This window comes from Streptomyces sp. PT12, assembly GCF_003311645.1.
In the GTDB taxonomy this organism is placed as follows: domain Bacteria; phylum Actinomycetota; class Actinomycetes; order Streptomycetales; family Streptomycetaceae; genus Streptomyces.
In genome coordinates this window covers 112435-166770 of sequence record NZ_QEST01000069.1, presented here as the reverse complement: position 1 = coordinate 166770, position 54336 = coordinate 112435, and the positions used below count along the sequence as shown (strand labels likewise).

Annotated in this window: 41 protein-coding genes, 1 rRNA gene, 1 other RNA gene and 1 pseudogene (1 of these 44 only partly in view); 27 read left to right on the top strand and 17 right to left on the bottom strand. The window is 73.2% G+C overall.

Annotated elements, in window-relative coordinates; genetic code table 11:
- Positions 1-83 precede the first annotated feature (83 nt).
- A 5S ribosomal RNA gene (gene rrf, locus DEH69_RS06280) occupies positions 84-200 on the top strand.
- Positions 201-284: 84 nt separating this feature from the next.
- Here the strand turns inward: rrf and DEH69_RS06275 are convergent.
- Genes DEH69_RS06275 through DEH69_RS06255 form a run of 5 tightly spaced genes read right to left on the bottom strand, consistent with a single transcriptional unit; the run spans position 285 to position 5736 of the window.
- Positions 285-1592 carry a DUF58 domain-containing protein gene (locus DEH69_RS06275; RefSeq protein WP_113685869.1) on the bottom strand — a complete coding sequence of 436 codons (1308 nt, stop codon included), beginning with the start codon at positions 1590-1592 and terminating at the stop codon, positions 285-287.
- A complete protein-coding gene (locus DEH69_RS06270) occupies positions 1592-2557 on the bottom strand; it encodes a MoxR family ATPase (RefSeq protein ID WP_113685868.1) in 966 nt (321 codons plus the stop codon). The genes DEH69_RS06275 and DEH69_RS06270 overlap by 1 nt, the downstream gene beginning before the upstream one ends.
- The gene (locus DEH69_RS06265; protein ID WP_113685867.1) at positions 2554-3822 is read right to left on the bottom strand and encodes a DUF4350 domain-containing protein; all 1269 of its coding nucleotides are present in this window, start codon (positions 3820-3822) and stop codon (positions 2554-2556) included. Before DEH69_RS06265 ends, DEH69_RS06270 begins: the two co-directional genes overlap by 4 nt.
- On the bottom strand, positions 3819-4487 hold the full coding sequence (locus DEH69_RS06260) for a DUF4129 domain-containing protein (protein ID WP_113685866.1): 669 nt from the start codon (positions 4485-4487) through the stop codon (positions 3819-3821). The genes DEH69_RS06265 and DEH69_RS06260 overlap by 4 nt, the downstream gene beginning before the upstream one ends.
- Positions 4488-4491: 4 nt before the next feature.
- Positions 4492-5736, bottom strand: a complete 1245-nt coding sequence (locus DEH69_RS06255; protein WP_113685865.1) for a hypothetical protein — start codon at positions 5734-5736, stop codon at positions 4492-4494.
- Positions 5737-5888: 152 nt separating this feature from the next.
- Between DEH69_RS06255 and mtnA the strand changes: the two genes are divergently transcribed.
- The 7 genes and pseudogenes from mtnA to DEH69_RS06220 form a co-directional block, all read left to right on the top strand.
- Positions 5889-6983, top strand: coding sequence for an S-methyl-5-thioribose-1-phosphate isomerase (mtnA, locus tag DEH69_RS06250; RefSeq protein ID WP_113685864.1), 1095 nt, complete (start codon positions 5889-5891; stop codon positions 6981-6983).
- Positions 6980-7657, top strand: a complete 678-nt coding sequence (mtrA, locus tag DEH69_RS06245; protein ID WP_086160249.1) for a two-component system response regulator MtrA — start codon at positions 6980-6982, stop codon at positions 7655-7657. The genes mtnA and mtrA overlap by 4 nt, the downstream gene beginning before the upstream one ends.
- A gap of 34 nt (positions 7658-7691) precedes the next feature.
- A complete protein-coding gene (gene mtrB / locus DEH69_RS06240; RefSeq protein WP_309302763.1) occupies positions 7692-9455 on the top strand; it encodes an MtrAB system histidine kinase MtrB in 1764 nt (587 codons plus the stop codon).
- A complete protein-coding gene (locus DEH69_RS06235) occupies positions 9445-11259 on the top strand; it encodes an LpqB family beta-propeller domain-containing protein (RefSeq protein ID WP_113685863.1) in 1815 nt (604 codons plus the stop codon). The genes mtrB and DEH69_RS06235 overlap by 11 nt, the downstream gene beginning before the upstream one ends.
- A 118-nt stretch (positions 11260-11377) precedes the next feature.
- Positions 11378-12109, top strand: coding sequence for a ComF family protein (locus DEH69_RS06230; protein WP_113685862.1), 732 nt, complete (start codon positions 11378-11380; stop codon positions 12107-12109).
- 235 nt (positions 12110-12344) lie between these two features.
- Positions 12345-13097, top strand: coding sequence for a ribosome-associated translation inhibitor RaiA (raiA, locus tag DEH69_RS06225; RefSeq protein ID WP_258534474.1), 753 nt, complete (start codon positions 12345-12347; stop codon positions 13095-13097).
- A 219-nt stretch (positions 13098-13316) separates the two neighbouring features.
- Positions 13317-13982, top strand: a pseudogene (locus DEH69_RS06220) (response regulator); the annotation flags it as partial.
- 68 nt (positions 13983-14050) lie between these two features.
- Here the strand turns inward: DEH69_RS06220 and DEH69_RS06215 are convergent.
- Positions 14051-15250 carry a winged helix-turn-helix domain-containing protein gene (locus tag DEH69_RS06215; RefSeq protein WP_113685859.1) on the bottom strand — a complete coding sequence of 400 codons (1200 nt, stop codon included), beginning with the start codon at positions 15248-15250 and terminating at the stop codon, positions 14051-14053.
- A 131-nt stretch (positions 15251-15381) separates the two neighbouring features.
- On the opposite strand from DEH69_RS06215, the gene secA reads away from it, so the two are divergent.
- The gene (secA, locus tag DEH69_RS06210) at positions 15382-18252 is read left to right on the top strand and encodes a preprotein translocase subunit SecA (RefSeq protein WP_113685858.1); all 2871 of its coding nucleotides are present in this window, start codon (positions 15382-15384) and stop codon (positions 18250-18252) included.
- Positions 18253-18296: 44 nt separating this feature from the next.
- Here secA and DEH69_RS06205 read toward each other — a convergent pair whose 3' ends face one another.
- Entirely contained in the window at positions 18297-18773 is a 477-nt protein-coding gene (locus DEH69_RS06205; protein ID WP_258534473.1) for an Rv3235 family protein, read from the bottom strand.
- Between the two features lie 210 nt (positions 18774-18983).
- Between DEH69_RS06205 and DEH69_RS06200 the strand changes: the two genes are divergently transcribed.
- From DEH69_RS06200 to DEH69_RS06190, 3 genes are all read left to right on the top strand, one after another.
- The gene (locus DEH69_RS06200; RefSeq protein WP_113685856.1) at positions 18984-19487 is read left to right on the top strand and encodes a hypothetical protein; all 504 of its coding nucleotides are present in this window, start codon (positions 18984-18986) and stop codon (positions 19485-19487) included.
- Positions 19488-19590: 103 nt separating this feature from the next.
- Positions 19591-20289, top strand: a complete 699-nt coding sequence (locus tag DEH69_RS06195) for an HAD family hydrolase (protein ID WP_113685855.1) — start codon at positions 19591-19593, stop codon at positions 20287-20289.
- Positions 20290-20575: 286 nt separating this feature from the next.
- Complete coding sequence (locus DEH69_RS06190; RefSeq protein ID WP_113685854.1) at positions 20576-25540, top strand: NAD-glutamate dehydrogenase; 4965 nt, start codon at positions 20576-20578, stop codon at positions 25538-25540.
- Positions 25541-25572: 32 nt separating this feature from the next.
- On the opposite strand, the gene DEH69_RS06185 is transcribed toward DEH69_RS06190, so the two are convergent.
- Entirely contained in the window at positions 25573-26172 is a 600-nt protein-coding gene (locus DEH69_RS06185) for a helix-turn-helix domain-containing protein (protein WP_220131198.1), read from the bottom strand.
- A gap of 113 nt (positions 26173-26285) precedes the next feature.
- Between DEH69_RS06185 and DEH69_RS06180 the strand changes: the two genes are divergently transcribed.
- Positions 26286-27227 carry a class I SAM-dependent methyltransferase gene (locus DEH69_RS06180; protein WP_258534472.1) on the top strand — a complete coding sequence of 314 codons (942 nt, stop codon included), beginning with the start codon at positions 26286-26288 and terminating at the stop codon, positions 27225-27227.
- Here the strand turns inward: DEH69_RS06180 and DEH69_RS06175 are convergent.
- The 5 genes from DEH69_RS06175 to DEH69_RS06155 all read right to left on the bottom strand — a co-directional run bounded on the left by DEH69_RS06175 (position 27208) and on the right by DEH69_RS06155 (position 35914).
- Positions 27208-29442, bottom strand: coding sequence for a CDP-glycerol glycerophosphotransferase family protein (locus DEH69_RS06175; RefSeq protein ID WP_113685884.1), 2235 nt, complete (start codon positions 29440-29442; stop codon positions 27208-27210). The two genes, DEH69_RS06180 and DEH69_RS06175, sit on opposite strands and share 20 nt — an antisense overlap.
- A gap of 208 nt (positions 29443-29650) precedes the next feature.
- Entirely contained in the window at positions 29651-30550 is a 900-nt protein-coding gene (locus DEH69_RS06170; protein WP_258534476.1) for a carbohydrate ABC transporter permease, read from the bottom strand.
- Positions 30551-30573: 23 nt separating this feature from the next.
- Entirely contained in the window at positions 30574-31875 is a 1302-nt protein-coding gene (locus DEH69_RS06165; RefSeq protein ID WP_113685851.1) for a carbohydrate ABC transporter permease, read from the bottom strand.
- 27 nt (positions 31876-31902) lie between these two features.
- Positions 31903-33273 (bottom strand): ABC transporter substrate-binding protein, encoded by a 1371-nt coding sequence (locus DEH69_RS06160; protein WP_113685850.1) that lies wholly within the window; start codon positions 33271-33273, stop codon positions 31903-31905.
- A gap of 184 nt (positions 33274-33457) precedes the next feature.
- Complete coding sequence (locus DEH69_RS06155) at positions 33458-35914, bottom strand: FHA domain-containing protein (RefSeq protein WP_113685849.1); 2457 nt, start codon at positions 35912-35914, stop codon at positions 33458-33460.
- A gap of 408 nt (positions 35915-36322) precedes the next feature.
- On the opposite strand from DEH69_RS06155, the gene DEH69_RS06150 reads away from it, so the two are divergent.
- From DEH69_RS06150 to DEH69_RS06135, 4 genes are all read left to right on the top strand, one after another.
- Positions 36323-38026, top strand: coding sequence for a serine/threonine-protein kinase (locus DEH69_RS06150; protein WP_113685848.1), 1704 nt, complete (start codon positions 36323-36325; stop codon positions 38024-38026).
- A gap of 178 nt (positions 38027-38204) precedes the next feature.
- Complete coding sequence (locus DEH69_RS06145; RefSeq protein ID WP_113685847.1) at positions 38205-39506, top strand: serine/threonine-protein kinase; 1302 nt, start codon at positions 38205-38207, stop codon at positions 39504-39506.
- A gap of 23 nt (positions 39507-39529) precedes the next feature.
- Complete coding sequence (gene prfB, locus DEH69_RS06140) at positions 39530-40636, top strand: peptide chain release factor 2 (RefSeq protein ID WP_113685846.1); 1107 nt, start codon at positions 39530-39532, stop codon at positions 40634-40636.
- Positions 40637-40866: 230 nt separating this feature from the next.
- Complete coding sequence (locus DEH69_RS06135; protein ID WP_147255452.1) at positions 40867-41736, top strand: LPXTG cell wall anchor domain-containing protein; 870 nt, start codon at positions 40867-40869, stop codon at positions 41734-41736.
- Positions 41737-41841: 105 nt separating this feature from the next.
- On the opposite strand, the gene DEH69_RS06130 is transcribed toward DEH69_RS06135, so the two are convergent.
- On the bottom strand, positions 41842-42036 hold the full coding sequence (locus DEH69_RS06130) for a hypothetical protein (RefSeq protein WP_113685844.1): 195 nt from the start codon (positions 42034-42036) through the stop codon (positions 41842-41844).
- 196 nt (positions 42037-42232) lie between these two features.
- Here DEH69_RS06130 and ftsE point away from each other — a divergent pair, with 196 nt between their 5' ends.
- From ftsE to DEH69_RS06100, 6 genes are all read left to right on the top strand, one after another.
- A complete protein-coding gene (gene ftsE, locus DEH69_RS06125; RefSeq protein WP_113685843.1) occupies positions 42233-42922 on the top strand; it encodes a cell division ATP-binding protein FtsE in 690 nt (229 codons plus the stop codon).
- A 13-nt stretch (positions 42923-42935) separates the two neighbouring features.
- The gene (gene ftsX, locus DEH69_RS06120) at positions 42936-43850 is read left to right on the top strand and encodes a permease-like cell division protein FtsX (protein ID WP_113685842.1); all 915 of its coding nucleotides are present in this window, start codon (positions 42936-42938) and stop codon (positions 43848-43850) included.
- Positions 43851-43928: 78 nt separating this feature from the next.
- On the top strand, positions 43929-45026 hold the full coding sequence (locus DEH69_RS06115; RefSeq protein ID WP_113685841.1) for a S41 family peptidase: 1098 nt from the start codon (positions 43929-43931) through the stop codon (positions 45024-45026).
- A 43-nt stretch (positions 45027-45069) separates the two neighbouring features.
- A complete protein-coding gene (gene smpB, locus DEH69_RS06110; RefSeq protein WP_113685840.1) occupies positions 45070-45555 on the top strand; it encodes an SsrA-binding protein SmpB in 486 nt (161 codons plus the stop codon).
- Positions 45556-45628: 73 nt separating this feature from the next.
- Positions 45629-45999: a transfer-messenger RNA gene (gene ssrA / locus DEH69_RS06105) on the top strand.
- Between the two features lie 267 nt (positions 46000-46266).
- Positions 46267-48147, top strand: a complete 1881-nt coding sequence (locus tag DEH69_RS06100; RefSeq protein ID WP_113685839.1) for a penicillin-binding transpeptidase domain-containing protein — start codon at positions 46267-46269, stop codon at positions 48145-48147.
- Here the strand turns inward: DEH69_RS06100 and DEH69_RS06095 are convergent.
- Entirely contained in the window at positions 48042-49376 is a 1335-nt protein-coding gene (locus tag DEH69_RS06095; RefSeq protein WP_258534471.1) for an MFS transporter, read from the bottom strand. The genes DEH69_RS06100 and DEH69_RS06095 overlap by 106 nt on opposite strands.
- A gap of 114 nt (positions 49377-49490) precedes the next feature.
- Here DEH69_RS06095 and DEH69_RS06090 point away from each other — a divergent pair, with 114 nt between their 5' ends.
- Genes DEH69_RS06090 through DEH69_RS06075 form a run of 4 tightly spaced genes read left to right on the top strand, consistent with a single transcriptional unit; the run spans position 49491 to position 52494 of the window.
- Positions 49491-50525: a LysR family transcriptional regulator gene (locus DEH69_RS06090; RefSeq protein WP_113685838.1), complete on the top strand. Its 1035-nt coding sequence runs from the start codon at positions 49491-49493 to the stop codon at positions 50523-50525.
- Between the two features lie 53 nt (positions 50526-50578).
- The gene (locus DEH69_RS06085; protein WP_181727288.1) at positions 50579-51106 is read left to right on the top strand and encodes a hemerythrin domain-containing protein; all 528 of its coding nucleotides are present in this window, start codon (positions 50579-50581) and stop codon (positions 51104-51106) included.
- Between the two features lie 12 nt (positions 51107-51118).
- The gene (locus DEH69_RS06080) at positions 51119-51559 is read left to right on the top strand and encodes a MarR family winged helix-turn-helix transcriptional regulator (protein WP_113685836.1); all 441 of its coding nucleotides are present in this window, start codon (positions 51119-51121) and stop codon (positions 51557-51559) included.
- Positions 51560-51603: 44 nt separating this feature from the next.
- Entirely contained in the window at positions 51604-52494 is an 891-nt protein-coding gene (locus DEH69_RS06075; protein ID WP_113685835.1) for an LLM class flavin-dependent oxidoreductase, read from the top strand.
- Between the two features lie 42 nt (positions 52495-52536).
- Here the strand turns inward: DEH69_RS06075 and DEH69_RS06070 are convergent, their stop codons facing one another.
- Entirely contained in the window at positions 52537-53544 is a 1008-nt protein-coding gene (locus DEH69_RS06070; protein ID WP_258534470.1) for a helix-turn-helix transcriptional regulator, read from the bottom strand.
- 51 nt (positions 53545-53595) lie between these two features.
- Positions 53596-54336, bottom strand: partial view of a helix-turn-helix transcriptional regulator gene (locus DEH69_RS06065; RefSeq protein WP_258534469.1) — the 3' portion only. 87 nt of this gene lie beyond the right edge of the window; only the last 741 of its 828 coding nucleotides appear in the window; its start codon lies off the right edge, out of view; the stop codon is at positions 53596-53598.

Genomic DNA, 54336 nt, shown 5'->3' with positions numbered 1-54336 from the left:
TACTAATAGGCCGAGGGCTTGTCCGCAGATGCTCGCGTCCACTGTGAATTCTTGACTGGCTGGAGACTGTGTTCTCGCAGTGTTCCGGTGGTCATGGCGAGAGGGAAACGCCCGGTTACATTCCGAACCCGGAAGCTAAGCCTCTCTGCGCCGATGGTACTGCATGGGGGACCGTGTGGGAGAGTAGGACACCGCCGGACAATTCTTTGATAAATGGCTGGGGCCCCACAGGAAATCCTGTGGGGCCCCAGCCATTTCTGCTTTCCTCCCGCCGCGCTTTTTCCTTACAGCTTTCCCGCCGCCTTCAGGGCGATATACGCGTCCGCCACCGCGGGGGGCAGCTCCTCGGGACCTGCCTCGACGACCGTCACGCCCAGGCGGCGGAGGCGGTCACCGATCCGTTCGCGTTCCGCCTGGTGCTGCGCGGCCGCCGCCGCCTCGTACACGCCGGGGACGGTGCCCCTGGCCGCCGCCATCTCCGCCACCCTCGGGTCGGCCACGGCGACCACCAGCACCGTGTGGCGATGGGTGAGTTGGGGCAGCACCGGCAGGAGGCCCGACTCGACCGGGGCCGTGTCGAGGCCGGTGAACAGGACGATCAGCGAGCGGCGAGGCGCGGTCGCCAGCGCCGCCGCGGCCATCGCGCGCGTGTCCGTCTCCACCAGCGCGGGCTCGAGACGGGCCATCGCCGCCACCGTCGCGGGCAGCACGTCGCCGCCCGTCCTGCCGCGCACCGATGTACGCGCCACCCGGTCGAAGGCCAGCAGATCCACCCGGTCCCCGGCCTGGGACGCCAGCGCCGTCAGCAGGAGCGCCGCGTCCATCGCCGCGTCGAGGCGCGGCACGTCGCCGACCCGGCCCGCCGACGTGCGGCCCGTGTCCAGGACGAGCAGCAGGTGCCGGTCCCGTTCGGGCCGCCAGGTGCGCACCGCGACCGTGGACTGCCTGGCCGTGGCGCGCCAGTCGATCGAGCGGACGTCGTCGCCCGGCACATAGTCCCGCAGGCTGTCGAACTCCGTGCCCTCGCCCCGCGTCAACAGCGTGGTGCGGCCGTCGAGTTCGCGGAGGCGGGCCAGCTTGCCGGGGAGGTGCTTCCTGCTGGTGAACGGCGGCAGCACCCGCAGCGTCCACGGCACCGCGTGGCTGCCCTGGCGCGCCGCCAGGCCGAGCGGGCCGTGCGAGCGGACCGTGACGCGCACCGGGCGGTGGTCGCCGCGGCGGGTCGGGGCCAGCGACGTGGTCAGCCTGCGGCGTTCCCCCGCCGGGACCGTCAGCCGGTGGCGGGAGGCCGCGAACGAGGTGCCGGGGCGCCAGCTGCTCGGTGGCCACGCGTCGCGCAGCTCCGCGCGCAGCGGTCGGCCCGACGGGTTGGTGACCGTGAGCGTGATCTCCGCGTCCTCGCCGAGGCGCACCGAGGTCGCCCCGGAGCGTTCGACGCGCAGCGAGCGGACCGGGGCCGCGCGGGCCAGGTCGAACAGGACGGCGGCGAGCAGCGGGACGGCGACCGTGAGGATGCCGCCCCACCCGGGCAGCAGGCCCACGACGAGGGCGCCCGCGGCGGCCAGCAGTGCCGTTCGGCCGGAGAGCGCCATCAGCGGGGCACCGGGACGCGGGCCAGCAGGCCGTTGATCACCGCGTCCGCGGTCACGCCCTCCATCTCCGCCTCGGGGCGCGGGCGCACGCGGTGGCGGAGCGTCGGCAGGGCCAGGGCCTTCACATCGTCGGGGATCACATATTCGCGGCCCGAGAGCCAGGCCCATGCGCGGGCCGTGCTCAGCAGGGCCTTCGCGCCGCGCGGCGACGCGCCGAGGGACAGCGAGGGCGACTCGCGGGTGGCGCGGCACAGGTCGACCACATAGCCGGTGACCTCGGGCGAGACGGCGACCTTCGCCACGGCCGCGCGGGCCGACGCCAGCTCGCCGGGGCCCGCGACCGCGCGCACGCCCGCTGTGGCCAGGTCACGCGGGTCGAACCCGGCGGCGTGCCTGGCCAGGACGTCGATCTCCTGGTCGCGGCTCGGCAGCGGCAGGATCAGCTTGACGAGGAAGCGGTCGAGCTGGGCCTCGGGCAGGGGGTAGGTGCCCTCGTACTCGAGGGGGTTCTGCGTGGCGGCGACCATGAACGGGTCGGGCAGCGGGCGCGGGGTGCCCTCGACCGAGACCTGCCGCTCCTCCATCGCCTCGAGGAGCGACGCCTGGGTCTTGGGCGGGGTGCGGTTGATCTCGTCGGCCAGCAGGAGGTTGGTGAAGACCGGGCCCGCCTGGAAGGAGAACTCGGCGGTGCGCGTGTCGTACACGAGCGAGCCCGTGACGTCGCTCGGCATGAGGTCGGGGGTGAACTGGACGCGTTTGGTGTCGAGTTCGAGTGCGGTCGCCAGGGTGCGGATCAGCAGCGTCTTTGCGACGCCCGGCACGCCTTCGAGGAGGACATGGCCCCGGCACAGCAGGGCGACGACCAGCCCTGTGACGGCGGCGTCCTGGCCGACGACGGCCTTGCCGATCTCGCCGCGCAGGGCCTCCAGGGCGGCGTGCGGGCTTTCAGCAGCGGGTGCGGTCACGGGCGGTGGTCCTTGCCTTCGCTCGGAGGGGCGGTGGTCGGGGCGACGCGCCGTTCGATGGCGTCGAGATCGTCGGCCAGCCGGACGAGCGACGGGTCGTCGGGCGGGGGCGGGCCGAACAGCAGGGCGTGCACGGCCTCGGGGCGCTCGCCCGTGTGCGCGGCCACGGCCCGCGGCAGCGTGTCGGGGGCGTGCGCGGCGGCGCTGGGAACGCCGGTGAGGCGTGCGAGGCGGGCGCGCGCGCCGGAGCGCAGGGCCTCGGCCGCGCGGTTCCTGGCACCGGCCTGGTGGTAGAGGCGGGCGCGGCCCTCGGTGGCCTCGGCGGCCCTGACGGTCACGGGCAGGGGCTCGGTGACGACCGGGCCGAGGCGTCGGCCTCGCCAGAGGGCGGCGAGGGCCGCGGCGATGGCGAGCTGGAGCGTGGCCCAGCGCCAGCTGGGATCGAGCAGGTCGAGCAGGCTCTCCTCGCCGCCGGTGCTCGGCGCGTCCTCGGGGGAGGGCAGGTACCACACGAGGTGGGGGCGTTCGCCGAGGAGCTGGAGGGCGAGGGAGGCGTTGCCGTGCTCGTCGAGGTGCTCGTTGAGCAGCGGCTCGTGGGTGCCGAGCAGCACGGTCTCGCCGTCGCCCCCGGCGGGGACGGCGAGGAGGGTCGGCAGCCCCGCGGCGGGGTAGCAGGCGGTGAGCGGGGGGGTGGCGGGGCCGGTGGCGTAGCGGAAGCCGCCGGTGAGGGCGCTGCCCGCGCGGCGGGCCGTGGCGTCGTCGCAGCGGGGGGCGCGCTCCTCGGCGGGAACGGGCTCGGCGGCGGTGACGCCCGGGGTGAACGCGTTGAGCGCGGCCTGGCCCGGGGCGAGCAGCACGGTGCGGGCGCCGGGGGCCGTGGCGGTGCGGGCGACGGTGGCGCGGGCGGCGTCGGTGAGGGCTTCGGGGCGGACGACGAGCAGCGTGGAGTCGGGTCCCGTGGCGGCGGCGGCCTCGCGTGCGGTGGTGACGAGAGTGGTGGTGACGCCGCGGTCGGCCAGCAGTTCGGCGATGGCGCGGGCGCCGTCGGGGGTGGCGGCACGGGGGTGGAGGGTGCCGTCCTCGCCCGAGTTGAGGAGGGCGAGGACCAGGCCCGCGGTGATCAGCACGGCGAGGGCGGCGACGAAGCCGCGGGCGCGGCGCCACAGCTGGCGGGCGTCGGGGGAGACGGCGGTGCCCCGGGGCGCGGTCCAGGTCCCTGTCTCGGGGAGGGGCGGGCGGGGCGGGGCGTCGGGGGCCGCGGTCATGGGGCGGTCCAGGTGGTGGTGGCGGCGAGGTCGGGCTTGGCGCGGGCGAGGCGTTCGTCAAGGCCGGCGAGCCTGGCGTAGTCGTCGGGGGCGGCGGGCAGTCCGCCGAAGGTGACGCCGTCGAACGTCGTGGCGGCGGCGCGCAGCTCCGTCGCGAGGCCCGGCAGGGGGCGGGCGGCCTCGGCGGCGGCTTCGTTCGCGGTGCGGCCGGGGCGGGGGTCGAGCAGGGCGCGTTCCTCGAGGGAGCGGACGATGGCGCGCAGCCGCTCCTGGACGGCGGGGGTCCAGTGGGCGGCGTGGGCGTGGCGTTCGGCGGCGGCGCGGTGCTCGTCCGCGGTGCGGGGGCGGTCGGTGAAGAGCGCGCCGGGGGCGGCGGGGCCCCTGGCGTTGCGCACGGTGCCGAGGCGGATGCGGAGGGCGATCAGCAGGGCGATCACCGCGACGGCGATGACCAGCAGGCCGAACCAGCCGCCCGGGGTGCGGAACGCCGCCTCGTCGAGGAAGCCGAAGATCCGGTCCCACACCCAGGACCAGATCCGGCGGACCAGCCCCGGCTCGTGCTCGGTGTAGATCTGGCGGGACAGCTCCCGTTCGGCGTCCTCCTGCGCGGGAACGCGGTCGACGGTGACGGGCGGGACCGGGGGGTCCGCCCATGGCGGCGCCACGGCGTCAGCTTTCCCTGTGGGGGGTGTCCACGCCCGCGGCGCGGGCCAGCTCGATGTCCAGGGCCTCGCGGCGGATGCGCTGGTCGATGTAGAGGAGTGCGGTGACGCCCGCGCTGATGGGCAGGGTGATCGTCGAGGCCAGGACGGCGCCGATGCCGGTGATCGTGAGGTAGGTCCAGGACATGTCGGAGAAGCCGCTGTCGAACATCCCCCCCGCGTCGCCGCCGTCGACGATGCTCGCGATCGCGGAGGCGGGGAACTCCAGGACGCCGCCGACCAGGGTCAGCAGGACGATGACGAGGAGCTGGACGCCGAAGACGCGCCACCAGGAGCCGCTGACCAGCTTGGCGGAGCGGCGCAGGGCCGCGAAGACGCCCTGGCGTTCGAGCATGAGGGCGGGGGCGGCGAGGGAGAGGCGGACCCAGAGCCAGACGGCGAGGACGATGCCGCCGATGACCCCGAGGACCACGAGCGCGGCGCTGCCCGTGACGGCCATGACCAGGGTGGGGACGGCGATGGCGAGGGTGCAGATGAGGGGCACGACCAGGACGACGCCGAGGAGGCGCAGCAGGCGGCTTCTCGAGTCCTGCCACGCCTCGCCGATCGTGACGTCGCGGCCGAGGACGGCGCGGCTGACGACGATGGTGAGCATGGCGGTGGCGAGGACGGAGCCGAGGAGGGTGATGATGCCGGTGACGGAGGCGAACGCGGTCAGCTCGCCGAGGGCGTCGCGCAGCTCCTCGTCGGTGGGGTTGGGGTTGTCCTCGAGGGCGGCGATCCCCGAGGAGTCGCTGAGCCACAGGCGCATGGCGACGGTGCCGACGAGCTGGGTGATGACGGCGATGGCCAGCGCGATGGCCAGCACGGTCCGCCAGTGGGCGCGGGCGGTGGAGACCGCGCCGTCGAGTATCTCGCCGATGCCGAGCGGGCGGAGCGGGATCACGCCGGGCTTGGCGGCGAAGGTGTGCGGGTGCCAGCCGCCCCAGCCCCCCGGCTGGTGCTGCTGGGGGTAGGAGGGGGGTGTCTGGTGCGGCGGCGCCGGCGGTGGGGGCGCGGCGCCCCAGCCCTGGGGGGCGTCCTGGGGCTGGGCTGGCGGGGCTGGCGGGGCTGGGTGGCCAGGCTGGCTCGGCTGCGTCGGCTGCTGACTCGGCTGTGACGAGGGGGAGGGCTGAGTCGGCTGGGAGGATTCAGGCCGGTCGTGCTCCGGGGACGGGGATCCCGGGGAGGTCCAGCCCGGCGTGTCACTCACGGTGTCTCCTTGTTCGCGTCTCGTACGCTTCGCGCCTTTGTCGCCTGTGCTTCCTGGCGCCCATCGTGCCATGGCGCCGGGGGCTGACGCGTCCGTGCGGCCGAAGCGGTCGCTGCCTTCTCTCACCCGCCGCGCCGGGGCAGACTGTGCCAATGGCTGATCACTCTCTCCCCGTCCTGCGCTGGGCGGACCCGCCCGACGGGCCCATGCTGGTCCTGCTCGACCAGCGGCGGCTGCCGACCGCCGAGGTCGAGGTCGTCTGCACCGATGTGCCGGGTCTTGTCGCGGCGATCCAGTCGCTCGCGGTCAGGGGCGCGCCGTTGCTCGGGATCGCGGGCGCGTACGGGATCGCGCTGGCCGCGGCGCGTGGCTATGACGTCGGGGAGGCGGCGCGTTCGTTGACCGCTGCCCGTCCGACCGCGGTGAACCTGGCGTACGGCGTGGAGCGCGCCGTCGCGGCGCACCGGGCGACGGGGGGTAACGGGCCCGCGGCGGCAGCGGCGGCGTTGGCGGAGGCCAGGGCGCTGCACCGGGAGGACGCGGTGGCGAGCGAGCGGATGGCGGAGCTCGGCCTGGCGCTGCTCGGGGAGCTGCTGCCGGGTGGCGGATACCGGCTGCTGACCCACTGCAACACCGGTGCGCTGGTGTCGGGGGGGCACGGGACGGCGTTCGCGGTGGTGCGGGCGGCGCATCGCGCAGGGGAGCTGCGGCGGCTGTGGGTGGACGAGACGCGTCCGCTGCTCCAGGGCGCGCGGCTGACGGCGTGGGAGGCGGCGCGCGAGGAGATGTCGTACGCCGTGCTGGCGGACGCGGCGGCGGGGTCGTTGTTCGCGGCGGGCGAGGTGGACGCGGTGCTGATCGGGGCGGACCGGATCGCGGCGGACGGCTCGGTGGCCAACAAGGTGGGGAGCTATCCGCTCGCGGTGCTCGCGCGCCACCACGATGTCCCGTTCGTGGTGGTGGCGCCGGTGAGTACGGTGGATCCGGGGGCGGCGGACGCGGGGGCGATCCCGATTGAGCAGCGCCCTGGGCACGAGGTGACGGACATCGGCCCCGGGGTGCCGGTGGCGCCGGTGGGGGCGCAGGCGTACAACCCCGCGTTCGACGTGACTCCGGCGGGACTTGTCACCGCGATCGTGACCGAGCGCGGCGTAGTCTCGCCGGTGGACGGGGGAAACCTTGCCGCCGTGTGTTCTGGATCACGTTCGGTCGGGGCGGGAAAGGGCGATGGGATGATGAAGGCATGAAGGGACGTGTACTCGTCGTCGATGACGACACCGCGCTGGCGGAAATGCTGGGCATCGTGCTGCGCGGGGAGGGCTTCGAGCCGTCGTTCGTCGCCGATGGGGACAAGGCGCTTGCCGCCTTCCGCGAGATCAAGCCGGATCTGGTGCTGCTCGATCTGATGCTGCCGGGGCGGGACGGCATCGAGGTGTGCCGTCTGATCCGTGGTGAGTCCGGCGTGCCGATCGTCATGCTGACCGCGAAGAGCGACACGGTCGACGTGGTGGTGGGCCTGGAGTCGGGGGCTGACGACTACATCGTCAAGCCGTTCAAGCCGAAGGAGCTGATCGCCAGGATCCGGGCGCGGCTGCGGCGTTCGGAGGAGCCAGCGCCCGAGCAGCTGGCCATCGGGGACCTGGTGATCGACGTGGCGGGGCACTCGGTGAAGCGGGGCAGCCAGACGATCTCGCTGACGCCGCTTGAGTTCGACCTGCTGGTGGCGCTCGCGCGCAAGCCGTGGCAGGTGTTCACCCGTGAGGTGCTGCTCGAGCAGGTGTGGGGGTATCGGCACGCGGCCGACACCCGGCTGGTGAACGTCCATGTGCAGCGGCTGCGTTCCAAGGTGGAGAAGGATCCCGAGCGTCCCGAGATCGTGGTGACCGTGCGCGGCGTCGGATACAAGGCCGGGTCAAGCTGAGGTGACCGACCGGGTGTGGTGGCAGAGCCCCCGGCTGCTGTCGGAAGGAGCGACAGGCAGCCGGGCGCAGCCCGCTATCCGGATCTTCGGGCGCTGGGCCCGGGGGCCGCTGCTCTCGGTGATGCGGCTGTGGCGCAGGAACATCCAGCTGCGCGTGGTGGCCAGCACGCTGCTGCTTTCGATGGCCGTGGTGCTGGTGCTCGGTGTGGTGGTGATCGGCCAGGTGCGCAACGGGCTGCTCGAGGCCAAGCGGCAGACGGCGCAGAGCCAGGCCGACGGGGGCTTCCAGGTGGCGCGGGAGCGGGCGACTGTGGACGCGAGCGAGGCGGGGGCGGTGCTCTCGGTCGACGCGGCGACGTGGTCGACCGAGGTGGTGCAGCAGCTGGCGAGCGGTGGGCAGGGCGTGTTCTCGGTGGTGGCGCTGCCGTCGGAGCTCTCGCCCGCGTTCGCGGGGGACACGGGGTTCGCGCCGCGGGGGCCGCGGGTGTCCTCGGCGGTGGACACCGATCTGAGCATCTCGGAGGGGATGCGGGAGGCGGTGGACGACGACCGGGCGACGCAGCGGCAGTACGGGACGATCGTGCGCACGGACGGGACGTCCGAGGCGGGGCTGATCATCGGCAAGCGGATGACCGATGTGGCGGGGAATCCGTATCAGCTGTACTACCTGTTCCCGTTCACGCAGGAGGAGAAGTCGCTCAGCCTGGTCACGGGCACGCTCGCGACGGCGGGGGTCTTCCTGGTGGCGCTGCTCGGGGCGATCGCGTGGTTGGTGGTACGGCAGGTGGTCACGCCGGTGCGGATGGCGGCGGGGATCGCGGAGCGGCTTGCGGCGGGGCGGCTCCAGGAGCGCATGAAGGTGAGCGGCGAGGACGACATCGCGCGGCTCGGGGAATCGTTCAACAAAATGGCACGCAACCTCCAGAAGCAGATCCAGCAGCTGGAGGAGCTGTCGCGGATGCAGCGGCGTTTCGTCTCCGACGTCTCGCACGAGCTGCGGACGCCGCTGACGACGGTGCGGATGGCGGCGGACGTCATCCACGAGGCGCGCGGGGAGTTCGACCCGGCGACGGCGCGGTCGGCTGAGCTGCTGCTGAGCCAGCTCGACCGCTTCGAGCTGCTGCTCGCTGACCTGCTGGAGATCAGCAGGTTCGACGCGGGTGCCGCGGTGCTCGAGGCGGAGGCGACGGACCTGCGGGACGTGGTGCACCGGGTCGTCGAGAGCTTCGAGTCGCTGGCCGAGCGGCGCGGCGGGCGGCTGCTGGTACGCGGGGACGCCAGGCCGATCGTGGCCGAGGTGGACGCGCGGCGCATCGAACGCGTCGTGCGCAACCTCGTCGTCAACGCCATCGAGCACGGCGAGGGCCGCGACGTGGTGGTCAAGCTCGCCGTCGCGGCGGACGGCGGCGCGGTGGCGATCGCGGTGCGGGACTACGGGATCGGGCTGCGGCCCGGCGAGGTGGACCAGGTGTTCAGCCGCTTCTGGCGCGCGGACCCGGCGAGGGCGCGGACCACGGGCGGCACGGGCCTCGGCCTGTCGATCGCCGTGGAGGACGCGCACCTGCACGGCGGGCGCCTCGAGGCGTGGGGCGAGCCAGGCGGTGGGGCGCAGTTCCGGCTGACGCTGCCCGCCACGGCCGGGGGCGCGCTGCGCGGCTCGCCGCTGCCGCTCGAGCCGGGTGACTCGCGGGCGCGACGGGGGCGGGGCGTTCCGGCGCCCGCGCGGTCCGGGTCCGCGGTGGCCGCGGCGGCGGCCGAGCCGAGCGAGCCGAGCGCGAGGGGCGGGCATGGGGACTGACCGGATACGGCGGCGGGCGGCGGCCGGACTGCTGTCCGCGGGGCTGCTGCTGACGGGCTGCGCTTCGATGCCGGACAGCGGCCCTGTGCAGTCCGTCGACTCGTCGGAGGCGTCGGACGCCGACGCGCAGGTGCTGGTGTACGGGGTGCCGCCCGAGGAGGGCATGCTGCCGCAGCAGATCGTGCGGGGCTTCCTCGAGGCGGTGACGAGCGACGACCCCGACTACGAGATGGCCAAGCGGTATCTGACGCCGCGGGGCGCGGAGGAGTGGGACCCGTTCTTCAGCACGACGGTGCTGGCGTCGGGGCCGCGGCTGAGCGGGCCCGCGGGGGAGGGCGAACGCGTCGAGCTGAGCGGGCTGCGCCTTGCCACGGTGGACGGGGCGCACGGGTACGACCCGCGGGCGGGCACGTACACGGCGTCGTTCGAGCTGGAGCAGGTGGACGGGGAGTGGCGCATCGACGCGCTGCCCGACGGGGTCGTGATGGGGGAGGCGGACTTCCGCAGGATCTACCGCTCCGCCGACACGTTCTATTACGCGGATCTGGGCGGGGAGTGGGGGCGGCCCGCGGATGAGACGGATGTGCTCGTTCCCGATCCGGTCTATGTGCGCAGCCGGATCGATCCGGTGCGGGATGTGATCGAGGCGCTGCTCGACGGGCCGAGCGAGTGGCAGGCTCCCGTGGTGTCGACGATGTTCCCCGACGGGGCGGCGCTCGCGGACGGGCAGCGGCCCGCCATCGACGACTCGGGGCGGCTGACGGTGCGCCTGACGGGCGTTCCCGAGGGCTGGTCGCGCGACAGCTGTGAGCGCATGGCGAGCCAGCTGCTGCACACGGTGCGGGATCTGGCGTCGGCCGAGGTGACGGAGGTGCGGCTGCGGACGGAGTCGGGGGCGTCGCTGTGCGGCCTCGACGACGCGGCGGCGCAGGAGACGGCGCCAGGCGCGCTGGACGGCGAGGTCAGCCGCGCGTACTTCCTCGGCGAGACGGGGCGGCTGACGTCGCTCGCGCAGCGGGACGGCACGTCGCGGCCGGTGAGCGGCGCGTTCGGCGACGAGAACGCCGGGCTGCGCAGCGCCGCGGTGAGCAGGGACGGCGACCTGGCCGCCGGGGTGAGCGCGGACGGGTCCGTCCTTGACATCGCCCCGCTCGGCGCGGGCGGCACCAGGGAGACGGCGCTGACCAGCGACTCCTCCGGGGAGAACGCGGGGCTGAGCGCGCCGAGCTGGGACGGACTCGGCGACCTGTGGGTGGCCGACCGCGACCCCGACGCCCCGCGGCTGCTGCGGCTGACGGGCGGCGAGGGCGCGGCGCGGGAGATCCCGGTGCAGGGGCTCGCGCCCGGCGAGCGGATCCAGGCGGTGCGCGTCGCGCCCGACGGGGTGCGGATCGTGGCGCTGGTCAGCGACGGCGAGGCCACGTCGCTCCAGATGGGGCGGGTCGAACGCACCAGCGGCCCCGAGGGCGAGACGGTGCGGGTGGCGGCGCTGCGCGAGGTGGCGCCGCGGCTTGTGGACGTCGTGGCGGTGTCCTGGGCGGGCAGCAGCACGCTGGTCGTGGTGGGGCGGCCCGCGGACGGCGTTCAGCAGGTGCAGTATCTGGCGATCGACGGGTCGTCGACGAACCTCCCGACCGTGCCCGGGCTCAATCAGGTGGTCGAGGTGGCCGCGTCGGAGGACTCCGAGCAGCCGCTGCTCGCGCAGATCGACGCGGGCATCGTGCGGCTCGACCGGGACGACCCGGAGTGGAAGCTCGTGTTGGACGGCGGGGCCGAGGGGTACGCGCCGGTCTACCCCGGCTGATCCCTCCTTGCCGAGTGTGTCCTTCTGTGTGGAGTGTGTCCCAAACCTGACTTTCGGCGGGAATCTTCCTTACTTTCGGGGGTGGGGGCGCCGGGGGGCGGTGGGGGAACGTGGGGGCATGCGTGAGTGGTGGCGCGAGCTGGGCTCGCTGATGTTGCCGACGGCCTGTGCGGGCTGCGGCGTGGGGTGGGGCGTGCTGTGCGCGGCCTGCCGTGAGCTGCTGTGGGCCCGGCCCGCGCGGCGGGTGTGGCCGGTGCCCGAGCCAGCGGGCCTTCCCGCGGTGTACGCCGTGGCGGAGTACGCCGACGAGGCGCGGGCGATGCTGCTCGCGCACAAGGAGCGGGGGATGCTCGGGCTTGCGGGGCCGCTGGGGCGAGGGCTGGCTGCGGGGGTGCGCGCGGCCGTGGCGGGTGGGCCGAGGGGGAGTCCGGGCGGTGCGCTTGGCGGTGCGCTTGGCGGTGCGTCGGGCGAGGTGATCGGTCTGGTGCCGGTGCCCTCGGCGCGGGCGGCGGTGGCGCGGCGGGGGCATGATCCGGTGCGGCGGCTGGCGATGGCGGCGGCCGGGTGGCTGCGGCGCGAGGGCCGGGCGGTGCGGGTCGCCCGGGCGTTGCGGCAGTGCCGTCCGGTGGCGGACCAGGCGGGGCTGACGGCCGGGCAGCGGGTGGCCAATCTCGCGGGGGCGCTCACGGTGCGGTCAGGGGCGTTGACGCCGGGCGAGCGTGTGGTGCTCGTGGACGATGTGCTGACCACCGGCGCCTCGCTGGTCGAGGCGGCGCGCGCGGTGCGGTCGGCCGGTGGTCTGCCGCTGGGCGCCGCGGTGATCGCGGGTCCCCCGATGGGGTGGATGTGACCTACGTGTGGGTAGGGGTGCCCTTGAGAGGGTCGGCGGAGTACGTTCGAAGAAGAAGCTCGCCGCGAGTCCGGCATAACTGGATATGGATCGCTTTCCGCGATTGTTCGACTTCGGATCTCCCTATCTGAATGTCAGGTGGATGTTTACCGTCTTCCCGGGGGAGAAGGAGGTGAAAGTCGGTACCCCGACGTAACCCCCAGGGCCGCCGTGGACACCGGCGGTTCCGGTTCCAGTGCGCGAAGGAGGGGCCCCGTCACCGCCGACGGGACCATCCGGAACGGAGTTCAGCGTGGACATCGTCGTCAAGGGCCGTAAGACAGAGGTGCCGGAGCGATTCCGCCGGCACGTGGCCGAGAAGCTCAAGCTGGACAAGATCCAGAGAATCGACGGCAAGGTCACCCGCCTCGATGTGGAAGTGTCCAAGGAGCACAACCCCCGTCAGGCGGACCGCTCGGACCGGGTCGAGATCACGCTGCGGCACCGAGGGCCCGTGGTGCGGGCCGAGGCGTCGGCGGCGGATCCCTATGGGGCGCTCGACCTGGCGGTCGAGAAGCTGGAGTCCCGGCTGCGTCGCCAGCACGACAAGCGCAGGTGCCGCCGCGGCCGGGATCGCATCCCGGCCAGCGAGGTGGCCGCGGTGGTGCGCGACGCCGCCCCGTTGAACGGCGGGGCTCAGCCGGAGCCCGCGCTGCCCGAGCCCGCCGCGCCGCCGGTCAGGCGGGTGGGCTCGGTCGTGGTCGAGGGGGACGGGCCATTGGTGGTGCGCGAGAAGACCCACAGGGCCGCGCCGATGACGCTCGAACAGGCGCTGTATGAGATGGAGTTGGTCGGTCACGACTTCTATCTCTTCGTCGATGCCGAGACCAAGCAGCCCAGCGTCGTCTACCGCAGGCACGCCTATGACTACGGCGTGATCCACCTCGGGCCCGACGCCCTGGCGGGGGACGCGTCACCCGAGGAGGCCGGAGGCGCCCTGGGGGCCTGAGCGCGCGTACCCGCACCCGTACGCGCGGCACACGGATCGGCACCCCGGGGCCCGATCGTGGATCCGGCCCGGGGTGCCGCCATGGAATCATGGGGTCGCCGATTGTGGCAGTCGCGTATCGACCGGCAAGGGGGAGGAACGATGGTGGACGCCTTCGGGCCCACGATGTCCCAGGGGCCGCACCGCGTGCAGCGCGTGGTCCCGGTGCGGGAGCAGCGGGAGCCCATCAGGGTGTTGGTGGTGGACGATCACGAGCTGTTCCGGCGGGGCCTTGAGATTGTGCTGGCCCAGGAGGAGGACATCCAGGTCATCGGCGAGGCGGGGGACGGAGCCGAGGCCGTGGAGAAGGCCGCCGACCTGCTGCCCGACATCGTGCTGATGGATGTGCGGATGCCCCGGCGCGGGGGGATCGAGGCATGCACCTCCATCAAGGAGGTGGCCCCCAGCGCGCGGATCATCATGCTGACGATCAGCGACGAGGAGGCCGACCTCTACGACGCCATCAAGGCCGGGGCCACCGGCTATCTCCTCAAGGAGATCTCCACCGACGAGGTCACCGCGGCGATCCGCGCCGTGGCCGACGGGCAGTCGCAGATCAGCCCCTCGATGGCGGCCAAGCTGCTCACGGAGTTCAAGTCGCTGATCCAGCGCACCGACGAGCGGCGCCTCGTGCCCGCGCCGAAGCTGACCGACCGCGAGCTGGAGGTGCTCAAGCTCGTCGCCACAGGGAAGAACAACCGAGACATCGCCAAGGACCTGTTCATCAGCGAGAACACCGTGAAGAACCATGTGCGCAACATCCTGGAGAAGCTTCAGCTGCATTCCCGGATGGAGGCCGTGGTCTACGCGATGCGCGAGAAGATCCTGGACCTCGAGAGCGGCTGAGCCGCCCCCTCACCCCGCCCTCTCACCCCCTCACCGCGCGCCCGGATCGCCACGATCCTCTGCCCTTCTCAGATCTCCACCCGGCTCACCGCGTCGGTCAGCGGGCCGCGCAGCTCGTCGGGCGTCGTCCGCTCGATCCTTATCCGGTCGCACCCCACCCAGCGGGCGGCCTCGGCAAGCGCCACCGCCATGGCAGGGACGGCCGCGACGGCCTTGACCTGACCCGCCTCGAACGCCGCGTGCCTGGCCACCAGCGTGCTGCCCTCGCGGGCCGGATCCACCCGGCCGAGCAGCCTGCCGCCCGACAGCAGCGGCATCGAGAAGTACCCGTAGATCCGCTTGGGCGCGGGCACATACGCCTCGAGCCTGTGGACGAAGCCGAAGATCCGCTCCGTACGCGGCCGGTCCCAGATCAGGGAGTCGAACGGCGAGAGCAGCGTGGTCCGATGGCGCCCCCGCGGCGGCGTCGCCAGCGCGGCCGGGTCGGCCCAGGCCCGCGGCCGGTCACCGCTCCCCGACACCCACCCCTCGACCTCCACCGGCACAAGACCGGTCTCCTCGATGACCGACTCCACCTGTGCCCCGGTCAGCCGGTGGTAGTCCGCCAGGTCCGCCCTGGTGGCCACCCCCATCGCCGCGCCCGCCTGGGCGACCAGCCTGCGCAGGCACTCGTGGTCGTCGAGGTCGTCGTGGAACAGCTCGGCGGGGACGGCCCGTTCGGCGAGGTCGTACACCCGCTTCCAGCCGCGCCGCTCGGTGCACACCACCTCGCCGTAGGTGAGCGCGCGCTCGACGGCGATCTTGATGTCGCTCCAGTCCCACCAGATGCCGCCCTTCTTCGCGCCGCCCAGCTCGGTCGCGGTGAGCGGCCCCTCGTCGCGGAGCCTGGCGATCACCTTGTCGTAGGCGGTGGGTGACAGCTCGGCGTGCCAGCGCTCGCGGGCCCGGTACGCGCGGCGCCGGAAGGAGAACAGCGGCCACTCCTCGATCGGCAGGATGCACGCGGCGTGCGACCAGTACTCGAAGGAGCGGCCGCCCGCCCAGTACGCGTCCTCGACGGCCGACCTGTCGATCGCGCCGAGGCGGGCGTACGGCAGCAGCTCGTGCGAGCGCGCCAGCACCGAGATCGTGTCCAGCTGGATCGCGCCGAGCCGGCGCAGCACCCCCCGGACTCCGGCCCTCCGGTCGGGCGCCCCGAGGAGCCCCTGGGCGCGCAGCGCGATCCGGCGGGCCTCGTCGGCGGACAGGTGCGAGAGTGCGGCAGTCATGCGGAGGATCGTAGAGCCGACCACTGACACTGCCACCGGCGCTCGCATACCATGGCCGATGCGGCGGGGCCATCCGCTGTGCCCGCGCTTCCCAACCGCGCCAGGCCCGACCGGCAAGGAGACCAGCCCTCGTGTCCGTCTTCAACAAGATCATGCGTGCAGGCGAAGGCAAGATCCTGCGCAGGTTGCAACGCATCGCGAACCAGGTGAACTCCATCGAAGAGGACTTCGTTGATCTCACCGACGCGGAGCTGAGGGCGCTCACGGACGAGTACAGGGAACGCTTCGCCGAGGGCGAGTCCCTGGACGACCTGCTGCCCGAGGCGTTCGCCACGGTGCGGGAGGCCGCCAAGCGCGTGCTGGGCCAGCGCCACTACGACGTGCAGCTGATGGGCGGGGCGGCGCTGCACCTCGGCTATGTGGCCGAGATGAAGACGGGCGAGGGCAAGACGCTGGCGGGCACGCTGCCCACCTACCTCAACGCGCTGTCGGGCAAGGGCGTTCACCTGATCACTGTCAACGACTACCTGGCGCAGCGTGACTCCGAATGGATGGGCCGCGTCCACCGCTTCCTCGGCCTGACGGTCGGGTGCATCACCGCGGGCATGCCGCCGGCCAAGCGCCGTGAGCAGTACGCCTGTGACATCACGTATGGCACCAACAATGAGTTCGGCTTCGACTACCTCCGGGACAACATGGCCTGGTCGAAGGAGGAGCTGGTCCAGCGCGGCCACAACTACGCGGTCGTGGACGAGGTGGACTCGATCCTCATCGACGAGGCGCGGACTCCGTTGATCATCTCGGGCCCCGCCGACCAGGCCACCAAGTGGTACGCGGACTTCGCCAAGCTGGTGCAGCGCCTGGAGAAGGGCGAGGCGGCCATCCCGACCCGGCAGCAGGCGGAGACCGGCGACTACGACGTCGACGAGAAGAAGCGCACGGTCGCCATCCATGACGCGGGCGTGACCAAGGTCGAGGACTGGCTGGGCATCGACAACCTCTACGAGTCGGTGAACACCCCCCTGGTCGGCTACCTGAACAACGCGATCAAGGCCAAGGAGCTGTACAAGAAGGACAAGGACTACGTCGTCCTCGACGGCGAGGTCGTGATCGTCGACGAGCACACGGGCCGCATCCTGGCGGGCCGCCGCTACAACGAGGGCATGCACCAGGCGATCGAGGCGAAGGAGGGGGTGAAGATCAAGGACGAGAACCAGACGCTCGCCAAGATCACCCTCCAGAACTACTTCCGCCTCTACGACAAGCTCGCGGGCATGACCGGTACGGCGATGACCGAGGCCGCGGAGTTCCACCAGATCTACAAGCTGGGCGTGGTGCCCATCCCAACCAATGTGCCGATGGCGCGCATCGACCGCTCCGACCTCATCTACCGCACGGAGGTCGCGAAGTTCGCGGCCGTGGTGGACGACATCGCGGAGAAGCACGCGTCGGGGCAGCCGGTGCTGGTCGGCACCACCTCGGTCGAGAAGTCGGAGTATCTCTCCCAGCAGCTGAACAAGCGCGGGGTGCGCCACGAGGTGCTCAACGCCAAGAACCACGAGCGCGAGGCCGCGATCGTCGCCAAGGCCGGGCGCAAGGGCGCGGTCACCGTCGCCACCAACATGGCGGGCCGCGGCACCGACATCAAGCTGGGCGGCAACCCCGACGAGATCGCCGAGGGCCAGCTGCGCGGGCAGGGCCTGGACCCGGTGGAGCACGCCGAGGAGTGGGCCGCGGCGCTTCCCGGCGCGCTCGAAGCCGCGGAGAAGGCGGTGCAGGCGGAGTTCGAGGAGGTCAAGGACCTCGGCGGGCTCTATGTCCTGGGCACCGAACGGCACGAGTCGCGCCGCATCGACAACCAGCTGCGCGGCCGGTCCGGGCGTCAGGGCGACCCGGGCGAGTCCCGCTTCTACCTGTCGCTGGGCGACGACCTGATGCGGCTGTTCAAGGCGGCGATGGTCGAGCGCGTGATGTCGATGGCCAACGTGCCCGACGACGTTCCCATCGAGGCCAAGATGGTCACGCGCGCGATCGCCTCCGCCCAGGGCCAGGTCGAGCAGCAGAACTTCGAGATCAGGAAGAACGTCCTCAAGTACGACGAGGTCCTCAACCGGCAGCGTGAGGTCATCTACAGCGAGCGCCACCGGGTGCTCGCGGGCGAGGATCTGCACGAGCAGGTCCGCTTCTTCATGGACGACACGATCGAGGCCTATGTGCGGGCCGAGACCGTGGAGGGCTTCGCCGAGGAATGGGACATGGACCGGCTGTGGGGGGCGTTCAAGCAGCTCTACCCGGTGGGGGCCACGGTCGAGGAGCTTGAGGAGCAGACCGGGGGCAGGGACGGGCTGACCCCTGAGTTCATCGTGGAGTCCATCAAGGAGGACATCCACCAGCGGTACGACAAGCGTGAGGAAGAGCTGGGCTCCGAGGTGATGCGCGAGCTCGAGCGGCGCGTCGTGCTGTCCGTCCTCGACCGCAAGTGGCGTGAGCACCTCTACGAGATGGACTACCTCCAGGAGGGCATCGGCCTGCGGGCGATGGCGCAGCGGGACCCCGTGGTGGAGTTCCAGCGTGAGGGCTTCGACATGTTCACCGCCATGATGGAGGGCATCAAGGAGGAGTCCGTCGGCTATCTGTTCAACCTGGAGGTCCAGGTCGAGCGGCAGGTCGAGCAGGTCCCGGTGCAGGGTGGCGAGAAGGCGGCGCCCGCCGCGGGCAAGCAGGAGGCCCCCCAGGAGGCGGTGCCCGCGGGCGCCGCGCAGGGCGGGGCCCGTCCCGCGATCCGCGCCAAGGGGCTCGAGACCCCCAAGCGCGCCGACCGGCTGCACTTCTCGGCGCCCACCGTGGACGGCGCGGGCGGGGTCGTCGAGGGCGACTTCTCCGCGGGCGACCAGCGGCCCGCGTCCGGGCAGGGCGGCGCCGGGGGTGCGGTCTCCGACGACGGGCTGACCAGGGCCGAGCGCCGCAAGGCGCAGAAGGGCGGCCGCCGCCGCAAGAAGTAGCCGCCACGCGAGGAGCGGTGGCGTCCGGCGGCCGGTCGCCTGGCTCATGGCGCCGTGTCCAACTCGACCGCGCAGCACTGCCAGTGGGCGGTGCCGGGGCGGCGTTCGAGGCGGAAGGCCAGGGCCCGGGTCCGGCCGCCCGCCGCGACGCGGACGAACGCCTCGATGGCCTCGCTGCTCGGATGGCTCGCCCCGACGCCGCGGATGACCGGCGCCCGGCACCCGGCCGGTGGCCGCAGGGGGGCGTGCGGCGCGAGCAGCACCAGCTGGTCGTACGCCCGTGCGCGGGCGTGCGCCATCAGCGAGTGCACGGGGCGCTGGCCGCTGAGCACGAGGACGAGCTGCTGGGCGAACCAGTCCTGCGGCTTGGGGTGCGGGCGGCGCGCGAGCGGCACCCGGGCCGCTGGGCGACGGGAGCTGGCGCGGCGGACATCGCTACGGCACAGGTCGGCGCGGCCTCTGGGCGCGCGATATCCGGTCTGGCTCCCGGTCTGGCTCCCGGTCTGGCTCCCGGTTTTCACGAGTGGGCCTCCCCCGATGAAGGAACGCCGGGGGCCGAGCCCCGGCATCAAGCTACCGACGAGTAACTATCGCGGATTGTAAGGCTCCAATCACCCAGAGGCAAGGGCCTGTCGCCCTGATACAGTGAGCGGCCCCGCGGGCCAGGGCGAGATCCCGTCGCTCCCGCGCCCTCTTGCCAGGACAACGGCGCTTCTCGAAAGGGGCCGTTCATGCGCGTCTATGTGCCCCTCACGCTGTCGTCGCTCGCCGAGCTGCACCGCATGGAGAAGCTCGGCCCCGCCCCCGTGACCGCCTACGCCGTCACCCCCGCGCTGCGCGAGTGGTATCTCTCGGGCGGCGAGGAGGAGTTGGAGTACGCCGCGCTCAGCAGGGCGGCCGCCGCCTCGCTGCGGCTGCTGGCCGCCGAGCCCGGCGTGGCCAGGCGGCGGGTCGTGGCGGCGGCCGACGTGCCCGACCGGGCCACGGTCGCCGACCCCGATCAGGCGCTGCTGGTCGAGTCGTTGGGCGAGGTGCGGCTGACCGAGCCGGTGCCGCTGCACGCGCTGGCCTCCGTGCACGTCGACGGGGACGAGGCCGAGCCCGATGTCACGGCCGCCGCCGACGCGTTGGGCGCGGCCGACCAGGGCGACGACGACGCGCGGTTCGTCGTGGACGGGGCCGCCGACCACGAGCTGCTCTGGTACGGCGTGCAGGAGATCGACCGCCTGGTCTGACCCCCGACGTGACCCCCGGCGTGACCCCCCGTGTGACGCCGATCGCTCCCCGACGCCCCCTGGGCCGGGGACGATTGTCGGTGGGGCGTCGTACTGTCGAGGCATGGCTTCAGGGAACGGCTCGACGCGATCGGATCACATCGTCTGGGACTGGAACGGCACGCTGCTTCACGACATCGACGTGGTGGTCGAGGCGACCAACGTCTCGTTCGCCGAGATCGGCATACCCCCCATCACGCTTGAGCGTTACCGCGAGCTGTACTGCGTGCCCGTGCCGCGGTTCTACGAGCGGCTGATCGGTCGGCTGCCGACCGACGACGAGTGGGCTGTGATGGACAGCACATTCCACCGGCACTACTTCGCGCGGGCCGACTCGGCCGCGCTCGCCGAGGGTGCCGCGGCGCTCCTCGCGGCCTGGCAGGAGGCGGGCCGCACGCAGTCGGTGTGCTCCCTCGCGCCCCATGAGCGGCTGCTGCCGTGGGTCACGCGCCTCGGTATACACCGCCACTTCCTGCGCGTCGACGGGAACGTCACGGACGGCGTCGTGACGGGCAAGGCCGAGCAGATGGCGCGCCATCTCGCGGCGCTCTCCGCCCTGCCCAGCGGGCTCGACCCCGAGCGCGTGGTGGTGATAGGCGACGCCACGGACGACGCGGCCGCCGCCGCGCACGCCGGGGCGAAGGCCGTGCTGTACACGGGGGGTTCGCACAGCAGGCGCAGCCTGCTCGCGGCGGGGGTTCCGGTGGTGGACACGCTGGACGAGGCGGTGCGCACGGCCCAGGAGCTGTTCGCGCGGGCGTGAACGCCCGGTGAGCTTCCCGCGATCCGGTGGTGAACCGGCACTCCGTTTTTCATCCCATGTCGACCCACCCGTTATCGAGGGGGCGCTAGCCTGGTCGTCGTGATCAGTGCGACAGCGCCTGGACGCCAGGGCGAAGGCGACGCGGCCCCGCCCCGGAATCCGCGTACCCGCGGGGCTGTTCGGCCACTGACTCCTACCGCCGGGCGCGGCCATGCCATCACAGCGAGCGTCGCCCGGTGACCGTTTCTCGACGTCACGCAACGGCGCGCGACAGGAGCAAGAGGACATGCACAGCAAGCTGGACGAAGCCAAGGCTGAACTACTGACACAGGCCGCGCAGGTGGCCGACCGCGGCACCGCGGGAGGGCCCCCGGGGCACGGCCTGGACTCCGAGGCGGTCGTGGCGTACCTCCAGCGCTACTACCTCTATGTCGCCCCCGAGGACATCGTCCAGCGGGACCCGGTCGACCTGTACGGCGCGGCGTTCTCGCACTACCGTCTCGCCGCCGAGCGGCCGCAGGGCACCGCAAGGATCCGCGTCCACAGCCCGACGGTCGAGGAGATGGGCTGGACGTGCAGCCACTCCGTCGTCGAGGTGATCAGCGACGACATGCCCTTCCTCGTCGACTCCGTGACGAACGAGCTCTCCCGCCAGGGCCGGGGGATCCACCTCGTCGTGCACCCGCAGATCGTCGTGCGGCGCGATGTCACGGGGAAGCTGCTCGAGGTGCTCGACGCGGGCCGTGACCCCGAGGGCCCCGCCGCGACCACCTACCACCCCGACGAGCTGCCGGACGACGCGGTCATCGAGAGCTGGATCCACGTCGAGATCGACCTGGAGACCGACCACGGCGACCTCGCGGGCATCGAGGCCGGCCTGCGGACCGTGCTCAGCGACGTCCGCGAGGCCGTGGAGGACTGGCAGAAGATGCGCGGCACCGCGCTGCGCATCGCCGACGGGCTCCCCGAAGAGGCGCTGCCCGCGACGCTGCCCGAGCCCGACGTCGAGGAGGCCAGGGAGCTGCTGCGGTGGCTGGCCGCCGACCACTTCACGTTCCTCGGGTACCGCGAGTACGAGCTGGCGCGCGAGCCCGACGACGGCTCGGGCGACGTGCTGCGCGCCGTCCCCGGCACCGGCCTTGGCATCCTGCGCTCCGACCCCGCGCACGACCGCGACTCGCCGCACCCCAACGCGTCGGCGGCGTTCGCCCGCCTCTCGCCCTCGGCGCGCGGCAAGGCGCGCGAGCCGAGGCTGCTGATCCTCACCAAGGCCAACAGCCGCGCCACCGTGCACCGCCGCTCCTATCTCGACTACGTCGGGGTCAAGACGTTCGACGCCGAGGGCCGGGTCACGGGGGAGCGGCGCTTCCTCGGGCTCTTCTCCGCCGCCGCCTACACCGAGTCGGTGCGCCGCATCCCGGTCATCAGGCGCAACGTCGCCAAGGTGCTCGCCTCGGCGGGGTTCGCGCCCGACAGCCACAGCGGCCGCGACCTGCTCCAGATCCTGGAGACCTATCCGCGCGACGAGCTGTTCCAGACTCCGGTCGGCACGCTGCGCTCCATCGCCACGTCCGTGCTGCACCTCCAGGAGCGGCGCAGGCTGCGGCTGTTCCTGAGGCAGGAGGAGTACGGGCGGTACTACTCGGCGCTGGTGTATCTGCCGCGCGACCGCTACACGACGTCGGTCAGGCTGCGGCTGACCGACATCCTCGTCGAGGAGCTGTCGGGCACCAGCGTGGACTTCAGCGGGTGGAACACCGAATCGGTGCTCTCCCGGCTGCACTTCGTGGTCCGCGTCGAGCCCGGCACCGAGCTGCCCGAGCTGACCGAGCCTGACGTGGACCGCATCGAGGCCAGGCTGGCCGAGGCGTCCCGCTCGTGGACCGACGGCTTCGCCGACGCCCTGGCGGCCGAGTGCGGCGAGGAGCGGGCCGCCGAGCTTGGCAGGCAGTATCTGGACGCCTTCCCCGAGGGGTACAAGGCGGACTTCGCCCCGCGCGTCGCCGTGACCGACCTCCAGTATGTCTCGGGCCTGCGCCCCGACGCCGGGCGGGACTTCGCGCTCAGCCTCTACGAGCCGGTGGACGCGGGCCCCGGCGAGCGGCGTTTCAAGATCTACCGCACGGGCGAGCCCGTCTCGCTCTCCGCGGTGCTCCCCGTGCTCCAGTGCCTGGGCGTCGAGGTGGTCGACGAGCGGCCCTACGAGCTGCGGCCCGTCGGCGGAGGGACCGCCTGGATCTACGACTTCGGCCTGCGGATCCCCGAGCGCCTGGCCGGTGGCCTGGTCGGCGACGGCAGGGAGCGCTTCCAGGACGCGTTCTCCGCCGCGTGGACCGGCGCGGCGGAGAACGACGGGTTCAACGCCCTGGTGCTCACCGCCGGGCTCACCTGGCGCGAGGCGATGGTGCTGCGCGCCTACGCCAAGTACCTGTGGCAGGCGGGCGCCCGGTTCACCCAGGAGCGCATGGAGGCGACCCTCAGGAAGAACGCCCACACCACGCGCCTCCTGGTGAACCTCTTCGAGGCCCGCCTCTCCCCGCAACGCCAGGGCGCGGGCCGGGAGTTGACCGACGGCCTGCTCGAGGAGCTGGACGGCGCGCTCGAGCACGTGGCCAACCTCGACGAGGACCGCATCCTGCGCGCGTTCCTCACGGTGATCAAGGCCACTCTCCGGACGAACTACTTCCAGAGCGGCGGGGACGGCGCGCCCCACGCCTATCTGTCGATGAAGCTGGAGCCCAAGGCCATCCCCGAGCTGCCCGAGCCGCGCCCGGCGTTCGAGATCTGGGTGTACTCGCCCCGGGTCGAGGGCGTGCACCTGCGCTTCGGCAAGGTGGCGCGCGGCGGGCTGCGCTGGTCCGATCGGCGCGAGGACTTCCGTACCGAGATCCTGGGCCTGGTGAAGGCCCAGGAAGTGAAGAACACCGTGATCGTGCCCGTCGGCGCCAAGGGCGGGTTCGTGGGCAAGCGGCTGCCCGACCCGGCCGCCGACCGCGACGCGTGGCTGGCCGAGGGCATCGCGTGCTACCGGACGTTCATCTCGGGCCTGCTCGACATCACGGACAACCTGGTGGACGGCCGGGTCGCGCCCCCGGACGGCGTCGTGCGGCACGACGGCGATGACACCTACCTGGTGGTCGCGGCCGACAAGGGCACCGCGACGTTCTCCGACATCGCCAACGAGGTCGCCGTCTCGTACGGCTTCTGGCTCGGCGACGCGTTCGCCTCGGGCGGCTCGGCCGGGTACGACCACAAGGGCATGGGCATCACCGCGCGCGGCGCCTGGGAGTCGGTCAAGCGGCACTTCAGGGAGCTGGGGCACGACACCCAGACCGAGGACTTCACGGTCGCCGGGATCGGCGACATGTCGGGCGACGTGTTCGGCAACGGCATGCTGCTGTCCAAGCACATCAGGCTGGTCGCCGCGTTCGACCACCGGCACATCTTCCTCGATCCCACCCCGGACGCGGCCCGCTCGTTCGCCGAGCGGCGGCGGCTGTTCGCGCTGCCGCGCTCGTCGTGGGCCGACTACGACGCGTCGCTGCTGTCCAAGGGCGGCGGGATCCACCCGCGTTCGGCCAAGTCCATCCCGGTCACCCCGCAGGTCCGCCAGGCCCTGGGCATCGAGGGCTCGGCGCCCTCGCTCACCCCGGCCGAGCTGATGCAGGCCATCCTGCGCGCCCCCGTTGACCTGCTGTGGAACGGCGGGATCGGCACCTATGTGAAGGCGGCGGGGGAGACCCACGCCGACGCGGGCGACAAGGCCAACGACGCGATCCGGGTCAACGGGCGCGAGCTGCGCGCCAAGGTCGTCGGCGAGGGGGGGAACCTCGGCCTGACCCAGCGCGGCCGCATCGAGTACGCGGCCTCGGGCGGCCGGTGCAACACCGACGCCATCGACAACAGCGCGGGCGTCGACACCTCCGACCACGAGGTAAACATCAAGATCCTGCTCAACGCCGTGGTGGCCAACGGCGATCTGACGGTCAAGCAGCGCAACGCCCTGCTGGCCCGGATGACCGACGAGGTCGGCGCCCTCGTCCTGCGGAACAACTACGCGCAGAACGTCGCCCTGGCCAACGGCGCGGCCACCGCGCCCGGGCTGATCCTGGCCCACCAGCGGTTTATCGCCCGGCTCACCGGGGAGGGCAGGCTGGATCGCGAGCTGGAGTTCCTGCCGTCCGACGACGAGTTCCGCGAGCGGCGCGCCGCGGGGCGCGGGCTGACCCAGCCCGAGCTGGCGGTGCTGCTCGCCTACGCCAAGCTGACGGTCACCGGCGAGCTCCTCGGCACCGAGCTGCCCGACGACCCGTATGTCGGCCGCCTGCTGCACGCGTACTTCCCCTCGGCGCTGCGCGAGCGCTTCCCCGACCGGATCGAGATGCACGCGCTGCGCCGGGAGATCATCACCACCCTGCTGGTCAACGACACGATCAACGTGGCGGGTTGCTCGTTCGTCCACCGGATGCAGGAGGAGTCGGGCGCGGCCACCGAGGAGATCGTCAGGGCGCACACCGCGTCGCGCGCGATCTTCGGCCTGGCCGAGATCTGGGACACGGCCGAGAGCCTGGACAACGTGGTGGAGGCCGAGGTCCTGACCCGGCTGCGGCTGCACGCGAGGCGGCTGGTGGAGCGCGGCGCCCGCTGGCTGCTGAACAACCGCCCGCAGCCGCTCAAGCTGGCCGACACGATCGACCTGTTCGCCGACCGGGTCGGGCAGGTGTGGCAGGAGCTGCCGAAGCTGCTGCGCGGCCTTGACCTGGAGTGGCACACCGCGCGCCTCGACGAGCTGGTGGCGGGCGGCATCCCGACGGAGCTGGCGCAGCGGGTGGCGGGGTTCTCGGCGGCGTTCCCGACGCTGGACATCGTGGCGGTCGCCGACCGCACCGCGCGCCCGCTGCTCGATGTCGCCGAGGTGTATTTCCACCTCAGCGACGAGCTGGGGATCTCCGACCTCCAGAACAGGATCAGCGAGCTGCCGCGCGCCGACCGCTGGCAGTCCATGGCGCGCACGGCGATCCGCGAGGACCTGTACGCCGCGCACCAGTTGATCACGGCCGATGTGCTGGCGGCTGGCGACGCGGACGCGGCGCCCGAGGAGCGGTTCGCGGCCTGGTCCCGGCGGAACGCCGCGATCCTCGGCCGGGCCAGGGGCACCCTGGGGGAGATCCAGTCGTCGGAGAGCTTCGACCTGGCGAATCTGTCGGTGGCGATGCGTACGATGCGTGCGCTGCTGCGCAGCAACAGGTAGCGGCGCCAGCGGCGCCAGCGGCGCCAGCGGTCTCAGCCGGTCTCAGCCGGTGGGGCCGCGGACGCCCTGGGGCGGGCGCGGACGTGCATGCGCTCGCCCTGGGGCCCGAAGAGGCTCAGCACCTCGACGGGCCGTGGATCCGCGCTGCCGAACCAGTGGGGCAGTCTGGTGTCGAACTCCGCCGCCTCGCCCTGGCCAAGCACGATGTCCCGTTCGGCCAGCACCAGCCGCAGCCGCCCGGCCAGCACGAAGAGCCATTCATAGCCCTCGTGGGTGCGCGGCTCCGGCTCGCCCCGCTCCGGAATGATCATCTTGTACGCCTGAAGCGGGCCGGGCTGCCGCGTCAGCGGGATCACGGTGTGGCCGTGCACCGTGCGCGGCACCAGGCGCACGCGCGGGTCGCCCGTCTCGGGGGCGCCCACCAGCTCGTCGAGCGCCACGCGATGCGCCCTGGCGATGGGCAGCAGCAGCTCGAGGCTGGGCCGCCGCTGCCCCGACTCAAGACGGGAGAGCGTGCTCTTGGAGATCCCGGTCGCCTCGGACAGCGCGGCCAGCGTCACGCCGCGCGCCGTCCGCACCCGCCGCAGCCGGGGCCCGACCCCGGCGAGCACATCGGTCATGTCAGCCGTCATGGCGACATCCAAGCGAGTGCGTCCCGGAAATGGCAACGTGAGTTGCTCCCGGCGCCGCCGCGGCCCAGGCTCGCCCTGAGTACCCCCGCGTGAGCCGAACCCAGGAGGACCCCTTGACCCACAGCGACGACGGCCACCCGCACGGCGATCCGCACCCGCACGGAGACGGGCACGGAGACCGCCATGGCCATGCCCACAGTCATGGCCATGGCGCCGACGACGTCGACTGGGAGGCCATGGCCGACCAGCTGGAACGCGGCGGTGAGCTGCACCGCCCCGCCGTGGCCGAGGCCGCGGCCTGGCTGCGCGAGCGGCTGCCCGACGAGCCCCGCCTGATCCTGGACGTGGGCAGCGGCCCAGGCGTCGGCACGTGCGTGCTGGCCGAGGCGTTCCCCGGCGCCGAGGTGGTCGCGGTCGACGGCGCCGAAGGGCTGCTCGAACGCGCCACCGCCCGCGCCCAGCGCCTCGGGCTCGGCGACCGCGTGCGCGTCCACCGGGCGGAGCTGCCCGAAGGACTCGACGCGTTCGGCGGCGTTGACCTGATCTGGACGAGCAGGTTTGTGCACCATGTGGGCGACCAGCGGGCGGCGTTGGCCGCGCTGGGCGGGGTGCTGCGCCCTGGCGGGCTGCTCGCGGTGGGCGAGGGCGGGCTGCCCGTCAGGTTTCTGCCGAGCCACCCTGGCGTCGGCCGCCCCGGCCTCCAGGCCAGGCTGGACGCGGCGGGCGAGGAGTGGTTCGGCGAGATGCGCGCGCAGCTGCCGGGCGCCGTGGACGCCGTGGACGACTGGCCCGCGCTGCTGACCGCCGCCGGGCTCACCCCCGCGGGCAGCCGCAGCTTCCTGATCGACCACCCTGCGCCGCTCGGCGAGGTGGGCCGCGCCTATCTGCACGCCCACCTCACCCGGATCAGGGCGAACGACGGCGACCGGCTCGCGCCCGAGGACCGCACGGCGCTCGACGCGCTGCTCGCGCCCGACGGGATCCTTGCGCGCCCCGACGTGTTCTATCTGACGGCCTCAACGGTCCACACCGCCCTCACCCCACCCGCCGCCTGAGCCCGCCGCCCGGCGCGAGGGAGAGCCGGGGGCGCGGGGCGACGGCCGCGGGGGCCGGGCGGCGTTCGGCCTCGGGGACGGTCGGCGGGATGCCGCGCCCGCCGAAGAAGACCTGGCGCACGACGCGTTCGGCGGCGTATCCGTCGTCGTGCGGGCAGAACCTTCGCCGGAACGCCGCCCGCCGCTCCGCCCCCTCGCGCCCGGTCCACAGCGCCGCGCCCGACAGCGCCGCCGCCAGCTCGGCCGGGGTGCGCGTCACGGGACCAGGCGCGGCGGCGGGCAGGTCGAGATAGGCGCCGTGCACCGCGCGGTACGCGTCCCAGTCGTCGGCGTGCAGGACGATGGGCCGGTCGAGGTTGGCATAGTCGAACAGCACCGGCGCGTAGTCGGTGACCAGCGCGTCCGCCGCCAGGCACAGCTCCTCGACCCGGGGGTGCGCGGAGACATCGAGCACGCCCGCGCCCGTCGCCACGCCGGGGGCGCGCACCAGCAGCAGAAAGCCGGGGCCGAGCGCCCGCGCGAGCCACCGCGGGTCGAGGCGTGGCGGGCGCCCCCGGTCGTAGCCGCGCCGCGCGGGCGCGTACAGGATCGCCAACACGCCGTCCGGAACGCCGAGGTCGGCCCGCACCCGGCGCACGTCGTCGCCCGTGGCGGTGTGGAAGAGATCGGCCCGGGGCGAGCCGAACTCCAGGGTCAGATAGTCCGCGGGATAGGCGCCCTCGGTGGCCAGGGTGGCGTGGCGGCTGGCGGAGAGGCAGTAGTCCCAGCTGTCGATCTGGCGCAGCAGGCGCGGCAGGTCGCGCGGGGCCGCGTCGAGCCCGGTGTGGGTGAGCGGGGTGCCGTGGTGGGTCTGGAGGCGGAGCTGTCCCGCGCGCGGGCGCAGGGCGTCGGGGAAGCCGTTGTCGCTGATGAGGTAGCGGGCGCGGGCCATGGCGGCCAAGTAGGGCGCGGTGCCGGGGGCGAGCCGGTCGCCGGGGGGCGCGTTCTCGTCGGGTGACGCGTTTCCTCCTGGTGACGCGTTTCCTGCGGGGGGCGTGACCCAGGCGGTGCGGATGCCGGGCGCCATCTCGCGGAGCTTGGCCTCGATCGCGGCCGGGTGCCCGGTGCGGCCGCCGACGCTCGTGAAGACGGCGAGCCGGTGGTTCACCGGGAGGCGCCGCTGGACCAGATAGTGCGCGCGCAGCAGCCAGGCGCGCAGGCGCCCCCGCGCGCGGGCGCGCAGTCGCCGGGCCAAGCGCTGGCAGGCGCCCACCAGTTGGAACGCGCGCCGGGCGCCGAGGCGCATCAGCAGCGCGCGCGACCCCTGCCGCCCGCGCCCGCCGATCGCGGTCGCGCCCGACGCGGCCCGGCGGCGGCGGCACAGCGCGGCGGCGCGCCGGAAGAACTCCGCGCGGTCGCCCGCGGGCAGCCGGTCCTTCGCGTGGTAGACGGCCGTGAGGTGGTCGACCATGCGGCGGTGGACGGCGGGCCGCCACCGGTCGCCGCCCGGCAGCGCGGCCAGCCGGGCGAAGACGCGCTCGTACTGGGTCAGCACGTCGAAGTGGCCGCGGCCCGCCGTCCGCGTCCTGCCGCCGCTCCTGCGGCCCCGGTGCTCGACGCAGACCCGGTCGAGCACGGCGATGGACGCGGCCGCGGCGAGCGCCGCGTAGACGAACGGCAGGTCCTGGTAGTGCCCCGAGGGAAAGCGCAGATCGAGCCCTTCGACGAGATCGCGGCGGTAGGCGGCGCCCCAGGCGACGGGCGGCAGGCGCAGCAGCGTGGGGCGTTCGGCCAGGGTGAACGCGCCGGGCGCGCGCTGAGTGAGAAGCCCGGGGCGCGTGCCGGGGGCGCTCGCGCCGTGCCATGCGATCCGCACATGGTCGAACAGCAGCAGGTCCGGCGTGCCCGTGGCGGTCAGGCGCTCGGCGACGGCCGCGAGGGCGCCGGGCGCGAGGGTGTCGTCGCCGTCGAGGAAGAGGACGTAGTCGCCCCTGGCCCGGTCGAGGGCGGCGTTGCGCGCGGGCCCGGGGCCGACGGCGCGCTCCATGCGCAGCCCGGCGACGCGGGGGTCGTCGGCGGCGGCCTCGGCGATGATCTCGCCGCAGGCGTCGGGGGAGGCGTCGTCCACGGCGATCAGCTCGAAGTCCCCGAAGTCCTGGGAGCGTACGGACGCGAGGCAGGCGGGGAGCTGGGCCTGGATCCGGTGGGCGGGCACGATGATGCTGAAGCGGGGCACGGCGACATCCAGGGGCGTCCGGAGGGCGAAGGCATCGGGATACACCGACCATCCGATAATCGCCCTTCCGGACGAGGATTCGGGGGAACCGGCGCCCTGGAGGCCGCCCTTTCCCCCGTTCGGCCGACCCGGCGCACCGCCCCGTGCCCCGACCCGGCGCACCGCCCCGTGCCCCGACCCGCGCCCCGGATCGGCCGAACGCGAAGCGCTACTTCACCGCGCCCGCCATCACGCCCGACACGAACTGCCGCTGGAAGGCGAAGAAGATCGCCAGCGGGATGACCATCGTCAGGAACGCCCCGGGCGCCAGCACGTCGAAGTTGCTGCCGAGCTGCCGCATCTCCTGCTGGAGTGCCACCGTCATGGGCGGCGAGCCCGAGTCGGCGAAGATCAGCGCGACCAGCATGTCGTTCCACACCCACATGAACTGGAAGATCGCGAGCGCCGCGATCGCCGGGCCGCCGAGCGGCAGCACCACCCGGGTGAACAGCCGCAGCTCGCCCGCCCCGTCGAGGCGCGCTGCCTCGAGCAGCTCCCGAGGGATCTCCGCGAAGAAGTTCCTCAGCAGGAAGATGGCGAACGGCAGCCCGAAGGCCGTGTGGAAGATGACCACGCCGAGCGTCGTCTCGAAGATGCCGAGCGAGTTGAACAGCCGCGCCACCGGGATCAGCGCCACCTGCACCGGCACCACGAGCAGGGCGACGACCAGCAGGAACCACCAGTCGCGGCCGGGGAAGTCAAGCCAGGCGAAGGCATAGGCGGCCGCCGCGCCCAGGACGATCACCAGCACCGTCGAGGGAACGGTGATGGCCACCGTGGTCCAGATCGAGCTGGTGAAGTTGTCGCTGGAGAGCAGCGCGTCGTAGTTGCCCCACGTGAGCTGGTCGAGATCCGTAAGGGTTTCCCACCAGCCCGTGGACGCGATGTCCCTGGCGTCGCGGAACGACGAAGCGAACAGGCCCGCGGTCGGCAGCAGCCACACCACGGCGAGCACGACGAGGACGACCCGTACGCCGCCGCCCGCGGCGATGGAGGCGAGCCGGGAGGCGACCGACGGCTTCGGCGGCCCCGCGGGGGAGACCTGCCGGGCGTCCGCCGGCTCCGGCAGTTGAGCGGTCTTGGTGGGAGTGGTCACCGCGCGTTCTCCCGTCGCAGCCTACGCAGATTGATGTACATCACCGGCAGCACCAGCAGGAGCAGGACCACCGCGATGGCGCTGCCCACACCCTGGTTCGAGTCGGCGCCGAAGGACGACAGATAGAGCTGAAGGGCCAGCACGTTCGCCTCGTCCTGGCTTGCCGTCGGCGCGATGACATAGACGAGGTCGAAGATCTTCAGCACGTTGATCATCAGCGTCACCATCACCACCGCGAGCACGGGGGCGAGCAGCGGGACGGTGATGCGGCGGAAGACCTGCCACTCGTTGGCGCCGTCGACCCGCGCGGCCTCGAGCGTCTCGCGTGGCACGCTGGCCAGGCCCGCCGCGATGAGGACCATCGCGAAGCCCGCCCACATCCACACATAGCTGCCGATGATCGCCGGGGTGATCAGGGAGGGGCCGAGCCAGTCGGCGCCGTTGTAGGGGGCCGAGAAGTTGTCGGCCGCCATGCGGAGCTGGGCGCCGTCGGCCTCGGCGGGCAGCGAGAACGTCCCGTCGTCCGCCGTCTCGGCCTCCGCGACCACGCGGCCGTCCACCACCGCCTCGACGGCGATCCCGGCCAGCGCCTTCTCCTCGGGGTCGATGGCGCCGGGGGTGCCGCCGCCGCCCCGCGTGAAGTCCATCCACACCGTGCCCGTGACCGCGTCGGCCGCGGGCTCGGGCACCGCCGCCGTCTCGGCGTCCTCGAGCTCCGGCTGCGGGACCGCGACCAGCGGCAGCAGCGCCGTCCCGCCCGCCTCGGCGGGCGGCAGCAGGACATAGGAGCCGTCCTCCTGCGCCTCGATCGGGCCGTCGGGACGCGGCTGCGCGTCGGGCCAGGACGAGCCGTCCGTGAACGTGTCGTGCACGGTCGTCATGACCGCGTTGGCCACACCCCGGTCGGGGTTCTGCTCGTACACCAGCCGGAAGATGATGCCCGCGGCCAGCATCGAGATCGCCATCGGCATGAAAATGATCAGCTTGAACGCCGTCGCCCACCGTATGCGCTCGGTGAGCACCGCGAAGACCAGACCGAGCGCCGTGGCCACGGTCGGGGCCACCACGATCCAGATCAGGTTGTTCTGGAGGGCCGTCCTGATCCCGTCGTTGGTGAACAGCTCCTTGAAGTTGTCGAGGCCGACGAACGAGTCGCCCGACGCGTCGAAGAAGCTGCGCCACACCGAGTACCCGATGGGGTAGATGACCAGCGCGCCGAGCAGCAGCAGCGCGGGCAGCAGAAAGCACGCGACCGCCCAGGGCCGTGCCCTGATCACCGCCACCTTGCCGGATGCCATGGGAAGTTGTCTCCGTCCGTCTGGTCGTCAGTCGCCGTAGGCGTCGGCGGCCTGGGACTCCAGGTACGCCTGGGCCCCCTCGATGTCGTCGGGGTCGGCCAGGAAGTCCTGGAGCCCTCGCCACATGCCCTGCCCCGTCGTGCCACCGAACGCCGCCGGGGTCTGGTCGGACAGGTCGAACCTGAAGTCGTCGCCCGCCGCGATCAGCGCCTCGGCGATGCCGCGCTGCACGTCGTTGGGGTACGCCTCGAACTCCAGCGACTTGTTGGGCGAGATGAAGCCGCCCCGCTCGGCCCAGATGCGCGCCGCGTCCGTCGACGCGAGGAACGTCAGCATCGCCTGCTGCGCCTCGCTCGCCTCGCCGCTCGGCGCCACCGCCACCGCGGCGTCGCCCGCGCTGACGACGGGGGCGTCCCCGCCGCCCACGGAGGGGAACGGGAAGACCAGCGCGTCCTCGCCGATGACCGCGTCGGTGGTGTCGTTGATGACCGCGCCGACGAAGTCCGCCTCGAACACCATCCCGGCGTGCGGCGTGGTCAGGTCGATGAACGTCTGGGTGACGGAGTCGGGGAAGATCGTCTGGAGCGAGCCACCGGTGCCGTTGGCCAGCAGCCTCGACTCCCCGAAGACCTCGCCGAGGGCCGTCAGCGCCTCGGTGACGCTCGGGTCGGTCCACGGGATCTCGTGGGCGGCGAGCCGGTCGTACATCTCGCCACCGGCCACGGAGAGGTAGATGTTCTCGAACCAGTCCGTCAACGTCCAGCCGTCGCCGCCCGCCACGGAGAGCGGCGTCGTGCCCGACTCCCACAGCGTCCACGCGGTGGAGACGAAGTCGTCCCAGTCCGCGGGCGGTTCGACGCCCGCGTAGTCGAACGCCGCGGGGCTGTACCAGACCAGCGACTTGTTCGCTGCCTTGACATAGACGCCGTACTGCTCGCCCTCGTGGGAGCCGAGGTCCTGCCAGCCCTGCGTGAAGTTGGCGTCGAGCTGCTGTTGCACCGCGTCGTTCACCGGGGCAATCCAGCCGTTCTCGGCGAACTCCCGCAGCACGCCCGGCTGCGGCACCATCACCACGTCGGGCGGCGAGCCGCCCTCGATCTTCGTGCCGACGAACTGCGAGACGTTGTCGCCGCTGGGCACGAAGCTCACCGTGGCGCCGGTGAGCGACTCGAACTCGTCGAGCACGGCCTCGAAGTTCTCCCGCTCGGCGCCGGTCCAGACGGCGGAGACCTCGATCCGCTGGCCGCTGAGATCGGGCAGCTCGATCGTGGACTCTCTCTCGTCGCGGTCGCCGTCGCCGTCGTCACCGCACGCCGTCAGCGTCAGCGCGGACACGGCGATCAACGCCGCGGCCGCACGAGTGGCTCTCCGCCGGGAAGCCCGGCCCGAACCGCGCATTGAGCACCGCCCTCACCCGAATCAGGTGCGGCCGATGCCCTACCAAGCGCAGGGCCTGCCACGCCGCACGTCCTACGGGGGACTTTCCTACGCGCTGCCAGAGGAACGGGCAAGAGTCCGGCACATGTCAAGTGCCCTTTGTGATCGTGATGTTACCGCCAGGGTGCGTTCTTCACCGGACCTGTCAGACCAGGGTGGCGGGGGTGGCGGCGCGCTCGCCGCGCGCCGCGCGGGCGGCGGCGCTGGCCAGCAGGGCGACATCGGTGGGCCCGTTCCCCAGCTCGCGGACCGGGCGCCGGGCGGGCGGATCCCCGGCCCTGGCCCAGTCGAGCCGCGTCACGGTGGGCCGCAGCGTCGACGTGCGCGGGATGCGCGCGGTGACCCGGCCCGCCTGGAACGGGACGGCCGGGGCCGAGGGCCGCCGCAGCTCGGCGCGGCCCACCGGCCTGCCGGTCAGCGCCAGGCGTATCGCCGCGCCCGGCAGGGCCCCCGCGACGATCAGCCGCACCCGCAGCGTGTGCCCGTCCTGGACCACCGCGTCGAGCGCCCGCACCACCGACCCCGCGGCGGGCCGCCCGGGCGCCCCGAGCGGCGGCGAGGTCAGCGCGTCGAAGTCGTCCACCAGGACCGCGAGCCACGGCAGCGCCGCGACGCCCCCGCCAGGGCCGCCCTCGGCGGCGACCGCGGCCCGCCGCTTCAGCTCGTCGCGCAACGCCTGGGTGAACGCCCGCATCCGCACCGGATCCGTCGCCCCCACATAGGAGGTGACATGCGGCAGCTCCGCGCAGGGCCGCAGCCCCTCGCCCGCGCCCTCGACCAGCAGCAGCGACAGGTCCCCCGGGCCCGCGCCCGTGGCCAGCGACGCGGCGAGCGCGCTCAGCAGCTCCGTGCGCCCCGAGCCGGGCTCGCCCTCGACCGCCACCGGTCCTGGCGCCTCCGCCAGGTCGAGCGCGAGCGGCCCTTCGGCCCCCGCGCCGAGTACGAGCGGCAGCCCCGAACGCCGCGCCCAGCGCTCGCGCAGCGCCCCCGGGGTGACCCGGGCCAGCTCCAGCACGTCGAGCAGGCGACAGCTCTCGGGCAGCGCGGCCGCCGAGGGCGGCGGGGGAGTGGCGGCGTTCTCGCGCACGGGAGCGAGCGCCCGCGCGAACCGCTCGGCCCACGCCGGGGACACCGCGTCCGCGCCCGCCGTGGGCCCCGGCACGCCCCCCGCCCCGACCAGCCGCAGCGCCGTGGCCACGGGCCCCGTCAGCACCCCGACCGTCCCGCAGTCCCGCAGCGCGGGAACGGCGGCCGACGCGGCGGCGAGGGTCTCGGCGAGCGGCGACGACGCCGTGGCCGATGGCGCCTCGGCAAGGACGAGCAGGTGGATGCCCGCCGCGGGCCCGTCGGCCGCGAGCCGGTCGAGGGCCGCCCTGGTGTCAGCGCCGCCCGGATCGCCGTCGACCAGCACGACCGTGCGCCGCCCGTCCCCGGGCCCGCCGAGCCGCCGCGTCAACTCCCGCAGCCTGGCCGCCACCTGCCGCGCGTCGAAGCCGAGCAGCAGGGAGCAGTCCTGGCCGCGCTCGGGCCGCACATGCGGCAGCCAGCCGAGCCACGACCACGCGTCGGCCCGCCCGGGGGCCAGCGCCACCAGCTCGAGCGCGCCCGGCGGGTGCGAGGCGGCAAGCTGCGCAAGCACCGCCCTGGCCACCCCCGCGAGCCGCCCCCGCGGCCCGACCAGGCCGAGCGAGCCCGCGTCGGGCACGGATACCGTGACGGGCGGCAGCACGCCGGGCGCCTGCTGGGCCGCGCCGAGCCTGACGGTGAACGCGTCGGGGTGGGCCGCGCCGCGCTCCCACAGCCGGGGCCCGCGGTCGAGCGCCATCAGCAGCACCGAGGCCAGGTCAGGCCACCTGGCCTCGGCCGCATCGCCGCGGCGCACCGCGCCGCCCGGAGCTGGCCGCACGGGCCCGGCGGCCTCGGGCGCCACGCCCCCGAGCCGCTCGCGCGCCCACTCGGCCAGCCCGCGCCGCCCGCTCCCGCGCTGCGCGGGCACCTGGGGCGGCGCGGGCACGGGCGGCGGAACGGCCCGCCTGGCGACCACCCGCAGCACGGACTCGCCGATGCGCAGCAGCGCCCCCGACCGCACGGGCACCGGGCCGCGGCGCACGGGCGCGCCGTCGAGCAGCGTGCCGTTGGTCGAGCCGAGGTCGGTCACGGTCACGGACCCGTCGGGGTGGAGCGCTATCGCGCAGTGCATCCGCGAGACGTCGGGGTCGTCGAGCGGCACATCGGCCTCGGCCGACCTGCCGACCCGCGCCTCCCCGCCGCGCAGCAGGTGGACGCCGCCCGCGTCGGGCCCCGCGACCACCAGGACCGTCGCGGGCACCTGCTCGGGCAAGGGAGCGGCGTCGAGCGGCCGGTGGAACGCCAGCACCGCGCCGTCCACGAGGGGTGGGCGGCCGAGCGCCGTGCGCCGGGGGTCGAGCCGCACGTCCTCGCAGAACACCACGGCCGGCACGCTCGCCCCCGGCGCCACGGTCGTGGCCAGGGTGGCGAGCACCGCGTCGAGCGGGGTGTCCTCGGGGGCGGTGACCTGGACGTCGGTGCCGCCTTCGGCGCCACCGTGTCCGAGAACGGTCAACCTGATCTGAATCGGCATCGGCCCTCCCGGTCACCTCGCCCATCCGCCCGCCGCACCCCCGACCGCGCGAGCCCGACCACACGAGTCGTCGCATCGGATGGTGATGCTGAAAACATCCTCGCACCCGCCGCTGACAGCTCGCTCCGCCCCCGGCCCTCGATGATCTTGATTGACCGCTTCTGGCCGTTTCCGATCGCCATCTCGGCCGCCTCTGGACTGCTCCCCGGCCGGAACGCCGCGTTCCCCGCCCGCAACCGCGCGCCGCCGCGCGAGCGTCCCCCCGGGCGTGAACCCCGTCGAGGCCACGGGACCGCCCCCGAACACATGGCCGCCCGCCCACCGCGGCGGCGCCACTACAGTAGGTGGCTCGGGTCTCGTACCACCAGCGAAGCATCCAGACCACAAGCGAAGCATCAGGGAGCACACGTGCGGCCGGTAGGCAGCAAGTATCTGCTTGAGGAGCCGATCGGGCGCGGCGCGACCGGCACCGTCTGGCGGGGGCGGCAGCGCGAGGCCGCGGGGGACGACGCGGCGGTCACCGGGCAGCCGGGCGAGCCCCTGGCCGTCAAGGTGCTGAAGGAGGAGCTGGCCCACGACCCCGACGTCGTGATGCGCTTCCTGCGCGAGCGCTCCGTCCTGCTGCGCCTCGCCAGCGACTCCCACGACAACATCGTGCGCACCCGCGACCTGGTCGTCGAGGGCGAGCTGATCGCCCTGGTCATGGACCTGATCGACGGCCCCGACCTGCACCGCTACCTCTACGAGCGGGGCACCCTCAGCCCCGTCGCCGCCGCCCTGCTGACCGCGCAGATCGCCGACGCGCTCGCCGCCGCGCACGCCAAGGGCGTCGTCCACCGCGACCTCAAGCCCGCCAACGTCCTGCTGGCCGGGGCGAACGACGAGGACGGGCCGCTGCGCCCGATGCTCACCGACTTCGGCATCGCGCGCCTGGCCGACTCCCCTGGCGTCACGCGTGCCCACGAGTTCGTGGGCACGCCCTCGTACGTCGCGCCCGAGTCCGCCGAGGGCCGCCCCCAGACCTCCGCCGTCGACGTCTACGCCGCGGGCATCCTGCTGTACGAGCTGGTCGTCGGCCACCCGCCGTTCAGCGGCAGCAGCACTCTCCAGGTCCTCCAGCGGCACATCACCGAGGAGCCCAGGCAGCCCGAGGGCGTGCCTGGCCCGCTGTGGACCGTCATCGACTGCTGCCTGCGCAAGAACGCCGACGAGCGCCCCGCCGCCGCCAGCCTCGCCCGCGCCCTGCGCACCGTCGCCGCCGGGCTGACCGACCACGCCACCCCCGAGCAGCGCACCGCCGCCCTCGGCGTCACCGCGCTGCTGACCCCCGACCCCGCGCCGGTCCGCGTCGTCGGCACCGGCATCACGCCCGCGGGGTCGGCCGAGCCCACCCGCGCGATGCCGGGCGGCTCCGCGGCCCCCGACCCGTTCGCCGCGACCAGCGTCCTGCCGCAGCCGGGCCGCGGCGGGGACGACGGAGCCGACACCACCCGCGCCATGCCCGCGGGAGGCCCGCCCGAGCCCGAGGGCCCGCACCCCTGGCAGGACCAGATGCGCGCGGCCCGCGACCGGAACGAACCCACCCGCGTCCAGCCGCCGATCGCCCCGGGCGAGGACCCGCTCCACCGCGCGCCCCAGCGCCAGCCGCAGCGCCGCCCGCAGCGCCGCCCCGTCCCCCCGCCGCAGCCGCGCCAGCCCCAGCAGCAGAGCTACGGCTTCCCCCCGCAGTACCAGCAGCCCCAGGCGCCCTACCCGCCCCCGCAGTACCAGCGCCCGGTGCCGCCGCCCTACCAGGAGCCCCAGCCCCGCAGGCGCGACGCCGAGCCCCCGCGCCGGGACCGCGAGCCGCGCGCCCGGTCACGCAGCGCGAACCCCATGCGCATCCCGGGACTTGGCTGCCTCAAGGGCTGCCTGTTCATGGTGCTGATCCTCGTGGTCATCGGCTTTCTCGTGTGGAACTTCACACCGCTCCAGGACTGGATTGCGGATGGCAGGAGTTTCTGGGACGCGACCACGGACTGGTTCGACGACGTTCGCGCATGGATGGGTCTGATCGAGGAAGCCGATCAGCAGCGCCAGGAGATCGAGGACAGCATCTCGAATAACCAATGACCCCGGACATTGACCCCGGACATTGACCCGGGAGATCGGCCCGGGAGATCGGCCCGGGAGATCGGCCGGGAGATTTATCGACTTCCGAGGGTTGAATTTCGCCGGAGCACCCCACTAAAACCGGGCACAACGGGCGGGGCGTCCTCCCGCTGTCAGAGCGGCGTCGTAGCCTCACGCCATGGCACGGAACATCGGTGGCCAGTACACCACTCACCGCGTCCTCGGCCGCGGCGGCGCAGGGACGGTGTGGCTCGGGGAGGGGCCCGAGGGGCCCGTCGCCATCAAGGTGCTCCGCGAGGACCTCGCGGCCGACCCCGACCTCGCCGAGCGCTTCGCCCACGAGCGGCACGCCCTCCTCGGCCTCGAGCACCCGCACATCGTCGGCGTTCACGACCTCCTTGTCTCCGAGGGGCCCGAGGGCCGCGACATCGCCCTGGTGATGGACCTGGTCAGGGGCCCCGACCTGCGCGCCCACCTCGACCGCGAGCGCCGCCTCGCCCCCCGCGACGCCGTCGCGCTCACCGCCGAGGTGGCGGGCGCGCTGGCCGTCGCGCACGCCGCGGGCATCGTCCACCGCGACGTCAAGCCCGAGAACATCCTGCTCGACCCCGTCGAGGGAAGCGGCGGCGAGGGGGTCAGGGAGGGCGGCCGATTCACCGCGCTCCTCACCGACTTCGGGGTGGCCAAGCTCATCGACGAGCCCCGGCACGGCGGCAAGGGCGGCGTCGTCGGCACCCCCGACTACATGGCCCCCGAGATCGTCGAGGGCCTGCCCCCGCGCGCCGCCGTGGACATCTACGCGCTGGTCACCGTGCTGTACGAGCTGCTCGCCGGGTTCACGCCCTTCGGCGGCGGCCACCCGGGCGCCGTGCTGCGCCGCCAGGTGACCGAGACCGCCGCCGAGCTGCCCGGCATCCCCGCCGAGCTGTGGGAGCTCATCCAGCAGTGCCTCGCCAAGGCGCCCGCCTCCCGGCTGCGCGCCGCCGAGCTGGCCTCCCGGCTCCGCGAGCTGCTGCCCGCCGTCGCCGGGCTGCCGCCCCTCGACATCGGCGACCCGCTGGCCGAGGCCGCCGCCGAGGCCGAGCCCGCCCCCGCCGCCGCGCACGCGGCCGGAGCCGCGGACGAGCCCCAGGGCCCCGAGCGCGTGGCCGTTCCGCTGGTGCGCGGCGCGGCCCCCGACTCGGAGCGGGCCACGCACACCAGGATGCGGGTCCCCGACGCCGAGGAGCTGGCCGGTGGGGCCCATGGCACCGCCCGCGTCATCCGCCCCGCGGGCGCGCCCCGCGCGGGCTCGGCCCGGCACGGCGCCGCGGCCCGCCGCAGGCGCCGCCTCGCGGTCACCGCGGCGGCGCTGCTCGCCGCGGGCGCGGTGGGCGGCTGGCTGCTGCTCTCCGGCGGCGGCGGCGACGGCGGCGGCCGCGGGGACAACGGCGCTCCCCTCGGGGTCGTCGAGCAGCTGGACGAGCCGGGTGTGCCCTGACGTCAAGCGGTTACGCTGGGGGCGTGGCAGTCGTCGACGTTTCCGAAGCTCTGAAGTCCCTCAGCTCCACCATGGAGTCGATCGAGGCCGTGATCGACCTCGACCGGCTGAGGGCTGACATCGCCGCGCTCGAGGAGCAGGCGGCCGCGCCCACCCTCTGGGACGACCCCGAGCGCGCCCAGCAGGTCACCAGCCGCCTCTCCCTGCTCCAGGGCCAGCTGCGCAAGACCGAGGAGCTGCACGGCCGCATCGAGGACCTGGAGGTCCTTTTCGAGCTGGCCGAGTCGGAGGACGATGCGGACGCCCGCCGCGAGGCCGACGCGGAGCTCGAGTCCGTGCGCAAGGCCGTGGCCGAGCTGGAGGTGCGCACCCTGCTCTCGGGTGAGTACGACCAGCGCGAGGCCATGGTCTCCATCAGGGCCGAGGCGGGCGGCGTCGACGCGGCCGACTTCGCCGAGCAGCTTCAGCGCATGTATCTGCGCTGGGCCGAGCGGCGCGGGTACTCCACGGAGGTGCTTGACACGTCGTACGCCGAGGAGGCGGGCATCAAGTCGACGACGTTCACCGTCAAGGCGCCCTACGCGTATGGCACGTTGTCCGTCGAGCAGGGCACGCACCGGATGGTGCGCATCTCCCCCTTCGACAACCAGGGCCGCCGCCAGACGTCGTTCGCGGGTGTCGAGGTGCTGCCCGTCGTGGAGCAGACCGACCACATCGAGATCCCGGAGAACGAGATCAGGGTCGACGTCTTCCGCTCCTCGGGCCCCGGCGGTCAGTCCGTCAACACCACGGACTCCGCGGTCCGGATGACCCACCTGCCGACCGGCATCGTCGTCTCCTGCCAGAACGAGAAGTCCCAGATCCAGAACCGCGCGGCGGCCATGCGCGTCCTCCAGGCCCGCCTGCTCGCGCACCAACGCGCCCAGGAGCAGGCCAAGATGGACGCCCTCAAGGGCGACGGTGGCAACTCCTGGGGGAACCAGATGCGCAGTTACGTCCTCCAGCCGTACCAGATGGTCAAGGACCTCAGGACGGAACACGAAGTCGGAAACCCCCAGTCCGTTTTGGACGGCGATATCGACGACTTCCTCGAAGCCGGAATCCGCTGGCGCAAACAGCGCGAGAAGTAACCTTCACGCAACTTCCACCGCCGGGTTGGTGTTTAGCGGACATCCTGCTTGACGACCGTCGGCTCAGCGGGAAAGCTGTTCGCTCGGCATGCCTGTGTTCTGGGGCGCGTGATGCGCGAGGGTCGTACGAGGAAGACCGACGGCTCCCTGCGGCCGCGCTGCCCTTGCGAGAGGCTGCCCCAGACGGGACCTTGTCACTCATCGAACAACTACAGGGGGTAGTGGATCACATGGCCAGTCCCAAGACTCGCGCCAACATGGCGCGCGCGGCCGCGGCCGCGGTGTTCGCCGCGGGGGCCTCGATCGCCGTGGTCGGCACCGCGTCGGCCAGCAACAACAGCGAGGCGAAGACCAACACCGCTCAGGAGAACAGCATCGTCGGCATCGCCGGTGGCGCTGACGGCGGCATCGTCGGCCTCGTCGAGGGTGCCGAAGGTGGCGCCGAGCAGGGTGGTGGCGAGGAAGGCGGTGCCGAAGAGGGTGGCGCCGAGCAGGGTGGCGGTGAGGAAGGCGGTGCCGAGGAAGGTGGCGCCGAGCAGGGTGGTGGCGAGGAAGGCGGTGCCGAGGAAGGTGGCGCCGAGCAGGGTGGTGGCGAGGAAGGCGGTGCCGAGGAAGGTGGCGCCGAGCAGGGTGGTGGCGAGGAAGGCGGTGCCGAGGAAGGTGGCGCCGAGCAGGGTGGTGGCGAGGAAGGCGGTGCCGAGGAAGGTGGCGCCGAGCAGGGTGGTGGCGAGGAAGGCGGTGCCGAGGAAGGTGGCGCCGAGCAGGGTGGCGGTGAGGAAGGCGGTGCCGAGGAAGGTGGCGCCGAGCAGGGTGGTGGCGAGGAGGGGGGCGCCGAGCAGGGTGGCTCCAGCGTCCAGGGTGTGAACGAGGGCGCCACGGGCCCCGACCCTGACAGCGAGGGCGCCAGCAGCCCCATCGAGCAGGAGGACCCGACCGAGGACATCACCGCCCCCGAGGAAGACGAGGGCGAGCTCGCGGAGACCGGCTCCTCCACCAACCAGACGCTGCTGATCATCGGTGCCGCCACCATGATCGCCGGTGGTGTGGGCTTCCGTTACCTGCCGCGTCTGATCAACAAGGGCGGCGCCACCCCCGCCTGAGCGGGTCGGTAGCAGTCCGTCGCACCACGTGATGGGCCCGGAGCGATCCGTCGCTCCGGGCCCATCGTGCGCTGTTCCGCGCTGTCGTGGGAAGCTCGCGCGAGCTCAGGTGGGCCGCGTCACCAGGAAGGTCACGGTGACCAGGGTCAGCAGCAGGGCGATCAACGCCGCCGGGCTGCCGAAGTGAGACCAGGGACCGCGCCCCTCCCGGAGCCGGGCCAGCTCGGCCCGGCAGACGGCGCACCGGCCCTCGCTCACCCTCCCCGCGCAGTTCGCGCACACCAGCCAGTCGGCGGTCATGCGATCGTCTCCTCTCATCTCCCCCCCTCTCCCTCTACTGTGCCAGGCCCAGGGCGGAAGCGCAGAACGCCGGACGCGGACCGGGACAAAGGGGATGGGTCGGGACGCTGCCTGCGGATCGCCTGCCGCTTCGCGTAGGGTCTGCCCCAGCGAGGGGGAGCCTTCTCCCCGTACCCAGTCCCGACATGGTGTAACCGTGATCCGATTCGACAACGTCTCCAAGACATACCCCCGGCAGAACGCCCCGGCCCTGCACGATGTCTCGCTGGAGATCGAGCGCGGCGAGTTTGTCTTCCTCGTCGGCTCCTCCGGCTCGGGTAAGTCGACGTTCCTCCGGCTGATACTGCGGGAGGAGCGCGCCAGCACGGGCACCGTCCACGTGCTGGGCAAGGACCTCGCCCGCCTCTCCAACTGGAAGGTGCCCCAGGTACGCCGCCAGCTCGGCACGGTCTTCCAGGACTTCAGGCTGCTGCCCAACAAGACCGTGGGCGAGAACGTCGCGTTCGCCCTCGAGGTCATCGGCAAGTCGCGCGGTCAGATCCGCAAGACCGTTCCCGAGGTGCTCGACCTGGTGGGCCTCGGCGGCAAGGACGACCGCATGCCCGGCGAGCTGTCCGGTGGTGAGCAGCAACGCGTCGCGATCGCGCGGGCGTTCGTCAACCGCCCGATGCTGCTGATCGCCGACGAGCCGACCGGCAACCTTGACCCGCAGACCTCCGTGGGCATCATGAAGCTGCTGGACCGCATCAACCGCACGGGCACCACGGTCGTCATGGCGACCCACGACGCCCAGATCGTCGACCAGATGCGCAAGCGCGTGATCGAGCTCGAACGGGGCCGTCTCGTCCGCGACCAGGTCCGCGGCGTCTACGGCTACCAGCACTGACTGAAAGGACGCCATGCGCGCCCACTTCGTCCTGTCGGAGATCGGCGTCGGTCTCCGCCGCAACGTCACGATGACCCTGGCCGTCATCGTCTCCGTGGCTCTCTCGCTCGCCCTCCTCGGCGGCTCGCTGCTGGCCCGCAAGCAGGTCAACAGCATGGAGAACTACTGGTACGACCGGGTCGAGGTGTCGATATTCCTCTGCAACGCCAACGACGCCGAGACCGGTGACCCGGCCTGCGCGCGGGGCGCGGTCACCGAGGAGCAGAAGGAACAGATCGACGCCGAGCTGGCCGAGTACGACCTGGTCGACAACGTCTACTTCGAGACGGCGGAAGAGGCGTTCGAGCACTACCAGGAGCAGCAGCAGGACTCGCCCATCGCGGCCGTGGTCACGCCCGACCAGATGCAGGAGTCGTTCCGCGTCAAGCTGACCGACCCCACCAAGTACGAGGTGATCTCCTCGGCGTTCGCGGGCCGCGACGGCGTGCAGTCGGTGCGCGACCAACGCTCCACGCTCGAGCCGCTGTTCAACCTGCTCAACGGCGTCAACTACGCCGCGCTCGGGCTGATGGCGCTCATGCTCGTGGTGGCCCTGCTGCTGATCGTCAACACCGTGCGCGTCTCGGCGTTCAGCCGTCGGCGGGAAACCGGCATCATGCGGCTCGTGGGGGCGTCGAGCTTCTACATCCAGATGCCGTTCATCCTCGAAGCCACGATCGCGGGGATGCTGGGCGCGCTGCTCGCGTGCGTCCTGCTGGTCGGGGTCAAGCAGTTCGCGATCGACACGTTCCTCGCCGACGAGATCCAGGTGATCGACTTCGTGGGCTGGGACGCGGTGCTCTCGGTGCTGCCCTGGGTGCTGGTCGTGGGCGCGTTGATGCCGTCTATTGCAGCTTTCTTCGCGTTGCGCAAGTACCTGAAGGTGTAAGGCGGGTGTGATTTTTCCCCGCCTCATCACCTTGTTCGTCTCCCGTGCGCCCCCCGTATGTGTCCTACACTCCGCACCATGTCACGTCCGTGTCACGACATTTCGGCCCGTCGCCCCCTGCGGCGCGGGGCCGCCCTGGCGTGTGTCTTCGCCGGTGTCCTGATGACCGGAGCGGCGACCGGCTCCTGGCCCGAGTCGGCCGACGGCACCGAACCGGCGGAGGACGCCGGGCGGTTGGTCAGCGGCAGCGGCGACCGCTGGGCCGCGGCGTACTCCGCCGAGGAGTACGCGCGGGTGGCGCGGAGCCTGGAGGGCGAGTACGTCGGCACCGGCATAACGGTCATCAGGACCGCCGAGGGCCGGATCGAGGTCAGCGAGGTCCACGAGGACAGCCCGGCCGAGCGCGCGGGCGTCCGCGCGGGCGACGAGATCCGCACGATCGACGGCGTCGGCCTAGACGGCCGCCCGGTGACCGACGCCGTGGGCAGGCTCCGCGGCAGCGACCAGGAAGAGCTCGCTGGCCCCGGCAGCACCGTGCTGCTCGGCCTGGTGCGCGACGGCGACTTCCGCGAGGTTGAGGTGGAACGGGCCCGGCTCACCGCCGAGCCCGTCACCGTCACGCGCGAGGCGCCGGGCGTCACGCGCATCCACGTCAGCACGTTCACCCGCGGCTCCGCCGAGCAGCTCGGCGACGCCGTCGCCGCGGTCGAGCCGGGCGACGCCATCGTGCTGGACCTCAGGGGGAACGCCGGGGGCCTGCTGACCGAGGCCGCGGGCGCCGCCTCCGTCTTCCTCGACGGCGGCCTGGTCGCCACGTACGACGTGCACGGCACCCAGCACGCGCTGCACGCCGAGCGCGGCGGCGACACCACCACGCCGCTCGTCGTCCTCGTCGACGGCACCACCATGAGCTCGGCCGAGATGCTCACCGGAGCCCTCCAAGACCGCAACCGCGCGGTGATCGTCGGCAGCCGCACCTTCGGCAAGGGCACCGTCCAGATGCCGAGCGAGCAGCCGGACGGCTCCGTGGCCGAGCTGACCGTCGGGCACTACGCGACGCCATCGGGCCGGACCGTCGACGACGACGGCATCCTGCCCGACCTCGTCGTCGAGCCGGGCGCCGACCCCGAGGCCGAGGCCCGCACGGTGCTCGAGGGCCTGGTCGCCCCCTCGTAACCCGGGGGCCATCGACCGGCCAGGCCAGTACAGTGGTCAGGTCATGGCTAAGGGGAAAGAGACCGCGCGCAAGATGATCGCGCAGCACAAGCGCGCGCGGCACGACTATCACATCCTGGATACATACGAGTGCGGTCTGGTACTGACCGGCACCGAGGTCAAGTCGCTGCGCCAGGGCCGCGCCTCGCTCGTCGACGGCTTCGCCCAGCTCGACGGCGGCGAGGCATGGCTGCACAACGTCCACATCCCGGAATACGCCCAGGGCACGTGGACCAACCACAGCGCCCGGCGCAAGCGCAAGCTCCTCCTCCACCGCGAGGAGCTGGACAAGCTCATCGGCAAGACCCAGGAGAGCGGCCTCACGCTCGTCCCGCTCGCCCTCTACTTCAAGGAGGGCCGCGCCAAGGTCGAGATCGCGCTGGCCAGGGGCAAGCGGGAGTTCGACAAGCGGCAGACCCTGCGCGAGAAGCAGGACCGCCGCGAGGCGGAGCGGGCCATGTCGGCCGCTCGCCGCAAGCAGCGGGCCTGACGTATACTGGCCAACGGTGCACAGGTGACTTTCGGGAATAGCCCCGGGGCCCGCCTGGTTGTCAATTCCACATGGGGATGATCGGTTTCGACAGCGGATGTCGAAGCAGGGGAAGCGAGCCGAGGAAGCGGCAATGATCTCGTTAACCATATGTCGCAAAAAAATAATCGCCAATAACAAGCGCGATTCCTTCGCCCTCGCTGCCTGAGCAGCGACCTGCGAAGTGTCAGTCCGGGTGCGTCCCCGCCCCGGGTCCTGGCATCAGCTAGGGGACTCCACCGTTAGCCTCGGTCACGGGGGCTGACGGGACACCACACAGTGACTGAGCCCGTCGGAGACTTGTCCGCGTGATCTCCGGGGCCGAGAAAATCGCAGCGGACTGCGCTCGGAGAAGCCCTCCTTTTGCTCCGTTGGACGCGGGTTCGATTCCCGCCATCTCCACGAGGTCGAGGGCGATCTGTGTTCGCGGTGGGCGCGGACCGGGTCGCCCTCTTCTTTTTGCTCGGCTTCGCCTCGCGGGGCGGGGGCTTTGCCACCCGCACCCCCCCTTCGGCGGTGGGTGACTGTGTTCGCGGTGGGCGCGGACCGGGTCGCCCTCTTCTTTTTGCTCGGCTTCGCCTCGCGGGGCGGGGGCTGCGCCACCCGCACCCCCGGCGGCCGCCCTCCCCCGCCCGCCCCTGGTTGTCAGTGGGTGGGGGTAGGGTGCGGCACATGGGGAGGAATCGTGCGCGCCTCGGGGCGCTTGTCGGAGGAGTGGCCGTCGTCGTCGCGCTGGCGGTCATCGCCGTCCTGGTGCTGCGCGGCGGGGGCGATGACAGCGGGGACGAGGCGCGGGCCGGTGCGGACGCGTTCCTCGACGCCTGGGCCGGGGGCGACATCGAAGGGGCCGCGGGGCACACCGACGACCCCGAGGCCGCGCTGTCCCTGCTCGACTCGATCCAGCAGAACATGCGGCCCGAGGCGGTCGACCTCCGCTCCACCGGGCCGGGCGAGGAGCCCGAGGGCGACGACATCCCCGAAGGCGCCCTGAGCGTCCCGTTTGACGCCACCCTCACCCTGGAGGGCATGGGCGAATGGGGCTATGAGTCAAGCGCGTTGATGGTGCCGGACGAGGGCGGCGACGGGTGGACCGTGCGCTGGTCCTCCGCCGTCGCGCACCCCGCGCTCGCCGAGGGGCAGACCCTCGTCCTCACCCTGGAGGACGCCGAGCGCGCCCCCATCCTCGCCGCCGGCGGCGAGGAGCTGGCCGGGCCCGCCACCGTGTGGGACATCACCATATGGCCCGCCCAGCTCAGCGCCCCCGACGCCGCCTACGACGCCCTCGACGACCTCGACGCCGGGATCGACATCGACGCCCTGCGCCAGCGGGTCGACGAGGCGGACCCCGACCAGGCCGTGCCCGTCGTCACCCTCAGGGACGAGGCGTACCAGGAGCACGCCGAGGCGCTCGGGGCCGTCGCGGGGCTCCAGTTCGCCGACGCCGTCCGGCCCCTCGCTCACGCCGCGCGCCCCCTCGTCGGCGGGCTCGACGCCGCCACAGGCGCGGGCGCGTCCGGGCTCCAGGAGCGCTACGACGAGCAGCTCACCGGCGCCTCGTCCGGCGCCGTCGTCATCGCCGACCGCGCCTCGGGCGAGGCCGTCGAGACCCTGCACGAGCAGGGCGGAGGCGAGCCCGGCACCCCCGTCACCACCACCATCGACGCCGACATGCAGCGGGCCGCCGAGGAAGCGCTCGCCGACCTCGGAAGGGACGGCTCCATCGTCGCCGTCCAGCCTTCCACCGGGGACATCCTGGCCGCCGCCGACTGGCCCGCCGACGGGTTCAACCGCTCGCTCCAGGGACAGCTCGCCCCCGGCTCCACCTTCAAGGTCGTCACCACCGCGGCCCTCCTGGAGGGCGGCACCGGTCCCGGGGATGTCATCGGCTGCCCCCAGTACGCCACGGTCGAGGGGCAACGCTTCGAAAACCAGGGCGAGTTCGAGCTGGGGCCCGACACCACGCTGCGCGAGGCGTTCACCGAGTCGTGCAACACCGCGTTCATAGACAACCTCGACCGGTTCGAGAACGACACCCTGCCCACCACGGCCGAGGCGTTCGGCATCGGCGCGGCGTGGGACGTCGGCGCGGTGACGTTCGACGGGGCCGTGCCGCCCGCGCGGTCGCCCAACCAGCTCGCCGCCTCGCTCATAGGCCAGGCCGAGGTGCAGGCCAGCCCGCTGGTCATGGCCTCGGTCGCCGCCACCGTCGCCGACGGCACCTTCAGGCAGCCGGTCCTGGTGCCCGACGCCGTCGAGGAGCGCCACGAGGCCGGTCGCGCCCTGTCCGAAGGGACGCTCGACGCGCTGCGCGACCTGATGCGCGAGACCGTCACCGACGGCTCGGCCTCGGCCATCGACGGCGTCCCCGGCACGCCGCACGGCAAGACCGGCACCGCCGAGTTCAGCGACGAGGAAGGGGAGTTGTCCACCAACGCCTGGATGATCGGCTACCTCGGCGACTCCGATCTGGCGTTCGCCGTCGTGCTCGAGGACGGCGGATCGGGTGGCTCGGACGCCGGACCGCTCGCCGCCGACTTCCTGCGCGCCCTGTAGGACTCGGCCCACGCGCCGGTGGCGGCCACGAGCGCCGCCGCGCCCGCCGCCGCCACCGGCAGCGTGAAGCCCGTCGCCGCGCCCCTGGCCTCCACCAGCGCGCCCCCGCCCGCCGAGCCGAGCGCGATGCCGCCGAGGAGCGCCGCCACGGTCAGCGTCATCGTCTCGTTCAGGCGCCCCGGTGGCGCGATGTCCTGCGCCAGGGTCATCCCCGTCACCATCGCCGGGGCCGTCGCCATCCCCGCGAGCAGCAGCGCCGGGGCGAGCAGCGGAAGTGACCCCGTGCGCGCCACCAGCGCGGGCAGGACCATCAGACCCGTCATGGCCGCCGCGCACACCGCGAACCGCGCCCTGGCCGAGCCCCGCACCGCAAGCAGCCCGAACAGCAGCCCCGCGAGCGCCGAGCCTGCGGCCTGCGCCGCCAACACAGGCCCGCCCCAGGCCCGTTGACCCCGCTCGTCGGCGAACGCCAGCGTCACCACCTCCATCGCCCCGAACACCACCCCGGCGCACACGAACGCCGCGAGCAGCGGCCGCATCCCCCGCGCCCTCAGCGGCCCTGGCCCCGAGGCGCCGCCGCCCACCGGCAGCGGCGGCTCCGTGTCACGGCGCGCCGCGAACGCCGCCATCCCGCCCACCAGCAGCGCCACCCCCGCCACCGTGCCCGCCTCGACGAACAGCGCCGAGCACAGGAGCGCCGCCAGCACGGGCCCGCCCACGAAGCACAGCTCGTCCATGGCCTGTTCGAGGGAGTTGGCCGTGTGCCGCGCCGCCGTCCGCTCGGCCGACGCGCCACGCAGCAGATACGCCCAGCGCGCCCGCGACATCCCGCCCGTGTTCGGCGTCGCCGCCCCCAGCACCGCGCACGCGAACCACGTCCACACCGGCGCCCCCGTCACCAGGCACACCACGAGCGCCCCCTGGCCCGTCGCCGCGAGCGCCGCCGCGGGCAGCGCCACCCGCCCCTGCCCGCGCCGGTCCACCAGCCGCGCGATCAGCGGCCCGCCCACGGTCGACGCGGCGAGACCGGTCGCCACCACCGCCCCGGCCAGCGCGTAGGAGCCATGGTGCTCGGTGACCATCAGCACCGTCGCCACCCCGAACATCGCCATCGGCAGCCGCGCCAGCAGCCCCGGCACGGCGAACGCCAACGCCCCCGGCATGGCGAGCAGTCGGGCATATGGCGCGAGCGGGGAGGGGCGCGAGCGGCCCGAGGGGGAGTGCGGCATGGCCCCTACACTCCAGGCCCGCGCCCCGCGCCGTCCAACACCTGAACGGCCGTCATCTACGCCCCTGCGTTGTGAATCCCCGGCTCGCGCGCCGCCCCGGGCGACAATGCCCCGGTGCCCCATGACACCGATCCTCGGCTGCTCCGCGCCTTCGTGGCCGTCGCCGAAGAGCTGCACTTCACCCGCGCCGCCGCCCGGCTGCTCGTCGCCCAGCAGGCGCTTAGCCGCGACATCAAAAGGCTCGAACGGGAGTGGGGCGCCGCGCTGTTCGTCCGCGACACCCGGCATGTGGCGCTCACCCCCGAGGGGGCGCGGCTGCTGCCCGCCGTGCGCGGGCTGCTCGACGCGTACGACCAGCTCGCGGGCGCGGTCGCGGCGAGCGGCGACCGGCCCCTCGTGGTCGACGCCTCGGCGCCCGTCTCCACCGGGCACCGGGTGCTGGCAGCGGCGCGGGAGGCCGAGCCGGGGCTCGAGTTCGTGGCCCGCTTCCACAGCGGCCTGGCCAGGGCCGCGGCCGAGGTGGCTGGCGGGCGGCTCGACGTGTCGTTTGGGCGGGTCGCCGGGCTGCCCCAGCCCGTGCGCGCCGGCCTCGAACACGGCCTGGTCCGCTACGAGCGGGCCGCCGTCCTGCTGCCCGAGGCGCACCCGCTCGCCCCCCGCGCCGAGGTCGAACTCGCCGCGCTCAAGGGCGAGGTGATCTACGCGGCGGCGGGAAACGACGAGACGGCCGAGTGGACGGACTACGCCCGCGCGCTGTTCGCCGGGCGCGGCATCGAGCTCGCGGCGCCGTTCCCGAAGATCGAGGGCGAGGCGGAGTTCGAGCGCGTGGTGCGCAAGCGCGGCTGGTCGGTCCTGGCGAGCGAGGAGTTCACCGGGGTACGCGGCATGGTGCTGCGCCCGCTGACCGGCCCCGTGCCGTTGATCCCCGTCTCCATGGTGTGGCGCCGCGGGCTGCGCCACCCCGGGCTCGCCGCGCTCGCCGCCGCGGCCCGCGGCCTGGCCGCCGCCGAGGGCTGGCTGCTCCGGCCCCCTGACGCCTGGCTCCCCGAGGCCGACCGCGGCCTGCCCGTGCTCCCCGTTCTCCCCGTTCTTCCCGTGGTCCCTGGCCGCCCCGGCGAAGGGCCCGTCGAACGCTCCGGAGGGGAGTAGAGTAGATGTATGCGTATGTATCTATTGACTGCCGCCGCCCGAGGAGCCGGGCGATGACCGCCGTCGTGCCGCCCCCGGGGCCGCCGACCCCCGGGGGCGAGGCCCTGGTGACCGAGCTGCGCTGGATCCACGACATGATCCGCCGCGACCTCGGCACCGTGCTGCGCCTCGCCGACGAGGTCACCGCGGGCGCGTCGGCCGACGAGATCAGCAGGGGCCTCGCCTCCCTCGCGGCCCAGGGCCCGCTGTGGCAGCTGAAGATCAACTGCCTGCGGCACTGCCGTTTCGTACACAGCCACCACGGCATCGAGTCCGCGTCGCTCTTTCCGGCCCTGCGTGCCGCCAACCCCGCGCTCGGCCCCGTGATCGACCGCCTGGAGGCCGACCACCGCACCGTCTCTGACGTCCTCGACGCCGTCGAGGCGGAGGCCGCCGGGCTCGGCGGCCCCGACGAGCCCGCCGTGCGCGGGCGGCTTGCCGCCGCGCTCCGGCGCCTGGCCGACGAGCTGCTGCCGCACCTGGAGTACGAGGAGGAGCACATCTCCGGCACGCTGGCCACGTTCGAAGGACCCACCGGCTGAAGGGCGGCACCCATGGAGCACACCGAGGAGACCTGCGCCCGCGCGTTCACGGCGCTCGCCGACGCGCACGCCCGCGTGAGCGAGGCGCTGGGCGCCGCGCTCGCCGCGTCCTGCGGCCTGACGGTCAACGACTTCGAGGTGCTGGTCCGCCTGAGCGCCGCCCCGCCGCCCGGGCTGCGCCTCAAGGACCTTGCGCCCGCGGTGCGGCTCACCCAGCCCTCGCTCAGCAGGCTCGTCGCCCGCCTCGAGTCCGGTGGCCTGGTCGCCCGCTCCGGCGCCCCCGACGACCGGCGCGGCGTGCTGATCACGCTCACGCCCGCGGGGCGGGCCGCGTTGGAGGAGGCCGTGCCGATCCAGACGCGGATCGTGCGCGAGCTGCTTCTCGACCGGCTCACGCCCGAGGAGCAGGACCTGCTCGCCCGCGCCCTGACCCGCATCGGGGAGCGACGCTGACCCCGCTGCGAACCCCGCTGCGAACCACCACCGAAAGGCTCACCATGACCGCACCCGCCCCCTCGGCACCCTCGTCACCCGTCACCTTCGGGCTCAACGTCGACCCCCACAGCGCCGGGCTGCCCACCGCCCTCCGCATCGCCGAGATCGCCGACGCCGCTGGCCTCGACCACGTGGGCATCCAGGACCACCCGTACCAGGCCGACTTCCTCGACACGTTCACCCTCATCACCTGGCTGGCGTCAAGGACGCGCTCGGTGCGCTTCTTCCCCAACGTCGCCAACCTCGCGCTGCGCCCGCCCGCGATGCTCGCCAAGCAGGCCGCCTCGATCGACGTGCTCAGCGGTGGCCGCCTCGAACTCGGCCTGGGCTCCGGCGGGTTCACCGACGCCATCGCGGGGATGGGCGGCCCGCGCCGGTCGCCCGGCGCCGCCCGCGCCGCGCTCGGCGAGGCCATCGACATCATCCGCGCCGCCTGGGCCGGGCAGCCCTACGCGTACGAGGGCGCCCACCACACCGTCCCCGGCGCGCGCCCAGGGCCCAGGCCCGCGCACGACATCGCCATCTGGCTCGGCGTCATGGGCCCCAAGGCGCTCGCCCTGCTCGGCGCCAAGGCCGACGGCTGGTCCGTCTCCAGCCCCTATGCCCCGCCCGAGCGGCTCTCCGGGCTCAACGCGATCATCGACGACGCCGCGCGCGACGCGGGCCGCGACCCCGCCCGCCTGACCCGCCTCTACAACGTGATGGGAACGGTCGTGCCGAGCGCGCGGGACCCGTTCAACGGGCCCGTGGAGCACTGGGCCGACACCCTCGCCGAGATCCACACCGCCCATGGCATGAACACGTTTGTCTTCTGGCCTGGGCGCGACCGCGAGCGCCAGGCCCGGATCTTCGCCGACGAGGTCGTCCCCGCGGTCCGCGCCCGCCTGGGCTGAACGTTCCGCCGCGGCCGAGCCCGTCAGCCGAACGCGCCCCGCTCAGCTCAGCCAGCCGCGTGCCGCCGCGCGCACGCCCGCCTGGAAGCGGTTGGTGGCATCGAGCCGGTCCATCAGCTGGGCCACCAGCCTGCTGATGGAGCGCTGGGCGAGCCCGAGGCGTTCGGCGATCTCGTCGTTGGTGCGCCCCGCCGCGAGCAGCATCAGCACCTCGCGCTCCAACCCCGTGGGCTCGGGGCCCTGTTCGGCCTCCTGCTCTGTGAACTCCACGCCCTCGTCCCAGCACTGGTCGAACAGCTGGCACAGAAAGCCGAGCACCGAAGGGTCGCGCACGAGCGCCGCGCCCGCCGCCGTGTCGTGCGGGTCGAGGGGCAGAACGGCGCAGCTGCGGTCGTAGATCTGCATCCGGGACGGCAGCACCCCGGCGCTGCGCACCCGCGCGCCCGCCGCCGTGATCAGCTCCGCGTAGTGGACGGTAGGCCGGTGGCGGCGCGCGCTGTGCTGGAAGAGCGACCTGATCCTGATGCCGCGGCCCAGGAGCTCGAGGTCGAGCGGGGTGGCCGCGCCGATCGCCGCCTCGGACTGCCCGCCGCCGGGCGCCAGCGCGTCGAGCGAGGTCACACACGTGCGCGCGAGGTCGTCGATGACGGCCCTGATGTTGTCGAGGCCCCTGACCACCTCGACGCTGCTGCGGGCGAAGCGCAGGCTGCGCGCCTCCAGGTAGTCGCCCGAGAGCGAGTGCAGGCGCTCGCGCGTGGCGGCCATGGCGATGCGGCGCTCCAGGATGTCCTGCTCGAACGGCGCGAGCAGCGCGTCCGCCGCGCTCTCGGGGCTGATGGCCACCCAGCCGCCGCCCGGCGACTGCTGAAGCAGCCCCAGCTGGGCGAGCCGCTCCTCGGCGGCCGACACGTCATCCACCGTGAGACCGGCCCTGGCGGCCAACTGGCTCGCCAGATCGGTGGGGTGGGTCACGCGCAACTGATAGACCCGCACGGTCACCGCGTCGATCTCGTCGTCGAACGACGGGGACGAGTGGAACGAGTGGGACACGCCCTTGTCCTTTGATTCGGTCCGGGGGATTCGATTCGGTCCGGGGAGGGTTTAGGACAGCCAGCCGTTGAGCGCCGCGCGCACCCCGGCCTGGAAGCGGCTGTCCGCGTCGAGCCGGTCCATCAGCCGCGCGACCACGCGGCTCACCGAACGGGGCGACACGCCCAGTTGGTGCGCGATGGCCTCGTCCTTCTTCCCCGCGGCCATCAGCAGCAGCACGTCCCGCTCGACGCCGGTGGGCTCGGGGCCGGAGTTGCGCTCGGCCTCGGAGAACTCCGAGGCCCTGTCCCAGTAGTGTTCGAACAGCTGCTGGAGGAAGCTCAGGACCGCCGGGTCGCGGATCAGCGCGACACCGACCGCCGTCTGGGCCGGGTCGATCGGCAGAACGGCGCAGCTGCGGTCGTAGATCAGCACGCGGGACGGCAGGACGCTGGTGATGCGCATCTGGGCCCCCTCCCGTTCCAGTGCCTCGACATACTGCACCGTCGGGGGGTGGTTGCGCGCGGTCTGCTGGAACAACTGGCGCATCTTCCCGCCCCGTTTGAGGATCCGCAGATCCAGCGGCCGCGCCGCGCGGACCGCCTCCTCGGTCGGGCGCCCCGGCATCAGCGCGTCGAGCGACGTCATGCAGGTGCGGGCCAGGTCGTCGATGACGGCCCTGATGTTGTCGATCCCCTCGACGACCTCGATGCTCGTCTTGGCCGAACGCAGGCTGCGCGCCTCCAGGTAGTCGCCGGAGAGCGAGTGCAGGCGCGCGCGGGTGGTCGCCATGGCGATGCGGCGTTCCAGGAT

Bases quoted from the DNA above. Each gene is read 5' to 3' on its own strand.
- DEH69_RS06275 (WP_113685869.1), bottom strand. From the start codon at position 1,592: ATGGCGCTCTCCGGCCGAACGGCACTGCTGGCCGCCGCGGGCGCCCTC.
- DEH69_RS06265 (WP_113685867.1), bottom strand. From the start codon at position 3,822: ATGACCGCGGCCCCCGACGCCCCGCCCCGCCCGCCCCTCCCCGAGACA.
- mtnA (WP_113685864.1), top strand. From the start codon at position 5,889: ATGGCTGATCACTCTCTCCCCGTCCTGCGCTGGGCGGACCCGCCCGAC.
- mtrA (WP_086160249.1), top strand. From the start codon at position 6,980: ATGAAGGGACGTGTACTCGTCGTCGATGACGACACCGCGCTGGCGGAA.
- DEH69_RS06235 (WP_113685863.1), top strand. From the start codon at position 9,445: ATGGGGACTGACCGGATACGGCGGCGGGCGGCGGCCGGACTGCTGTCC.
- DEH69_RS06230 (WP_113685862.1), top strand. From the start codon at position 11,378: ATGCGTGAGTGGTGGCGCGAGCTGGGCTCGCTGATGTTGCCGACGGCC.
- DEH69_RS06215 (WP_113685859.1), bottom strand. From the start codon at position 15,250: ATGACTGCCGCACTCTCGCACCTGTCCGCCGACGAGGCCCGCCGGATC.
- DEH69_RS06200 (WP_113685856.1), top strand. From the start codon at position 18,984: ATGCGCGTCTATGTGCCCCTCACGCTGTCGTCGCTCGCCGAGCTGCAC.
- DEH69_RS06195 (WP_113685855.1), top strand. From the start codon at position 19,591: ATGGCTTCAGGGAACGGCTCGACGCGATCGGATCACATCGTCTGGGAC.
- DEH69_RS06190 (WP_113685854.1), top strand. From the start codon at position 20,576: ATGCACAGCAAGCTGGACGAAGCCAAGGCTGAACTACTGACACAGGCC.
- DEH69_RS06185 (WP_220131198.1), bottom strand. From the start codon at position 26,172: ATGACGGCTGACATGACCGATGTGCTCGCCGGGGTCGGGCCCCGGCTG.
- DEH69_RS06165 (WP_113685851.1), bottom strand. From the start codon at position 31,875: ATGGCATCCGGCAAGGTGGCGGTGATCAGGGCACGGCCCTGGGCGGTC.
- DEH69_RS06160 (WP_113685850.1), bottom strand. From the start codon at position 33,273: ATGCGCGGTTCGGGCCGGGCTTCCCGGCGGAGAGCCACTCGTGCGGCC.
- DEH69_RS06155 (WP_113685849.1), bottom strand. From the start codon at position 35,914: ATGCCGATTCAGATCAGGTTGACCGTTCTCGGACACGGTGGCGCCGAA.
- DEH69_RS06145 (WP_113685847.1), top strand. From the start codon at position 38,205: ATGGCACGGAACATCGGTGGCCAGTACACCACTCACCGCGTCCTCGGC.
- DEH69_RS06135 (WP_147255452.1), top strand. From the start codon at position 40,867: ATGGCCAGTCCCAAGACTCGCGCCAACATGGCGCGCGCGGCCGCGGCC.
- DEH69_RS06130 (WP_113685844.1), bottom strand. From the start codon at position 42,036: ATGACCGCCGACTGGCTGGTGTGCGCGAACTGCGCGGGGAGGGTGAGC.
- ftsX (WP_113685842.1), top strand. From the start codon at position 42,936: ATGCGCGCCCACTTCGTCCTGTCGGAGATCGGCGTCGGTCTCCGCCGC.
- DEH69_RS06115 (WP_113685841.1), top strand. From the start codon at position 43,929: ATGTCACGTCCGTGTCACGACATTTCGGCCCGTCGCCCCCTGCGGCGC.
- smpB (WP_113685840.1), top strand. From the start codon at position 45,070: ATGGCTAAGGGGAAAGAGACCGCGCGCAAGATGATCGCGCAGCACAAG.
- DEH69_RS06100 (WP_113685839.1), top strand. From the start codon at position 46,267: ATGGGGAGGAATCGTGCGCGCCTCGGGGCGCTTGTCGGAGGAGTGGCC.
- DEH69_RS06095 (WP_258534471.1), bottom strand. From the start codon at position 49,376: ATGCCGCACTCCCCCTCGGGCCGCTCGCGCCCCTCCCCGCTCGCGCCA.
- DEH69_RS06085 (WP_181727288.1), top strand. From the start codon at position 50,579: ATGACCGCCGTCGTGCCGCCCCCGGGGCCGCCGACCCCCGGGGGCGAG.
- DEH69_RS06080 (WP_113685836.1), top strand. From the start codon at position 51,119: ATGGAGCACACCGAGGAGACCTGCGCCCGCGCGTTCACGGCGCTCGCC.
- DEH69_RS06075 (WP_113685835.1), top strand. From the start codon at position 51,604: ATGACCGCACCCGCCCCCTCGGCACCCTCGTCACCCGTCACCTTCGGG.